The sequence below is a fragment of the Allobosea sp. 10L422 genome, from assembly GCF_056395345.1.
In genome coordinates this window covers 283,892-338,317 of sequence record NZ_JBFTJI010000006.1, presented here as the reverse complement: position 1 = coordinate 338,317, position 54,426 = coordinate 283,892, and the positions used below count along the sequence as shown (strand labels likewise).

The following is a 54,426-nucleotide window of genomic DNA, read 5'->3' as shown; positions in this document are numbered from 1 at the left end:
TCATCGACCTGCCACACGGCCGCATCGTCACCTGTCTCGGTGCCGACGAGAAGCTGCTTGTAAGGCCCCGCGGCCGGATGCTCGGCCAGGAGCCGCTGGAGCACCGAGGGCGCCAGCTTGCAGCCGCAGCCGCCGCCATGCGCCAGGCTGGTCAGCCGGGGGGCGGCAGGCTTCGCCGGCGTTTCAAGCTCGATCGTGTCATTCATCATCGGTCTCCGGGCGGCATGGCCGGGCGCCGACGCGGCCCCGGCCGGGGACGACGTCGTCAGGCGGTGATCTCGGCCGCCCTGATCGTGTATTTGAAGGTGTCGGGATCGAGGCAATCGAGCAGCGCCCCGGCCACCTCCGCCTGTGGATACATCAGGAAGCCGACCTTGTGCTTCGAACCCGGCAATTCGAGGTCATGCGCCATGTTGTAGCCGAGCCAGTTGCCCTCCCAGGCGCCGAACAGGGCCTCGCGCGCGGCGACGACCTTCGGATTATCGACGGCATTGTTGCCGGGCGGCTCCTCGAGCACGACCTTGCGGACGTCGGCGGGATCGGTCGCGACCCAACCATGGCCTTCGAGCCAGATTTCGGCGCGGCAGTGCTGGGCCTTGGTGATGACTTCCGAACCGGCGCCCAGGCTCTTGTAGCCGAATTGAGAAGGCGCGACGCGAATGCCGTAGATATCGCGCGCGGGGATGCCGACCGAGCGCACGAGCGCGACATAGAGCGCATTGAGATCGGCGCATTTGCCGCCGAGGTTGCCGCTGCGCAGCATCGAGGCGACGTCGCCGGTGCCGCAACCGCGGGTTTTCGCATCGCGGAAGGTATTCGCGACGACCCATTGGTAGATCGCGCGCGCCTTGTCGATATCGCTGGCGTTGCCGGCAGCGGCCTTCTCGGCGGTTTCCTTGACGATGCCGTCCGTCGGCATGAGCTCGGTCGCCTCCAGATAGAGCCTGCGCTCGGCCGCGCCCAGCGCCGGCGCCGTGCCCGCAGCGAAATCCTCGGCGCGGTCGCGCAAGGCGAAACGGCTGCGGACCTCGACGGCCGGGGCCGCCGCCCCCTCCTTGAAGACGACATGCAGCATCCGTGCGCCGTATTTCGGATCGCTGACGACCTCGGCGGAGGCCGCATTGGTCTGCCAGTCGTTGCGAGCCGGCTTGATCCAGTCGACCTCGGTGACGGAGGGCAGCGGAACCCAGGCCTGCGCCTTCCCCCGCCCAGCCAGATCGAGCCGCGTCACCACCTCGAAATCGCGCCATTTGCCGGGCTTGGGAGCGAAGGCGGGTGCCTGCGCGATGCCCGCGCGCGGCAGCACAAGTGCCGCCCCCGCGGCGGCACCGGTCCTGAGCATATCGCGACGGCTGATCATGGTGTGCTCCTTCCCTTGTCGTCGTTGGCGTCGGATGGGCTTGATTTGGCTCCGACCATGGCTTCGAGCGCGGCCAGCACCGGCGGGCTGATCCAGTCGAGCGGCTCGGCGGCGAGCGCGACGGGGCGCAGATCGCGATCGAGCACGAAACTCGTCGGCAGCCCCTCCACCCGCCAGCGTTTCATGGCCGCACGGTCGCGGTCGAGCAGGATCGGGAAACGCACCGGGCGCTGCCGAAAGAAATTGCGGACCCGCGCATCGACCTCGCCGACATCGACGGCAAGGATGCTCGCACCCGCGCCGAGCCGCGCCGCCAGCGCATCGAGCGAGGCCAACTCCTCGACGCAGGGCGCGCACCATGTCGCGAAGAAATGAACGATGACGGGGCGGCCGCGCAGATCGGCGAGATCGATCGCCGGGCCATCAAGACGGTCGAGTGCAAGCGCCGGCGACGCTTCGTCGGGCCATGGCAGCAAATCTCCCGCAAATGCCCGCGCCGCTGCGAGGCACAAGGGGAGACCGGCCAGCGCCAGGAGAAAGCGCCTCCGCGGTCGATCCGATCGATGAGCGCCCCGGCACGCGGGAGCTGCGACGGCAAGCACGCGCCATCCTTTCCCGCGCGGTTGCCAGCGTCAATAGCGCCTTTTGGTGGGTGGTGGGCCTCAGCCGCCGCGATTCATGCGGACACGCGCTGCGGCGCCGAAACCAAAAGTCAGCTGCATTGCACCATCCCCTTTCCCCTACCCCGAAGCAGGATCATCCGGCACGATGATGAAGCTCGAAGCTCCTGCTTGTCATCGGAAACGCCGCGAGCTGTGGCCTGGCGCTGTAGCTGGCGCTGGAGGGAAACGCCGTGATGGCGCTCCGCTGGTCATCGTGGTGGCCGCTCTGGTCCGGACGCTCGTGCGCATCGTCAATGGCAAGTATTTTCGCCCTGCGGAAACGCCGATCGCCCAGGATTCCGAGGATTGAGCCGGCTGGGACCCGAGCACATCTCCTCTCCGATCAAATTTGCCGCAAGCTGAAATGGCCGCCGTACAGAAGCAGGTAACCAAACGTCATGCTTGGCGCTGATCGGCGCTGCCTTCGGTGCTATTTTCGATCTGGCCGACAGAACAATCTCCTTCTGAGGGGGAACCATGGCTGAGAGGGTGAAGGAGCTGCTGGCGCGCGACATAGAGACCCTGCGCGCCGATGTGCTCAAGGCTGGCGTCCTCAATGCGAAGGCGTTGCAGGAGAGTGCCGAAAACCATGTGGCGCACCTCTATGAGGTTCTCCGCGAATCCCAGGCTCTGCAGGATGCGTCGTTCCTCGTGGTGAACCGTGTCATTGCCTTCGCCCGGCTCCTCTACGGCCAGGCGGCGATCCTCGAATCGGAGCAGGCGCGACGCGAAGCACTGATGGCGGTGGATCGCCTGGCGACGGTGATCGACCGCGCCGCGTGGCGGGAAGAAGCCCAGATGCCGGCCTGAGGCCGGCACCATTCCCGCCATTTCCCAGCTCGCGGGGCCAGATTTCTCCACACTTGCACAGGGACTGTAGAAAGCCGGCTGAAGTGACTGGACAGGCCTGACGACAGCCTCTATATCGCCCCCACCAACACGGACGGCGCGTCGCGCCCCGGGGCGCCCAGGTAGCTCAGTTGGTAGAGCATGCGACTGAAAATCGCAGTGTCGGTGGTTCGATTCCGCCCCTGGGCACCATTCGTTTTTCCAAAAGGTTTGAAAGACTGTTTTTGGGCGGCGCCAGCTTGCGGCAAGCAGTCGCTGCCCGGCCACGCGCGAGAGCCTTGGGATTCTCAGAACAGGAAGTGCCAGGCGCCGTAGCCGATCAGTCCGATCCAGGTGGTCATCGTCAGCGCGATGGCAGCCAGATAGAGCGAACCAATCAGACGATCCATGTCGACCTCGCCAGCTTGAGAACGACCGACCGCCACGCCGAACAATCAAACCAAAGATCTGGCGCGGCATCAGACTGGTCGGGCTTTGACGCTACCTAGCGTGCGAGAACGACATCTTCCTCCTTCAATCGGATGATTGCGTCAGAACGCCGCGCCCCGGCCGGCCGGCGCTGCAAGACTTCGATGTGTTGGAGAGGGAGCGATGCCGCCTCCCAACGGCGCGCTCCCTCTCCGCAGGCGCCGGCGCCGGACTCGCCTGCGAGGGCCATGTCTGGCTGGCCCATTCCGAAGACGAGTGGCTATGCTCTTAAATGGGAGGAACCCGCCCGGCGGTTACGGCCGGATTAAATCGGCGTCAGGCGCCAAAGCTAATGCGCTACCACCATCGGCACGACGACGGCAGCAAAGATGACGGCGACAATGGCCGTTCTCATCCAAACAGCGAGGAAACGACTGTTGAACAGCACCTGGGCCTCCCTGCATTTCTCGTTCGTCGACCGAAGACGAACACAGGCGGGACGCCGCGGCAATCGACCATTCGATGTCGAATCGCGACCCCGATCGCGTTGGGAAGGCCCGCCCCGAAACGCTGCGGGCATCGCCAGCGGACGGGGCCGCGAGGCGTCGCAGGCAGCCTCAGCCCAGGCGCCGGTCGCGCATATCCTCGATGCGCTCGACGATGCCGCGATGCTCCGCTAGCAGTTCCTGGAGCGGACCGATGGGCCTGAAGGCCGCCAGATCCTGCTGCTCCTCGCCTTGCGCACACCATGCCGCGATGGCGGCATCGGCAGCGGCCAAGGCCTCTTCCGTGAGGTTGAGGTCAGACGCTATCCCGGTCTCTTCCCCCAGGCGAATGGCGATCTGCCGGCGAAGCCGCTGCTCGCAGGCGATGACCGCGTCGAGCTCGTCGGTATAGGCCATGATATCGCCGTTCAGTGCACAGTCGCGAGATCGTCCTCGTCGGGGTCGATCAGCTTCGCCAGGCCGAGTTGCTCGACGCCGTCGGTGAATTCCGCGAAGGCCTCGGCGTCCGTCGCGAAGCTGTCCTGCCAGACCGTCGAGCCGCCCTCCTCGTCGATGAGCTCGAGCGTCCAGCCCTCTGTCCCGTCGACCCGGTAGATCTCGACCTGGACGGTGACGCCGTCTTCGGTGAAGCGCTGTGACAATGGCGAGCGGATGATGTCGGGAAAATCGGTCATTCCACAGCCTAGCAGGTCCCAGTCCGGCTTGCAGCATGCGATCAGGCAGCGGTCGCAACCCGCCTATTCCCGCCGCGCCGAGTTCTGGTCGCAAAAAGGCCGACCGGATCTCGTGCCGGTGGCCGCGAGAAACATCGCCGCATCATCCGCCGCCGCGGTTCTCACGCCCGGAGCGAGGCCGTCCGGACGGGCCAGCGCCTCAATTCTCGCGATCAGGCTGGGGCGGAGCCTCTTCAGCCTCCTCGATCGGTTCGCCGGGAATCACATAGCTTCCCTTCAGCCAGCGGCCGAGGTCGATATCGGCGCAGCGCGCCGAGCAAAACGGTTTGAAGCGCGCCACCGCGGGCTTGCCGCAGATCGAGCAGGGCTTCGCAGCCGGCGCCGGCTTGTCGGTTTCAGTCATATTTGAGCGTGATGCCTCCATCCACGGCCAGTTCGACCCCGGTGCCATAGATCGCCATGCGTCCTATCGGATGCAACGGCGGCGATCCACCCGTCTGTGATGGCACCGGCCGGCCCCACTTTTCAGTCGAAAGCAGCGCACTCATCGTGCCGGGACCCGACGTCGTGTGCGGGCAACCCCCTCAGGCGGCGTTCATCCAGCCGAAGCGGATCGGGAAGCCTTCTCCGCCCAGCAGATTGACTGTCTCATAGAGCGGAAGGCCGACGACGCCGGTATAGGAGCCCACCAGCTTGATGACGAAGGAGCCGGCTATGCCCTGAACGGCATAGCCGCCCGCCTTGCCGCGCCATTCTCCGGAGGCGAGGTAGTGCTCGATGTCCTCAGTCGAGAGCCGCTTGAAGCGCAGCCGGGTCTCGACGATGCGGTCCCGAATCGTTCCCGAGGGTGTTACGAGTGCAACGCCCGTATAGACACGATGCGCGCGCCCGGAGAGCAGGCGCAGGCAGGCCGCCGCCTCGTCCACGATCTCGGCCTTGGGCAGGATGCGCCGGCCGACAGCGACCACCGTATCGGCCGCGACGATGTAGCAGCCCTCCAGATCCGCGCGCGCCTTCGCCCCTTCTCGCGCAGCCTCCGCCTTTTCGCGCGCCAGCCGCCGGGCGAGATCGCGCGGGCGCTCACCCTTGTGCGGCGTTTCGTCGAGATCGGCCGGCAACAGCGCATCGGGCTTCAGCCCGGCCTGCTCGAGCAATGCGAGGCGGCGCGGGGAAGCCGAGGCGAGCACCAGCATCGGGCGCCAGCCGGGATGTTTGGGGGAGGAGAAAAAACTCAAAAGACAGCCCGACACTTTTCCGTCACCGGAGACGCCCGGCGCGTGACCAGCCTTAATGTATTTCGGCGCAGCGATAAATCCGCAACCGCGGCGCGAACCGTCTGTGTCAACGGTCGTTGGAGCCCGCTGCCCCGCGCTTCCTGCATAAAGCAGGGCGGGAGAACTGGTATACTACTGGTTGCCAAGTCGAGCCAGCAACGGCAGGATCGATTCCCCTCGGCATGACGCCGCATCGTTTTGGGAGTTTGTCCATGCCGAGCACGCGCAAGTCATCGCGCTCCGCCATCGCGACGGGAGCAGATGCACAAGTGCTTGCCGCGCGCGTGCTGACCATGCAGGCCGAAGCCGGCCTCACCATCGCGATGCGGATGCCGATCCTGATGAAGGGCGCCTTCGGCGACAGCCACGGCCAGCGCGAAGCGACCAAGGCCGTGATGGAGAAGGTTTCCGCGGTGGTTGAGAGCAGCGTGGCCGCGACGCAGGCAGCCACGGCGTTCTGGTGGGGACTGGCGCTGCATCTGCCAGGCCAATTCGACTTCGCGGCAGCGGCGGTCCGCGTCGCCGACAGCACGCTGGAGCCCTTTGCGCGGCGCACCCGGGCCAACGCCGCCCGGCTCAGTGGCGGCCGGCGCTAAAAGCGCGCGCCTGGAGACCGTTTTACCGATCGGCTTGCACCGCGAACCGATCGGCGAATCCGTCTCTGGCTTACATCTCAGACTGGTTCTTGCGGAGCGTCACTGCCCACGGCGGCAGCGGGTGACGACAAGCCATGCTCGCGCTCGAGCTTGCGGTAGCGCGCCACGCTCACCGGGATGAGCGCGAGATAGGCCAGAACCACGACGGTCAGCACCTCGAAAGTGTAGGCGAAGAGCAGCCCTGCCACGATCACGACAGCGACAAAGATCGGCAGCACCTGGGTTCGCGGGATGCGCGTTCCCAGCGTCTTGCCGGCATAGCAGGGGATGCGCGAGATCGTCAGGAAGGCGATGAACAGGATGTAGATGCCGACGAAGATCGCGCCATATTCCTGCACGGGAACGCCGATGATGTGCAGATAGACCGGCAGCATGGCCGTGATCGCCCCAGCCGGCGCCGGCATGCCGACGAAGAACTCCTTCTGCCAGTCCGGCCGGTCCGGATCGTCGATCATGACGTTGAAGCGCGCGAGGCGCAGCGCCATGGCGCAGGCCAGCGTCAGCACGATGATCCAGCCGAAGGAMYKSAGRTCGTGCAGGACGAARATCCASAGCACATAGCCSGTKGCGACGCCGAAATTGACGAAATCCGARAGCGARTCGAGCTCGGCKCCGAAGCGSGACGTGCCCTTSAGCAKGCGCGCCAGACGGCCATCAACGCCATCCAGCCCCGCAGCGATCAGAATGCAGATCGTCGCCGTTTCAAGCTTGCCCTCGACGACGAGGCGCATCGCCGTCAGGCCGAGGCAAAGAGCCAGCAGCGTAATGACATTGGGCGCCAGCAGCCGGAAGGGGATCGGCTTGAAGCGAGCGCGCTTTGATTCGGCGCGCTCGGGCTCGAAAGGAGGAAACAGGTCGCTCATGCCTGCCGAAATACGCGGTTTCTCAAATCCGCGCTAGCAGCGGAGGACGTGGCGAGGCACGTCGTCCCCACCCTACCCTCTCAGAGGTCGCGGAAGCTACGCGCGACCGGCTCGTTACCGCTCATATCGGCCAGCACGGTCTCGCCGGCGATCGCGGTCTGCCCGACGCCGACCAGCGGCACGACATGCGTCGGCAGATAGACGTCGACGCGCGAGCCGAAGCGGATGAGGCCGAAACGCTCGCCCGTCGCGAGCGTATCGCCCTGCTTGACGAAGGGAACGATGCGGCGCGCCACCAGGCCCGCGATCTGGACGACGCCGACGATGCCGGAGGCGGTCTCGATCGCCAGCGCGTTGCGCTCGTTGTCGTCGCTGGCCTTGTCGAGTTCGGCATTGAGGAAGAGGCCCGGCGTATAGGCGATCTTGGCGATGCGGCCCGGCACCGGCGTGCGGTTCACGTGGCAATCGAAGACGTTCATGAAGATCGAGATGCGCGTCATCGGCTCGGCCGGCAGCTCGAGCTCCGGCGGCGGCAGGGACTGGGCGATTTGGCTGATGCGGCCGTCGGCGGGCGAGATCACCAGCCCTTCTCGCTGCGGCGTGACGCGGACGGGATCGCGGAAGAAGTAGCAGATCCAGACCGTGATGATCGCGCCGACCCAGCCAAAGGGCGACCAGAGATTGGCGAGGATGATCGTGGCCACCAGCCCGATGGCGATGAAGACATAGCCCTCCTTGTGGATGGGCACGATCACCTTGCGGACGGAATCGACGAGAGACATGAGGCGGTATCCGTTGAACCTGTCGGCGCATCGAGCGCGCGTGAACGACGATGCCCTGGCATGCACGGCCACGGGCGTTGCGCTGATTTAGGGCCTTCTGCCCGCCAGGGAAAGCCCGGAAGCTGCGACATTGCGGCGGATTCACCGCTCAAACGTGCTGCAGGCCGGAATCCACGTCGTCCCCCCGTGCACCGGAGTGGAAACCGATGGAGAGGTATGGCGCCAGCCGCGCGACCGGAAGCAGGCCGCGCCGCGGACACCGGACCTCAGAAGCCGCAACCCCTCCCCTAGACGATCCGTGGCATCTGGACGAAGCGAACCGCCGCTCTCCAGGTCAGGAAGCCGAAGGCGAACAGCACTATTGTTTCGGCGATGGCGAAGGGAGGTTCCGACTGGGTCGGGGCCAACGCCCGCAGGGCCGGGATCTTGCCGAACATTTGCGCCACCAGCACGAAGACCAGCAAGTAGAACGACAGCATCGCTGTGATCGCATAGGTACGGCGCCAGCCTCCTTCCAGCCTCCGTCCATACAACGCGAAGGCCGCAATTGCGACCAGAGCGATATGGATCGCGCCGATGATGTGGGATGGCAGGATGCCGCTGAAGGGAAAGCCGAAGCCGGTCGCGCTGGTGGCGAAGGCGGTCGACAGGAAAACGCCTGTCCAGCCCGGCCGTGTATGTCCGTGGAGCAATCCGGCCGCGACCGGAATCCCGGCCACGATCGCGATCAGGCTGAGCCAGGTGTGAAAGCCTACGAATGTCGTCGGATCAAACATGGCAGCCGCTCCCCCAATGCCTTTGCCCTGCGGCCGGAGCATGCAGGAAACACGCCGAAGTTGCGAGCGGTTTTAAACTGGCGAGAGGCGCATGGCTGACGGCATATCCGTCATGGTCGGGCTTGTCCCCGACCATCCAGGTCCTCCTCTGGCGAGGCCAGTGTTCAAGACGTGGATGCTCGCCACAAGAGCGGGCATGACGGGGCGCCGACCGCGCCGCTATGTGGCCAGGCTCACCCTGACGCTCTCGCCTTCCGCCTCGGTGGCGCGCTGGAGCGTGGCCTTGGCCTCGTCGACCTCGCGCTGGCGGTTCCACATCGCGGCATAGACGCCGTCCGCGGCGAGCAGGTCGCGATGATGGCCGCGTTCGACGATGACGCCCTTGTCGAGCACGATGATCTCGTCGGCATTCACCACGGTCGAGAGCCGATGCGCGATGACGAGGGTCGTGCGGCCCTCGCTGACCCGGTCGAGCGCGTCCTGGATTTCCTTTTCCGTGAAGGAATCGAGCGCCGAAGTCGCCTCGTCAAGGACGAGCACCGGCGGCCCCTTCAGGATCGTCCTGGCGATGGCGACGCGCTGCTTCTCGCCGCCCGAGAGCTTGAGGCCGCGCTCGCCGACCGATGTCGCATAGCCCTCCGGCAAGAGGCGGATGAAGCGGTCGATCTGGGCGAGGCGAGCGGCCTCCTCGACCTCCTCCGCCGTCGCATCGGGGCGGCCATAGCGGATGTTGTATTCGATGGTGTCGTTGAACAGCACCGTGTCCTGCGGGACCATGCCGATGGCGGCGCGCAGGGAGACCTGCTGGATATCGGCGATAGGCTGGCCGTCGATCAGGATGCGGCCCTTCTGCGGCTCGTAGAAGCGGAAGAGCAGGCGCGAGATCGTCGACTTGCCGGCGCCCGACGGGCCAACGATCGCAACCGTTTGCCCCGGCAGGACCTTGAACGAGACGCCGCGCAGGATCGGCCGCTCCGGCACATAGGCGAAATGCACGTCCTCGAAGGCGACCTCGCCGGCAGGGACCTGCAGCGGCTTCGCGCCGGGCTTGTCCTGGATCTCGGGGTCGCGGCCGATCAGCGAGAACATCTGGGCGATGTCGAGCGTCGCCTGCTTGATCTCGCGATAGACGGTGCCCATGAAATTCAGCGGCAAATAGAGTTGGATCAGCATCGCGTTGATCAGGATGAGATCGCCGACCGTGTTGGTGCCGGCCTGAAAACCGCGCACCGCCATCACCATCGACAGCGTCAGCCCCACCGCGAAGATCGCGGCCTGGCCGAAATTGAGCCAGGCAAGCGAGGTGTAGGACTTGATCGAATTACGCTCGTAGCGCGCCATCGACTGGTCGTAGCGCGCGGTCTCGCGCGCCTCGGCGCCGAAATACTTCACCGTCTCGTAGTTGAGCAGCGAGTCGATTGCCTTGGCATTGGCGTCGGTATCCGACTCGTTCATCGCCGAGCGGATGGCGATGCGCCACTCCGTCGCCTTGATGGTGTAGGTCATGTAGGCCGTGACCATCGTCACCAGCACCACGACATAGCGCCAGTCGAACAGGTACAGCAGCACGGCGATGATCAGCACGACCTCGATGATCACCGGCACGAGTTGGTTGAGGCCGAGGCGCACCATCTCCTCGATGCCGTTGCGGCCGCGCTCCAGCACGCGGGTGAGCCCGCCCGTCTTGCGCTCCAGATGGAAGCGCAGCGAGAGATGGTGGAGATGGCCGAAGGTTTGCAATGCAAGCGTCCGCACCGCATGCATGAAGACCGGCGCGAAAATGGCGTCGCGCATCTGGACGAAGGCGGCTGCGCCGACGCGGGCCAGACCATAGAGGACCGTCAAGGCCAGCGGTGCGCCGACCAGCCAGGGAAGCCATTTCTCAAGATTGGAATAGGTGCCGGCGAGCGCGTCCGTTATCCATTTGAAGGTGAAGGGCACGCCCATCAGCACCAGCCGCCCGCACAACATCAGGGCGAAGGCCGCGACGACGCGGCTGCGCAGGTCGGCACGTTCCGCCGGCCAGAGATAGGGCCAGAGCGCGCGGAAGGTCGCGAAGAAGCCGGAGCCCGGCTGGATGGCGGCAGAACGGTGGAAGCTCGACGCCGGAGGGGGCGCTGACGGCGCGGACATTTTCAAACGATTCCAGTTGGCGCGCCCGTATAGACCCAATTGCGCGCCGATGCATGCGGGATCGCATCGCCATCCGTTGCGGTCTCGCCTGAAAGCCGCCTTGCTCTCGTCGAAAGCCCGGTGTCTGATCCTGCCAGAGCGTTCGACGCTCGGGATCGGGGACAGAAACAACCATGAGAGATCAACATCTTGTCGCCAAGGGGCTAGGCGCCGCCGCCGCGCTCATGCTCGCCATCCTGCCCGCCACCGCGCAGTCCGGCAAACCGCATGCGCAGATCACCATCAGCAACCAGCGCAGCGTTCCGCTCAACAGTTTCGAGATCGCGACGCCCGGAGACCAGCAACGCCTCGTCGCCAAGCTCGCCAAGCCGCTGGCGCCCGGCAAGAGCGTCGCACTCAAGCTCAACAAGCCGCAGGGCTGTTCCTATACGGTTCAGGCGCGGTTCGAAGACGAAGCCTCGAGCGACGCCGACATGGACCTGTGCAAGGATCGCGTCATCCGCCTGACGGAGTGAGGCTGAACCCCGTCATTCTCGGGCGGAGCGAAGCGCAGACCCGAGAAGCTCGGGACAATGGAGGTTCCAGCGCCTTCATCGGTAAGAGATGCTCGGGTCAAGCCCGAGCATGACGGCGCGAGGTTTCAAGCCGTCGCGCCGGCCTTCACCAGCTTGTAGGTGATCGAGTCGACCAGCGCCTGGAACGAGGCGTCGATGATGTTGGCGCTGACGCCGACCGTCGTCCAGCGCTCGCCGGTCTCGTCGCCCGACTCTATCAGSACGCGSGTCACMGCGTCGGTGCCGCCCTGGAAGACACGCACCTTGTAGTCGACSAGSCGCAASCCCYCGATCAGCGACTGGTAACGGCCGAGATCCTTGCGCAAGGCGATATCGAGCGCGTTGACCGGGCCGGCATCGCCCTCCGCCGCCGAGATCAGCAGGTCGTCACCGACCTTCACCTTGACGATCGCCTCGGAGAAGGTGACGAGCTCGCCCAGCGCGTTGTAGCGGCGTTCCACATTCACGGCGAAGCGCTCGACCGCGAAGTAGTCCGGCACCTCGCCGAGAATGCGCTTCACCAGCAGGAAGAAGGAGGCATCGGCGCCCTCGAAGGCGTAGCCCTGCGCTTCCTTGTCCTTGACCTCCTGCAGCACGCGGTTGAGCCGCGGATCGTCGCGGCCGAGCGTGACGCCGATGCGTTCCAGCTCAGCGACGAGGTTCGACTTGCCGCCCTGATCGGAGATCAGGACCTTGCGCATGTTGCCGGTCGCCTCCGGCGCGACATGCTCATAGGTGCGCGGATCCTTGAGCACGGCAGAAGCGTGGATGCCGGCCTTGGTCGCGAAGGCCGAGGCGCCGACGAAGGGCGCGTGGCGGTTCGGCGCGCGGTTCAGCATCTCGTCGAGCGCGCGCGAGACATGGGTGAGCTCCCCGAGCTGGTCTTCGCTGACGCCGAGTTCGAAACGGTCGCGATAGCGCTCCTTGAGCTTCAGCGCGCCGATCAGCGTGACGAGATTGGCATTGCCGCAGCGCTCGCCCAGCCCGTTCAGCGTGCCCTGGATCTGCCGGGCGCCGGCCTCGACCGCCGCGAGCGAATTGGCGACGGCGCAGCCGCAATCGTCATGGGCGTGGATGCCGAGATTGTCACCCGGGACGACCTTGGCGACCTCGCGGACGATGGCGCCGACCTCGTCGGGCAGCGTGCCGCCATTGGTGTCGCACAGCACGACCCAGCGGGCGCCGGCCTCATAGGCCGTGCGGGCACAGGCGAGCGCGTAGTCGGGATTGGCCTTGTAGCCGTCGAAGAAGTGCTCGCAATCGAGCATCACCTCGCGACCCGCGGCCTTCGCGGCCTCGACGCTCTCGCGGATGCCGGCAAGGTTTTCTTCCAGTGAAATCTCGAGCGCGACATGGACATGGTAGTCCCAGCTCTTCGCAACGAAGACGATCGCATCGGCTTTCGCCGCCAGCAGCGCGGCGATGCCGGGGTCGTTGGCAGTGGAGCGCCCTGCCCGCTTGGTCATGCCGAAGGCGGCGAACTTCGCCTGCGTGGTCGCCTTCTCCTCGAAGAAGGCGGTGTCGAGCGGATTGGCGCCAGGATAGCCGCCCTCGACATAATCGACGCCGAGCCGGTCGAGCAGCGCGGCGACGGCGCGCTTGTCGTCGAGCGAGAAATCGACTCCGGTGGTCTGCGCCCCGTCGCGCAACGTCGTGTCGAAGAGATGAACGCGGGGCGCGCTCATCGCTCCCGCCTCAGTTTGAAGCGGACAACGCGCGGCACGACCATCGCCAGCATGACCATCTTGATGGCGAAGGAGAGCGAGCCGGCGGGGCGGATTTTCGGGCTCATCGCTTCACCTCCCAGCTGGTCGTCGGCTCGCCGGTGGCGGGGTCCTTGCCGTCCTTGAGCGCGATGCCCATGGCGGTCAGCTCATCGCGGATGCGATCGGACTCGGCGAAGTTCTTCGCGCGGCGGGCGGCGAGGCGGGCGGCGATCAGCACCTCGACGTCCACTCCCGCAGCTTCTTCCTCTGCGCGCAGGGCTGCGCTGTTTCGCTCTGCCTCTTCGCGAGCGAATTTCCAGATATCGATCCCGACCAGTTCCAGCATCGCGACAAGAGTGCGCTGGCCAGTTCCATCCTTGAGCGCCCCCTCGATTGCTTTCATTGCCTCGGCAAAATTCAGATCATCCGCAAGCGCTTCGACGAATTCCGGCGGCAGAGCGACCTGATCCTCCGAAATTTCGTTGAACTCGATCTGCGCTACCCATTGGCGCAACTTACGCTCCGCCTCCTCCAGCGCCTTCACCGTCCAGTCGATCGGCTGGCGGTAATGCGTCTTCAGCATCGCGAGACGCAGCACTTCGCCCGGCCATTTGCGGCCGCCGAACGCGTCAGTCTCCAGCAGCTCATGGATCGTGACGAAGTTGCCGAGGGACTTCGACATCTTCTCGCCCTCGACCTGCAGGAAGCCGTTATGCATCCAGATATTGGCCATGAGCGGCTGCCCTTCCCCGCCGCCGAAGGCGCAGCAGGATTGGGCGATCTCGTTCTCATGGTGCGGGAAGACGAGGTCGATGCCGCCGCCATGGATGTCGAAGACGTTCTTCGCCGGATCGTCGCATGCAAGGCCGCCGCCGAAGGGCGAGAGCAGCTTCGCCATCGACATGGCCGAGCATTCGATATGCCAGCCGGGCCGGCCGGGCGTGGCGATGCCGGCCGGCGACGGCCAGCCGGGATCGATGCCGTCACGGCTCGGCTTCCACAGCACGAAATCCATGGAGTCGCGCTTGTACGGTGCGACGTCGACGCGGGCACCGGCCAGCATCTCGTCAAGCGATCGGCGGGCGAGCGTGCCGTATTTCGGCGCCTTGGCGAGATGCGACGCTGCCGGAACATGGAAAAGCACATGCTCCTCGGCGACATAGGCGACGCCACGCGCGATCAGGCGCTCGATGATCGCCTTCATCTCCTCGATATGGTCGGTGGCGCGGGGCTCCGCCGTCGGGCGCAAATTGCCGAGCGCATCCACGTCATGATGGAACTGCGCCGTCGTCGCCCGTGTGACCTGCGCGATCGCCTCGTTCAGCGGCAGGCCGGGAAAGTCGCGGGCAGCGCGGGCGTTGATCTTGTCGTCGACGTCCGTGAGGTTGCGAGCATAGGTGACACGCTCCGCCCCATAGATGTGGCGCAGCAGCCGGTAGAGCACGTCGAAGACGATGACCGGGCGGGCATTGCCGATATGGGCGTAGTCGTAGACCGTCGGGCCGCAAACATACATGCGGACATTCGACGGATCGATCGGCGCGAAGTCCTGCTTCGTCCGCGTCAGCGTGTTGTGGAGCCTCAGGGTCGGCGACATCGGGGGCAAATCCTGGAACGAACGAAACGGCGAAATACGAGAAAAGACCTGGCCGCTGGCCGGGGCGCTTTTGTCGGTTCGTTTTCAGGACGAGGACGTGAGCAGCCGGCCAGCGAAAGCTAGCGGCAAATAATGCAAGGGCTGTTGATGGCGGCTCGCGTCATGATGGAAAGTGATTGCCTGTCCACAGGCCTTGCGTCAAGAGGGCGCCCTATTTGTTGCGGCGCAACATTTCGGCCGCAATTCACGCAAATTTAACCGCCCGGAACCATCCTCCCGATTCACGGGTTCTCCGCCCGTCTTCATCAGGAACCAGATTTCATGCGCCGCGCCGTGGCTTTCGTCGGACTGCTCGGGATCGTCGCCGCCGGCATCTCGCTCTCGATCATGCCGTCCAGCCGTTCGGTCGCCGCCGCAAACGAGCCGCGAACCTTCCTGATCCCCGCCAGCGACGGCTATGGCGTCGCCGACTGCATCTCGACGAAGGCCGAATGCGGCAAGATCGTCGCCAATGCGTGGTGCGAGTCTCAGGGCTTCGGCAAGGCGGTCGCCTTCGGCGTGGCCGATCGCGAGGATTTCACCGGCACGGTCGCCCGCCCAAGCCCGGCCCAGGTGGCAGAGCAGCCGCTCAGCATCACCTGCAGCAACTGACCCGCAGGCCGATCAGCGAATCCACTCCGAGCATTTCGGCGGCTCGCCGGACGTCCCCCAGGGCATGATCGGCACGGTCGAGGTCGAGTTCTGCGGCGAGCCRTCGATCAGCTTGTCGGWRTAGACSAGATAGACCAGCACGTTGCGCTTGGTGTCGCAGCCGCGCACGATCTGCATCTTCTTCCAGACCAGCGAGCGGCGCTCACGGAAGACGACATCGCCCTGCTCCGCCTTTTCCTTGAACTTGATCGGCCCGATCTGGCGGCAGGCCAGCGAGACCTCCGAGACCTCCTCGGCCACGCCGAACATGCCGGAAACGCCACCCTTCTCGGGCACCGTATAGTGGCAGGCCACACCCTCGACGATGGGATCGTCGACGCCGTAGACGGCGAGCTTGTCGTTCGGGGTCAGCATCTTCCAGACGGTCGACTTGCGGAAGATCAGGTCCTCCTGAGCCGTCGCGGGCGACAACAAACCTCCTGACAGGGTGACGGCCAGCGCGGCCAAGACCCAACGGCGAAGCAGCATTCTCATTCTCCCGGCGCGTTCCAGATCGGCGCCCGGCACGATATGGGAAGCCCTGCACCGCTGCACCAGAGTATTGCGCTGCAACCGCCGGGAAGAGGATCGCCGCGTGCTGCCGGAACTGGAAAGCGAAAGGCTGCTGCTGCGCCCGCGCCGGCTTGCGGATATCGAGGCCGTCATGCGCATGAACGCCGACCCGCAGGTGATGCGCCATATCGCGGCGGTCGGAGACCCAGCCATGGGGCGGGAGGCCGTCGCCGCGCGCAGCTTCAACCATGTCGAGCGCGGGCTGGGCTACTGGTCGGTCTTCGCCAAGGCGAACCCTCGAGAATTCACCGGCTATGTCGGGCTCATTCCCGACGGCGACGCGGCGGAGGATGTGCAGATCAGCTACCGTTTCGCGGTGCGGCATTGGGGGCGGGGCTATGCCGGCCTGCCTCCTCGACTACGGCTTCGGCACGCTCGGCTTCCCCATGATCGGGATCACGACCCATCCGCTCAACGCCGCCTCGCTGCGTCTGGCCGGGCGGCTGGGCTTCGCGGCGGCGCCGACGGACCCCCGCATCCTCATCGGCGATCCGCCGGTTCCGGCGGCGCGGCTGTGGCTCAAGCGCGGCGCGTGGCCGAAGCTCAGGCCGCCAGAGGCTTGAAGACGAGATAGGCCGCCACGAGCGCGCCGACCACGCCGAGCGCGAACAGGACGAGCTTCATCCGCGTCATCGTGCTGGCGAAGGCGACATTGCCGCTATCGACCTGCGGATAACGGTCGAGCAGGCGCGCCACGGCGAAATTCTCGGCAACGTCGCAGAGGCCGCCCAGGAACCAGCCGCCGCCGCAGAGCGCCGCCACCCACCAGGGCTGGCCGCGCGTGGCGAGGCCGGCGATCAGCAGCGCGCCAACGATCGCATAGGTGAAGGCGCAAGCAACATCTGCGGGCAGCACGCGATTGCGATAGCGCGCCCGCCTCGTCTCGCCATAGAGCGAGAACAGCTTCTCGACATCGGCGACGTTGTAGCCGTCCCAGTCGCTCTCCAGCATGCGCGGCACGCCCTGCCGGCTCGACCAGAAGCCGACCGCCCAGAACAGCACCACCACCAGCACTGGCCCCCAGATGAAGAAGGCGAGCGGGACGATGGTCGAATAGAACGGCACGGTCTCGATCATGGCGGCTCGTTTCTCGCGGCAGGCATCGGCGCTTCGTGGGTCAGGTTATCCGGCGTGCGGGCCGCCGCCAAGCACGGCAAACCCCTTCCCTGCTCAAAGCAGCACTTCCGGCGGCAGCAGGTCGAGGCGGCGCAGCTCGACGCGCGTCTGCTGCGAATCGTAGAGCAGGAAATATTCGTCGAGCTGGGGTGGCGCGATGTCGGTCCCGGACAGCATCGCATGGGCCTGGCCGCGATGGTGGATCTGGTGCTGGAAGAGATGCGCCAGCAGATCGTCGATCCGCTCCTCGACCGCGCCATGCTCGCCGCGGTCCGTAGCGACGGTCGCATCGAGCGCAGCGTCCGAAAGCCCATCGCAGACGGCGATGAGGCGGCGATCGGCTGCGCTCTGCGCCTGGAACAGCGCCGGCGCCTCGAAGGGCCGGAAGCGTTCGAAGACCTGCCGGCCGAGCCCGCCACGCTCGAGCGCATCGATATAGTAGAGATCGACCATCAGATTGTGATTCAACGTCTCGCGCAGCGAGGGAAAGAAGCTCGTGCGCGTTGCCTTGAAGGCGTCGTCGTCCAGCCGCATGCAAGCCGAGAGCAGCCGCCAGTTCGCCCAGGCGTTGTTATGCGCCATCTTGCGGAAATGGGCGCTCAGCGGCCCGCGCCGGCTCGCGTTTTCAGACATCGCGCGGCTCAGACATGTGGCAGGATCTCCTGTTCGATCGCGCCGAAGATGGAGTACCCGGCGGCATCCTTCATCTCGATGCGAACCGTGTCGCCGAAACGCAGGAAGGGCGTCTTCGGTTCGCCCTGAAGGATCGTCTCGACCATGCGCTGCTCGGCGATGCAGGCATAGCCGAGGCCGCCCGCCGCCACCGGCCGGCCCGGCCCGCCATCGGCATCGCGGTTCGAGACCGTGCCGGAGCCGATGATCGTGCCGGCCGAAAGCCGGCGCGTAGCGGCGGCATGCGCCACCAGCGTGCCGAAGTCGAAGGTCATGTCGGCGCCGGCATCGGGCTTGCCGAAGGGGGTGCCGTTGACCTGCGTCAGCAGCGGCAGATGGAGCTTTCCATCCCGCCAGGCCGCGCCGAGTTCTTCAGGCGTGACGGCGACCGGCGAGAAGGCCGAAGACGGCTTTGACTGAACGAATCCAAAGCCTTTCGCCAGTTCGCTCGGAATCCGATTCCGCAAGCTCACGTCGTTTGCGAGCATGACGAGGCGGATGCGGGCGAGCGCATCCTCCCGGCTCGCGCCCATCGGCACGTCGTCGGTGACGACCGCGATCTCCGCCTCGAAATCGATGCCGTCCTCCTCGCTGCGGGCCTGGATCGCCTGGCGCGGACCGAGCGGCGCGTCGCTGCCGCCCTGATACATCAGCGGATCGGTCCAGAAGCTCTCGGGCATGGTCGCCCCCCTCGCCTTCCGGACGAGATCGACATGGTTCACATAGGCGGAGCCGTCGAGCCATTGATAGGCGCGCGGCAACGGCGCAGCGCAGTCATGTTCATGGAAGCGGAAGGACGGCACCGAGCCGTGCTCCAAACCCTCGGCCAGGTCGGCGAGGCGCGGGGCGAGGCGCTTCCAGTCGTCCAGCGCGGCCTGCAGGGTCGCGACGACCGGGAAGGCGTCGGTCGCACGGGTCAGATCCCGCGAGACGATGACGAGGCGGCCATCTCGGCCATGCGTAAGCGAAGCGAGCTTCATCTCTTTCCATTCCTTCCCGGACGCGCCAATAAGGACGCAACGAGCCTTCGGGAGGAGACCATATGGAACGTCGCAGCTTTTTGAAAACGGGGGCACTCGCCGCCGCCGCGACGACCGTCGCGATGCCGGCGATCGCCCAGTCGCAGCCCGAGGTGAAATGGCGGTTGACGTCGAGCTTCCCGAAGTCGCTCGACACCATCTTCGGCACCGCGCAGCAGTTCTCGAAATACGTATCCGAGGCGACGGACGGCAAGTTCGACATCCAGGTCTTCGCTCCCGGCGAGATCGTCCCCGGCCTGCAGGCGCTCGATGCGGTGTCTTCGGGAACTGTCGAATGCGCGCATTCGCCGACCTATTTCTATATCGGCAAGGATCCGACGCTCGGCTTGGGCACCGGCATCCCCTTCGGCCTCAATGCCCGCCAGCAGCATAGCTGGTGGTATTTCGGCGGCGGCGAGCAGATCGTGAACGGCGTGCTCGACCGCTTCAACGCCTATTCCATCCCCTGCGGCAATTCGGGCTGCCAGATGGGCGGCTTCTTCCGCAAGGAACTCGCCGGCCTCGACGACCTCAAGGGCCTGAAGTTCCGCATCGGCGGCATGGGCGGGGCGGTGCTCGCCAAGCTCGGCGTGGTGCCGACGCAGATTGCGCCCGGCGACGTGTATCCGGCGCTGGAGCGCGGCACGATCGACGCTGCCGAGTTCGTCGGCCCCTATGACGACGAGAAGCTCGGCTTCATCCGCGTCGCGAAATACTACTACTACCCCGGCTGGTGGGAGGGCGGCGCGATGCTGCATCTCATCATCGGCAAGGACGCCTGGAGCAAGCTGCCGAAGCATTACCAGGCCATCGTCCAGAACGCCTGCGAAGCCGCCAACAACTGGATGCTGGCGAAGTACGACTTCGTGAATCCCGGCGGCCTGCGCCGGCTGGTGGCGCAGGGCGCGCAGCTGCGCGGCTTCCCGCTGCCAGTCATGGAGGCCGCGCTCAAGGCGGCCGAGGAATATTACGCCGAGACCAGCGCCAAGAGCCCGGACTTCAAGAAGGGATACGACTCCATGGTCGCCTTCCGCGGCGAGAACCTGCTCTGGTGGCAGGTGGCAGAGCTTTCGTACGACAGCTTCATGAACCGGCTGAAGGCGCGCTGAGGCGCGCCTTTTCATCGCTAGATCGCATCGCCATGACGACGAAACCACCCACTGATCCCGAGACCAAGGCGCTCCATCTGGAGCGCTTCCTGCCTTATCGCCTCAACGTGGTCGGCACGCTGGGCGGCCGCGCGCTCGGCCGCATCTATGGCGAGCATTTCGGCATCGGCATCCCGGAATGGCGGGTGGTGGCGCAGCTCGGCGAATTCGGCAAGCTGACCTCACGCGACATCGGCGAGCTCGCCCAGATGCACAAGACCAAGGTCTCGCGCGCCGTCAGCGAGCTGGAGAAGCGGGGCCTCGTCTCGCGCGCCGAGAACCGGCAGGACCGGCGTGAATCCTTCGTGACGCTGACTGCGGCGGGCAAGCGCATCTACGACCAGATCGTGCCGCTCGCGCTCGGCTTCGAGGCGCGCTGGGTCGAGGATATCTCCCCCGACGAGCTCAAGGTGTTCGAGCGCGTGCTGTCGATCCTGACCGAGCGCGGCCGGCATCTCGCCGGCGGCTATCGCGACGAGGACGGGGCCTGAAGGTAACGGCCGTCATGCTCGGGCTTGACCCGAGCATCTCGTGACGCGGAGGCTCCGAGCTTCGTCCGGCCTGAGATTCTCGGGTCAAGCCCGAGAATGACGTGCATTCCCGCAGCGCCCCTAGAAATACTGCGCCAGATTGCGCCTGATCCGCGGCAGCGGATCCTCCCCCTCTGGCGGATAGGCGAAGGGCTGTCCGGTGATCGTCTCGAAGGCGCGGACATAGACCGCCGAGGTCTGGTCGATCAGCTCCTGCGGGATCGGTGGCAGCGCTTCCTTGTAGGGGTCGCAGCGKGCGRCSACCCAGTTGCGCACGAAATCCTTGTCGAAGGATTCGGGCTTCTCGCCGGCGGCGAAGCGGGCCGGATAGCTTTCCGCGAACCAGTAGCGGCTCGAATCCGGCGTGTGGATCTCGTCGGCGAGGAGGATGCGCCCCTCGGCGTCGGTGCCGAACTCGTATTTGGTGTCGGCGAGGATGAGGCCGCGCTCGCGGGCGAGCTTCCGGCCACGCGCGAAGAGTGCGAGCGCGTAAGCCGAGACGGTGTCCCATTGCTCCTGCGTCAGCAGTCCGCCCTCGACGATCTGGTGCTCGGAGAGCGGCTCGTCATGGCCGCCGTCGAAGGCCTTGCTCGTCGGCGTGATGATCGCCTCCGGAAGCTCCTGATTGTCGCGCAGGCGGTCCGGCAGGGTGATGCCGTACATATCGCGCTGACCCTGCTTGTAGAGCGTCAGGATCGAGGTGCCGGTCGTCCCGGCCAGATAGCCGCGCACGACGATCTCGACCGGCAGGATCTCGAGGCGCGTGCCGACGACGACGTTGGGATCGGGATATTCGAGCACGTGATTGGGACAGATATCGGCGGTCTGCTCGAACCAGTAGCGCGCCGTCTGGGTCAGCACCTGGCCCTTGAGTGGAATCGACGCGATCGCGCGGTCGAAGGCCGAGAGCCGGTCGGTCGAGATCAGGATGCGGCGGCCATCCGGCAAATCGTAATTCTCGCGGACCTTGCCGCGATAGTAGTTCGGCAGTTCCGGAATGACGGCTTCGTGAAGAGGCAGATAATCGGACATGGCGGAGCTTGCCTCTTTGACGGAGCGCGCGGACAGGCGCCGGAGCGCCGTTCAGGCAGTCCTTCTAGCGAAAGCGCGCGTTTTCCACCACCGCGGCGGCATGTGCTTCCCCCGATTGCTGCAACGGCCCGAATATGGCATGCGAAGCCTCGAGCGGGAGCCAGGTCCGCGGCGCACCGACGCAGGCCGCTCCATAGTTCCGTCGTGTTTGGCGGGTGTTGTTGGGCGGAGCCGGCAAACCGGCTTTCGACCATGGATGGCGTGACCCGACCTGCGATGATCCTGCGACTTTCCAGACGTTTCAGCATGGCGCTGCTGGCGCTCGCAGCCCTCAGCGGGCCTGCCGCAGCGCAATCGCCTTCCTGCGACGCCTGGCGGTCGGAACTCGAAAGCCTGCAAGGCCGCAGCGGCGGCGACCCGCGCGCTGCCCAGGCCGCCGAACGTGTCGGCGCCCAGCTTTCGCAGCTCAACGGGCAATATCGCGCGATGGGCTGCGAGCGTTCTTTCGGCATTTTCGATTCGGGCCCGCCGCAATGCGGTGCGATCCGCGCCCAGCTCGGCCAGCTGCAGTCGCAATATGCGGCGCTGCAGCGGCAGGCGCAGAGCGGCGGGGTCGAGCAGCGGCGCGCCCAGCTCGCCGCTGCGATCAACAACAATTGCCGGGCGCAGCCGCGCGGCTTCTTCGAGACGATCTTCGGGATCGAGCCCCGCCGCGGCGGCGAGATCGATTCGACCATGCCGGAACTCGACCCGGAGCAGCCGATGGAACCGGCGAAGCCGCGCCTCGGCGGCCCGCAGACCGTCTGCGTGCGAACCTGCGACGGCTTCTTCTTTCCGCTGAGCAACAACACCGGCAATCCCGACGAAATGTGCCAGGCGCTCTGCCCCGGCGTCGAAACGCTCGCCTACGGCATGAGTGCCGGCGGCGACGTCCAGAACGCCGCCTCGCGCTCGACCGGGCAGCCTTACTCTTCGCTGCCGAACGCGCTGAAGTACACGCGCAGTTTCGACGCGGCCTGCACCTGCCGCGGCCAGGGCGAGAGCTGGTCGGCGGCACTAAAGAATGCCGAGTATCTGCTCGACAAGCGCAAGGGTGACGTCATCCTGACGGAGCAGCGCGCGGCCGAGCTCTCGCGCCCGAAGATCGACCCGAAGGCGGAGGCCAAGCGGCGGGGCGCGGCACAGCAGCCGGCTCCCACCTCCACCGGGACCGTGCCCGAGGTCGCCGACGACAAGCCGATGCCATCCGAGAACTCGCCGACCTCGGGCACGGAATCAGCCGGTGTCGGCCCCGACATCGTCGGCGAGAAGGTGCTCGACAAGAAGGACGGGCTGAAGAGCGAGTCGCGCAGCGTCACCGGAGAACGCCGCAGCGTCCGGATCGTCGCGCCCAATCTCGCGCCCAATCTGAGTCCGCAACTCGTCCGGCCCTGATCCGGCAAAGTTCCATGCGCCTTGCGCAGGAACGCGGGCAAGACGACAGCGCGCCGGCCGCTGGACGCATGGCTAAAACCGGCGCATAAGGAGCCATCAAGCCGCCCTCGGGAGGCCGCCAGACTGCCTTCCACGGCCCTTCGGGCCGCGCGCTCGCCTCTGACGCTCCCCAGCTCCAGAAGGCCGCCATGTCCGATACGACCACCACGCAGCATCCCCATCCGATCGAGCTCGACGACGCCAAACGACGCCTCAAGGCGATCTTCATCGGCTCCGTCGGCAATCTCGTCGAATGGTACGATTTCTACGCCTACACCGCCTTTGCGCTCTATTTCGCGCCGCATTTCTTTCCTTCGCATGATCCGGTCGTGCAGCAGCTCAATGCCGCGACGCTTTTCGCCGCCGGCTTCATCGTGCGGCCGGTCGGCGGCTGGCTCTTCGGGCATCTCGCGGACCGCTATGGGCGGCGGCTATCGCTGATGGTGTCGGTCCTGATGATGTGCTTCGGCTCGCTCCTCATCGCCTTCACGCCGACCTATGCGACGATCGGCTTCGCTGCCCCGGCCCTGCTGGCGCTGGCGCGTATCATCGAGGGGCTGAGCCTCGGCGGCGAATACGGGGCGAGCGCGACCTATCTCTCCGAGATCGCCGACCCCGAGCATCGCGGTTTCTATTCGAGCTTCCAGTATGTGACGCTGATCGGCGGCCAGCTCACCGCGATCCTGGTGCTGCTGCTGCTCCAGAACGTCTTCCTGACGCATGAGCAGCTTGTCGCCTGGGGCTGGCGCATCCCCTTCGTGATCGGCGCGCTGCTCGCCGTCACCGCGATGTTCATGCGGCGGCATATGCAGGAGACCGAAGCCTTCGAGGCGGCCAAGAGCACGATGAAGCGCGAAAGCTCGCTCAAGGGCCTGCTGCGCTATCCGCGCGAGGTTGCCATCGTGGTCGGCCTCACCGCCGGCGGCACGGCCGCCTTCTACACCTTCACCACCTATATGCAGACCTTCGTCAGGCAGACGGTCGGCCTCTCCGACATCGTGACGACCTATGTCATCGCAGGATCACTGATCTTCGCGGCAGCGCTGCAGCCGATCTACGGGCTGATCTCCGACAAGATCGGCCGCAAGCCGATGCTGATGTTCTTCGGCCTCGCCGGCACGCTCCTGACCGTGCCGATCCTGATGACGCTCGCCGGCACGAAATCGGCGTGGATGGCTTTCCTGCTGATCTGCGGCGCCTGGATCTTCACCGCCGGCTATACCTCGATCAATGCCGTCGTGAAGGCGGAACTCTTCCCGACGGCGATCCGCGCCACGGGGGTCGCCGTGCCCTATGCGGTCACGGTTTCGATCTTCGGCGGCACGGCGCCCGCCATCGCCCTGTTCTTCAAGCAGCAGGGCCACGAAGAGTGGTTCTATTACTACCTCGCCGGGATCATCTTCCTGTCGTTCCTGGTCTATTCGACCATGCGCGACACCAAGCGCGCCTCGGCGATGGAGCGGCACGAGTGAAGCCCTGTCATTCCAGGGCAGGCTGGCTGGCCTGAACCCGGAACCCACGACTGGGCAAATCGCTGCAAGGCGCCGTCATCAAGAGCTCGCCCAGTCGTGGATTCCGGGTTCAAGCGCTACGCGCTCGCCCCGGAATGACAACCTTCAGGTGCTCTCGCCGGCCAGTCGCTTCAGCGCCTTCTCGCGCCCGATCAGCGGCAGCAGCGCCGCCAGTTCCGGGCCGTGATCAAGACCCGTCAGCGCCTGCCGCAGCGGCATGAACAGCGCCTTGCCCTTGGCGCCGGTCGCGGCCGAAACGGCCTGCGTCCAGCTCTTCCAGGTCGTGGCGTCGAAGGGCTCCTGCGGCAGCAGGCCGGCAGCCGTAGCCGCGAAGGACTGATCCGCGATCACGGGCGTGACCGCGCCCTGAACGACCTGCCACCACAAGGTCGCCTCATCCAGCTTCGCGAGGTTGCCGCGCACCGCCAGCCAGAAAGGCTCACCGCCGCCGACGCCGAGCGCCGCGAGCCGCTCCGCAACGGCCTCGAATGAGAAATGATGGAGCGTGCGTGCGCTCAGCGCCGCCAGCTCGTACTCGTCGAACTTGGCCGGTGCCCGCGAGACATGGGCGAGCTCGACGAGACCGGCCAATTCATCGAGGCTCGACACCGGGCGCACCGCATCGGAGGTGCCGACCATTGTCGCCAGTGCCGCGACCGCGAGCGCCTCGACGCCGCTGTCCCGTAGGCCGCGCAGCGAGAGATGGCCGAGGCGCTTGGAAAGCCCCTCGCCGCTCGCGGTGGTCAGCAGGTTGTGATGGCCAAAGGCCGGCAGGCTCGCGCCCAGCGCTTCGAAGATCTGCGCCTGCACCGCGGTGTTGGTAACATGGTCCTCGCCGCGGATGACATGCGTCACGCCGGTCTCGATATCGTCGACCACCGACGGCAGGGTGTAGAGATAGCTGCTGTCCTCGCGCACCAGAACCGGGTCGGAGAGCGAGGCGCAGTCGACGTGGGAGGCGCCGCGCACGAGATCGTCCCAGGTGACCTCGCGCGGCTCCAGCAGGAAGCGCCAGTGCGGCTTGCGCCCCTCCGCCTCGAAGGCCGCCTTCTGCTCGGTGGTGAGCTTCAGCGCGGCCCGGTCGTAAATCGGCGGCAGGCCGCGTGCGAGCTGGCGCTTGCGGCGCCTGTCGAGCTCGTCGGCGGTCTCGTAGCAGGCGTAGAGCCGCCCCGCCTGGCGCAGGCGCTCAGCCGCGGCGTCATAGACCGCAAGCCTCTCCGACTGCTTGATCACGAGATCGGGCACGATGCCGAGCCAGCCGAGATCCTCGGCAATGGCCTGCGCATATTCCGGCTTCGACCGGACGAGATCGGTATCGTCGTAGCGCAGCAGGAAGCGGCCGCCGTGCCGGCGGGCGAAAAGCCAGTTGAACAGCGCCGGCCGGGCGTTGCCGATGTGGAGATAGCCGGTGGGCGACGGCGCGAAGCGAACCAGGGGCGAGGTCATGATGCGGCTTATGGCGCGTTTGCAGGCAGGCGACAATCGCGTCTTTCCGGGCCATGCCGCACCGTTAACCGCGTATTAGGGTTACCAAGGCATGAATTGTCTCCGAGCAGGGCGAAACGGGTGGAGCCGGACAGCTGCTCTGGGAGATCAGGATGCGTATCCGTTCCATCGGGCCCGCGCTCGCGGCCACTGCCCTCGCGGCAGTTCTACTCGCCGCCCCTGCCTACGCGGCGGATTACCTGCGCGGCTCGCAGGTCATCGAGGCTCAGGAACAGCCGACGATCGACCGTGGCATCAACTGGTCCGGCTTCTACTTCGGCGGCGGCGCCGGCGTCTCCGACACCAAGTTCAAGCCCGGGACGGGGCTGCAGGACCTTGCCAACTTCGCATTCCGCAACACGCTGCTTGGCCAACAGGTCAACATGGGCTCGCTGGTCAACAACCTGCCCGAGAAGAGCGATAGCGGCGCGACCTATTTCGGCTTCCTGGGCTACAACTGGGCGTTCGGCGATGTGGTACTGGGCCTGGAGGCCGACTACACCCGCTCCGGACAAAGCTATCAAATCAACGACTCCATTGCCCGCCGCTTCATTACCTCGGACGGCACCATCAACGATTTCTCGTTGAATACGAACCAAAGTGCCAAGCTCGACGACTACGTCACGGCCCGCCTGCGCATGGGCTGGAGCTACGGCAGCATCATGCCGTTCGCCACGATCGGCGGAGCGGTGGGACGCTTCAACACGAGCTCGACGATCGCCACGACCAACTATCTGACCAGAACGAATCCTGTAACCGGGCTGCCGGAGTCCGGTTACTCGGTCGGGCGTTCGCCCGGCGATCCGCCCGTCGGCGCCACCAAAAAGAACGTCTACGGCTTCGGCCTCGCCATAGGCGGCGGCGTGGAATGGGCCCTGTCCGACAATCTCATCCTGCGCGGCGAATATCAGCTCATTCGCTTCGCCGATGTCGAGGGCACAACGACGACGGTCAACACCGCGCGGGCGGCAGCAGCCGTCAAGTTCTGAATTCAAACGATGCCAGAAACAGAAAGGCCGGGACGAAACGTCCCGGCCTTTCTGCATTCTCTCTGCCGCGCAGCCTTATTCGGCCGCCTCGACCTCCGGCCGGGTCCGCCCTGCCCGCTCGCGCTTGACGAGTTCGGCGACGAGGAAGGCCAGCTCCAGCGCCTGCTCAGCATTGAGGCGGGGATCGCAGACCGTGTGATAGCGATCGTTGAGATCGGCGTCGGTCATGCCGCGCGCGCCGCCGGTGCACTCGGTGACGTTCTTGCCGGTCATCTCCAGATGCAGGCCGCCGGCATGGGTGCCTTCAGCCTGGTGGACGGCGAAGAAGTTCTTCACCTCGGTCATGATCAGGTCGAAAGGCCGGGTCTTGTAGCCGCTCGCCGCCTTGACCGTGTTGCCGTGCATCGGGTCGCAGGACCAGACGACGTTGCGCCCTTCGCGCTTGGTCGCGCGCACCAGAGCCGGCAGGTTGTCGAAGACCTTGTCGGCACCGAAGCGGGCGATCAGCGTCAGGCGGCCCGGCTGGTTCTGCGGGTCGAGCACCTCGATCAGCTTGAGCAGGCCGTCGACCGTGGTCGAGGGACCGCATTTCAGGCCGATCGGGTTCTTGATACCGCGGAAGAACTCGACATGGGCATGGTCGAGCTGGCGCGTGCGATCGCCGATCCAGACCATGTGGCCGGAGGTGTCGTACCACTCGCCGGTCGTCGAGTCGGTGCGGGTCATCGCCTGCTCGTAGCCGAGCAGCAGCGCCTCGTGGCTGGTGTAGAAATCGGTCGTACGCATCTCCGGATGGGTCTCCGGATCGATGCCGATCGCGCGCATGAAGTCGAGCGCCTCGGTGATGCGCTCAGCGACTTCCTGATAGCGATGCGACTGCGGGCTATCCTTGACGAAGCCGAGCATCCAGCGATGTGCGTTGTCGAGATTAGCGTAGCCGCCGGTCGCGAAGGCGCGGATCAGGTTCAGCGTCGCGGCCGACTGCCGGTAGGCCTCGAGCTGGCGCCGCGGATCGGGAATGCGCGCCTCTTCCGTGAAGGCGATGTCGTTGACGATGTCGCCCTTGTAGCTGGGAAGCTCGACGCCGCCTTCCTTCTCCGTCGGCGCCGAACGCGGCTTGGCGAACTGGCCGGCGATGCGCCCGACCTTCACCACCGGCGAGCCGCCGGCGAAAGTCAGCACCACCGCCATCTGCAGGAACAGGCGGAAGAAATCGCGGATGTTGTCGGCCGAATGCTCGGCGAAGCTCTCCGCGCAATCGCCTCCCTGAAGGAGGAAGGCCTCGCCGGCCGCAACTTTGCCCAACGCCCGTTTGAGCTTGCGCGCCTCGCCTGCAAAAACGAGCGGCGGAAAGCCGGCGAGCTGCTGCTCGACCGCCTTCAAGGCTGCCTGGTCCGGATAATCCGGAATCTGCTGGGCGGGCTTGGCCCTCCAGCTCTCTGGCGTCCACCGCTCGGACATGGGACTACGTGCTCCTGATCTTTGAGATCGCGCGTGGTTAACCTCTTGGTAGCGCGAAGGCGCGGCTATACACCCAAGGCACGAGAATAGCCACCGCTCGCCGACCGCGCGCCAGCCGCAGGTTTCGGCATCCCAAAACGAGAGCCGAAACGCGGCTTCAGCGCAGCGGCACGCCGCTTCCGCCCTCCGCGCGGGCGATTGCACCGCGCTTCGCCGGGCGGTTCCGCTCCGACGGAATCGACGCTGCGCTGACGCTAGCCCACCCGCGGCGAGCGCATCGTCACGAGTTCCTCGGCTGCGCTCGGGTGCAAGGCGACGGTGCGGTCGAAATCCGCCTTGGTCGCCCCCATCGTCACGGCGATGGCAACGGCCTGGATGATCTCGCCGGCGTCATGGCCGAGGATATGGACGCCGAGTACCTTGTCGGTGGCCGCATCGACGACGAGCTTCATATAGGTGCGCTCGTGCCGCCCGGAGATGGTCGCCTTCATCGGGCGGAAGCCAGATTCGAAGATCCTGACATCATGCCCGGCGGCAATCGCCTGGTTCTCCGACAGGCCGACCGTACCGATCTCCGGCGTGGTGAAGACCGCCGAGGCGACCGTGGCGTGATCGACCGTCCAGGAGCGATTGCCGAAGGTGCTGTCGGCGAAGGCATGTCCCTCCCGGATCGCGACGGGGGTCAGGTTGACGCGGTTGGTGACATCGCCGACCGCGTGGATCGACGGCACGCTGCTGGCCGAGGCTGCGTCGACTGCGATCTCGCAGAGCGGACCGAGTTTCACCCCCGCCCGCTCGAGCCCCAGACCTTTCGTGTTGGGCCGCCGGCCGGTCGCGACGAGAACGACATCGGCATCGATCGGCGCGCCATGGGCACAATGGGCGCGGCGGCTGCCGTCGGCGAGTTCCTCGATACGCTCGATGGTGCAGCCGAGACGCATGGTAATGCCGGCATGGGCCAGCGCATCGCGCAGGCGGTTGCGGACGTCTTCGTCGAAGCCGCGCAGGATGTTATCGCCGCGATGGAGCAGCGTCACGGCAACGCCGAGCCGAGCAAAGAGGCTGGCGAATTCGAGCGCGATGTAGCCGCCGCCAACGACCAGAAGCCGCTTCGGCAAGGCCGGAAGATGGAAGACCTCGTTGGAGGAGATGCCGAGCTCGCCGCCGGGGATCGGCGGGTCGAAGGCGGGCCAGCCACCGGTCGCGACGAGGATGTGCCGGGCGGTGACGGTCTGGCTGCTTTTGACCAACCGAACGCTATGCGGCCCCTCGACGACGGCGCGCTCCTCCCGAATCTCGACCTTGGCGCCTTCAAGACCCTTGCGATAAAGGCCGGACAGGCGCGTGACCTCGTTCGCCACGGCATCGCGCAGTGTCGGCCAGTCGAAGGCGGGTTTGGCACCCAGCGTCCAGCCAAAGCCGGCCGCGTCCTCGAAATCCTCGGCGAAGCGGCTGGCATAGACGAAGAGCTTCTTCGGCACGCAGCCGCGGATGACGCAGGTGCCGCCGATGCGATCCTCCTCCGCGATCATCGCACGGGCGCCATGCCCCGCCGCGATGCGCGCCGCACGCGTGCCGCCGGAGCCCGCCCCGATGACGAAGAGATCGACGTCGAATTCAGCCATGATCTTCTCCTTGGCGCCCCGGTCCGAACCAGAGGATTCCGGCTCCCAGCAGTGCGATCCACCAGCCCTGCCAGGCTCCGTGCCCGACGACGGAAATTGCAAAAGCGCCAGCGAACATGGCCAGGCGCGGCGCCATCTCCCGCGCGCTCATCCGGCGCAGCCGCGCGAGCAGGAGAAGGCCCGCCAGGAGCAGGATGCCTGCTCCGATCACCCCGGTCTCCGCCCATGCCTGCAGCGGCATGTCATGCGGATGCCCGACGCCGAGGAGCGTCCTGTGCTCCGGCGCCACCTCGGTTGCCACGGGGTGGTGGTCCATGCTGGCCGAGGTCCCGAAGCCGGCGCCTGCGATCGGCCGCACCCGCACGACCTCGCCGAAGCTCTGCCAGATATCGATGCGGGCCTGCCCGGTCATCACGGCGAAGCGGTTCAGGATCATCGAGGGCAGCCAATTGTGAGCGGCAATGCCGAGCACCGGCGCCATCACCATGGCGAGGACGAAGCCCAGGCCCGCCGCCGTCAGCGTCAGGCGCGGCCAACAGGCCGACAACGCCCAGCAGACGACACAGACCGCGACGCCAAGCCGCGCGGACGCACTCTCCGAGCGCAGTGCCAATGCGGCAACAGTCAAACCGAGGATGACCGCCAATATCCGGTCGGACCGGCGTGCGGCCGGCGCATTCCAGAGACCGTGAATCGTCGGAACGGCCAGCATCAGCGCTGTGATTGCGGGCCGGTTGAAGACGAAGCTCATCAGCTTGCCGACGCCGAGCGCCGCCCGCTGCGAGAGGCCAGAGGCAAGTTCGACGATTGATAGCAGGCACGCCAGGATCAGCGCGAATGCGAGCGCACGCAGCCACGCCGGCCTTGGCCTGAACCGGCCCGAGGCGGCAATCGCAAACGCGAAGGCGATCGGCAGAACAAGCTCTGCCCAGGCGCGCAGGGAGGCGCCCGGCTTGTGACTCCATGCAATCGAGATCAGCGCCCAGGCAAGGAAGGCAGCCAGGGTCAGTCCCAGCGGTGTCGCAAGCAGGCTCCGCAAGCGCGCGGCGACGTCTCCCGCCTGGCCCGCGGCGACGGCCGCGGCGATGAAGGGAATGACGGCCAAGCCGAGCATGAGCGGGGCGGAGCGGTTGGCCAGCCACATCGCCAGCGGCATCAGCACCATGAGCGCCACGCCGATCGCTGTCAGGCGCGACGGCAATTTCCCCGTGTCGGGCGCGGATTCGTGGCGGTCGGCGAAACGCATCTGACTCATGGGTTGCGATTACGCGATCGCGAGAAGCGCCGCCAGAGGCTTATCCGGAAGCCGGCCGGAGTCGTAGAACGAAAGGAGCAGAAGCCAAGGCGAACGCGGCGGAACCGGAGCATTATTGTCAAGTCATTATTCAATCAGGCGCAATTGACGCCCTGCGTGGCAAGGTGTCACAGCCGAAGCTGCCCAAAAAAACCACGGCAGGGGCCGTAATCGGAGGAAATCCATGCTGACATCTGTTCTGAAGCGCACAGCCCTGACTGCGGTGGCTCTCGCCGCTCTCTCGACGGCCGCCTTCGCCCAGCTCACTGAACTGAAGATCATGGCCCCCGCAGCGCCGGGCGGCGGCTGGGATGGCACCGCGCGCTCGATGCAGCAGGCTCTGACCTCGGCTGGCATCGTCAAGAGCGTGCAGGTCAACAACGTCACCGGCGCCGGCGGCACGATCGGCCTTGCCCAGCTCATCGGCGCGAAAGGCGACGGCCATCAGCTGATGGTCAACGGCTTCGTGATGGTCGGCGCGATCCTCCTCAACAAGTCGCCGGTCAACCTGACGCAGGTGACGCCGATCGCGCGCCTCACCGCCGAGGCCGAGGTCATCGTCGTCCCGACGGAATCCCCGCTCAAGACCGCCAAGGACCTGGCCGAGCGCCTGAAGGCCGATCCGGCCAAGGTGACCTGGGCGGGCGGCTCGGCCGGCGGCACTGACCACATCCTCGCCGCGCTGTTCGCGCAGGCCGTCGGCGCCGACGCCAAGAAGATCAACTACATCCCGTTCTCGGGCGGCGGCGAGGCACTGGCTGCTATGCTCGGCGGGCGCGTGACCGCCGGCGTCTCCGGCTATGGCGAGTTCGAAGGCCAGATCAAGGCCGGGAAGTTGCGCGTGCTCGCCGTCTCCTCGCCCAAGCGCCTCGAGAATGCGCCGGACGCCCCGACGCTGAAGGAGCAGGGCATCAACCTCGAACTGCTGAACTGGCGTTCGGTCGTCGCCCCTCCCGGCCTCTCGGCCGACCAGACCAAGGCCCTGACCGAAACCGTCGAGAAGATGGTCAAGTCTAAGGAGTGGCAGGAAATCCTCAAGGCCCGCGGCTGGGACGACGCCTTCCTTGCCGGCGCCGCCTTCGACACCTTCCTGAAGGCCGAGATCGAACGCGTCTCGAAGGTGATGACCGAAGTCGGCCTGGTGAAGTAAGTTCTTCCGACGTCTAAGATCGGAGGGGCCGGGAAACCGGCCCCTTTTCTCACCGCCAGAAGCGCCCGAAAGCGCCGGCCTTACCCTGCGGGAACGCCATGACGAACGAGACTCGCACGCAAGGTGCCAACAAGCCGGCACTGGTCGTCGGTGTGCTGCTGCTGATCGTCGCCGCCCTCGTGGGCTACGATGCCTCCACGCAGACCATCACCTCCACCTATGGCATCGGGCCGACGGCCATGCCCTATGTCGTGACGGTCGGCCTCGTCATCCTCGGCCTGGCGCATTTCGTCGTCGCCTTCCGCGAAGGCCTGCCCGAGCCGGAGGCGGCCGACAACAAGGCCCTCCTGTGGATCGCAGGCGGCCTCGTCTTTCTGATTGCCTGCATCGGGCTTGGCGGCGGCTTCATCATCGCCATCTCCGTGGTCTTCGCCTGCACCGCGCGCGGCATGGGCCGGCAGGCCCTGCTGGTCGATGCGGCGATCGGCTTCGTCCTCGGCCTGATCATCTTCCTCGTTTTCGCGAAGCTCCTGACGCTGATCCTGCCGTCGGGACCGCTCGAGCAACTCTTCCTCTGAGCCGGGGCTGAACGATGGATACCTTGTTTTCGCTGCTCAATGGCTTTGGCGTCGCCTTCGAGCCCTCCAAGCTGCTGTTCTGCCTCATCGGCGTCTTTCTCGGCACCGCAGTCGGCGTGCTGCCCGGCATCGGCCCGGCGCTGACCGTCGCGCTGCTGCTGCCGGTCACCTTCAAGCTCGACCCTGCCGGGTCGCTGATCATGTTCGCGGGCATCTACTATGGCGGCATGTATGGCGGATCGACCACCGCGATCCTGCTCAATGCGCCGGGCGAAAGCGCCTCTCTCGCCACGGCCCTCGAAGGCTCGAAGATGGCCAAGGCCGGCCGCGGCGGCCCCGCGCTTGCGACATCGGCGATCGGCTCCTTCGTCGCCGGCCTGATCGCGACGATCGGGCTTGCCTTCCTCGCGCCCTGGCTCGTCGAGGTCGCAGTCAAGTTCGGTCCCTGGGACTATTTCGCCCTGATGATCGTGGCCTTCGTCACGGTATCGGCGACCTTCGGCGACTCGCCGCTGCGCGGCCTCACCAGCCTGTTTCTCGGCATCACGCTGGGTCTGGTCGGCATCGACAAGCTGACCGGCCAGGCGCGTCTGACCTTCGGCGTGCCGGAGCTGCTCAACGGCGTCGAGGTCACGACGCTGGCCGTTGGTCTCTTCGCCGTGGGCGAGGCCTTCTACGTCGCCTCCAAGCGCTTCCGCGAGCCGGAAGAGATCATCCCGATCAAGGGCTCGCTCTGGATGACGAAGGAGGACTGGAAGCGCTCCTGGGCGCCGTGGCTGCGCGGCACCGCCTTCGGCTTCCCGATCGGCGCCTTGCCGGCCGGCGGCGCCGAAGTCCCGACCTTCCTGAGCTACTCGACCGAGAAGAAGCTCTGCAAATACCCGGACGAGTTCGGCAAGGGCGCGATCGAGGGCGTCGCCGGGCCGGAGGCAGCCAACAATGCCTCCGCCGCGGGCACGCTGGTGCCGCTGCTCACGCTCGGCCTGCCGACCTCGGCGACGGCAGCGATCATGCTCGCCGGCTTTCAGCAATATGGCCTCAACCCCGGCCCTCTGCTCTTCGCCGAGAGGCCGGATCTCGTTTGGGGCCTGATCGCCTCGCTCTTCATCGCCAACGTCATGCTGGTGATCCTGAACCTGCCGCTGATCGGGCTCTGGGTCCGGCTGCTCGCGATCCCGCAGCCCTGGCTCTATGCCGGCATCCTCGTCTTCGCGACGATGGGCACGCTCGCGGTCAACGGCTCGGCGGTCGAACTGACCATGCTCTTCGTCTTTGGCTTCATCGGCTACCTGATGCGCCGCTACGACTACCCGGTAGCGCCGATGGTGGTCGGTCTTATCCTCGGGCCGATGGCGGAGCAGCAATTGCGCCGCGCCTTGCAGATCAGCCTCGGCGACCCGATGATCCTGCTGGAGAATCCGATCTCGGCGACACTGCTCGGCATTGCCGCGCTCGCCTTGGTCGCGCCCTTCGCGATGAAGGGGCTGAACCGCTTCAAGGCCTCCGAGGACTGACGAGGCCGAGCCGCAGCAGGCTCTCGCCGGTCGCGACGAGCGCCTCTGCAGGCGGCCTGGGCTGCCAGCCCAGCATGGCCCGCGCCTTGGCGCTGGTCGCGTTCTTGACGCGGCCGAGCTCCGGCGTCGCTGCCTGACGCGCGGTGGCGCTGAAGCGCGCGGCAAAGCGCACCAGCCAGTCCGGCAATGTGCGGGTCGAGACGCCGGCGGCGCGCTCGCCGAGCCCATCCTTCAACGCCTGGGCGATGGCGTGCATCGTCATGAAATCCCCGGCGGTCGCGAGAAAGCGCTCGCCCGCCGCGGCAGGGTCGGTCATGGCGCGCAAATGCAGGTCAGCGACGTCGCGCACATCGACCACGCCGAACATCAGCCGCGGAACCGCCCAGAGCCTCCCCTCCAGCATGGTCTTCACTAGCAGGATCGAGGCGGAAAGGTCCGGCCCCAGCAGCGGACCGAAGACGCCGACCGGATTGACAACGGCGAGTTCGAGCCCCTGCCCTTCCCCGTCGACGAAATCCCAGGCGGCAAGCTCGGCCAGCGTTTTCGACTTCGGATAGGCGGCGAGGCCGGGCGCGGACGGATTGGTCCAGTCGCGCTCGTCATAGGGGCGCCTCAGCGCGCGGCCATAGCCGATGGCCGCGAAGGAAGAGGTCAGCACGGCGCGCTTCACCCCGGCGCGACGAGCGGCGCGGAGAACGCGGAGCGTGCCGTCGCGCGCCGGACGGATCAGTTCATCCTCGTCCCTGGGAGCCGCTGACGCCAGCGGCGATGCGACGTGCATCACATGGGAGCAACCGGCCATCGCCGCATCCCATCCGGCATCCTGCATCAGATCGGCAGCGGCGATCTGCAGGCGCTCGCCCGCATCGATCCCCGCCGCTTTCAAGGCTTCCCGCAAGCGCTCTTCCCGCGCCGGCGAGCGCAGCGTGGCACGAACATCGAATCCCGCCTCCAGCAGCTTCAGGATGCAATGTCCTGCAACGAAGCCGGAGCCTCCGGTCACCAGCACGAGGTCGCGGGTCATGGTCCTGGCTCCGAAAGCTGCAACTGCGACATCCCGCAGATAGGTCGGCAGCCGGACGAACGCCAGCACCCAACATGTATCGGCTGCGCCGGGACGCGATGCGCGGCAGCCGTGGCGCAGATCGCCGCCGGTGCGGCGCTGTGGCGTGTCTCCACTCCCATCGCCCGGCGAACTGGGAAACGGGCAGGCGATACGCCGATGGAGGACCTTGGCGGCACAGGCCCGTAAACCGACGCGCCGAACGAAAACGCCTCCCCTTCCTGCGAAGGGGAGGCGTCGATGGCTGGGCGCTGCCCCCGGCCAGCTGCCTTAGAGCGTATGGCCGCGCTTGCGCATTTCCTGCGAGAAGCGATCGAAGAGATAATTGCTGGTCTGCACGCTCCAGGGCTGCAGAAGCGGGAAGATCTCTTCCATCGCCTTGCCACGCAGGCTGGTATAGCGCTGCCCGACTTCGGACTTGAAGAAGCCGGCGACCGCCTTCAGGTCGGCTTCCGTCATCTTGCTGGCGAAAACGGCGGCAGACGTCTTGATCATCTCCTCGGAGCGCTTGTCGGCCTCGGCCTTCAGCTCGCCGAGCACGGCATCCGTGTCCTTCGCCATTTCCGGCCGGGTTGCCACGAGGCCCTTCGCGCTCTCTTCGAATTCGCGATAGATATTGTTGATATTCTGCGTGACGCCGGTCAGCTCCATGACCTCGCGCGCCGCCTGGAGATGGCTCGGCGTCAATGTCGGCGTCTGGGCAGAGGCGGGAGCGGCGCCCAGCAGCGCGAGGCCGAGGGCCAGGCTGGCGAGAATATGGCGGATCATGCGGTCAAAACCCCTTCATCGTTGACGAGCCGCCGATGCGACCGGCAGCGTCGCCGGCCCTGCCGAGCCGACCATTGTTTCGCGCGTTCCTTAGCGTGGATCGCGCGGGAATGGAATCACTCGATCTTGCCAAGCAGCTTGAGCCCGTCGGCACCGGCGAGGATCGCTCCGGTCGCGAGACCGATGAACAGGCCGTGCTCCACGACCCCTGGCACCATGTTCAGAGCCTGAGCCAATAATTCCGGCCGCTCTATGGCGCCCAGATGAGCGTCGAGGATAAAATGGCCGCCATCGGTGACGAGCGTAGAGCCGTCGGCCCGCTGGCGCAGCGAGATCTTGCCGGCGGAGCCGGAAGCGGCGATGGCCTCAGCCACCGCGCGGCGCGTCGCCTCCAGCCCGAAAGGCACGACCTCGATCGGCAGCGGGAAGCGGCCGAGCTTCTGCACCAGCTTGCCGTCATCGGCGATGACGATCATGCGGGCGGAAGCGGCGGCGACGATCTTCTCGCGCAGCAGCGCCGCGCCGCCGCCCTTGATCAGGCGCAGCTGCGGATCGAGCTCGTCAGCGCCATCGACCGTTAGGTCGAGCTCGGGCGTCTCGTCGAGAGTGGACATCGGGATACCCAACGAGACCGCCTGCGCCTGCGTCGCCTCGGAGGTGGCGACGCAGGTCACCGCGAAGCCGGACGCGACTTTCGTACCGAGGAGATCGACGAAATGCTTCGCGGTGGAGCCCGTTCCGAGACCGAGGCGCATGCCGGGCCTCACGAGCTCGAGCGCGCGGGCGGCAGCCTGCTTCTTCAGATCATCGGCGTTCATAGGATTTGCCCGGATGGAGTTTGATGGAGACCGGCCGCTACCCACGAAAAGTAGCGCCGCTCTCCTGCCGCGCCCGGCGCTCCATGTCCAGCGCGCGCAGGTCGCAAGGTATTATTTGGTTTGCGGCGTGCACACCGTCTTGTCGTCGAAGACGTAGCAGATGCTCATCTCCCCGGTACGGATATTGACGCGGAAGATGCCGCCCTCGCGCTCGTGCCGGGAGGGCATCAGCGCATAGTCGCTCGGCGCCTGAGGCCCGGCCCCCTCGCCCGTCGGGAAGCACACGGTGAGGCCGACGCCGCCCTCCTTCAGCTGGAACTGACAGGCACCGACCTCGCCCGTCGCCTTGTCGATACGGTAGACCCGGTTGAGATCGGTCTGCGGCGCTGGCGCGAACTCGAACGGCCCTGCGAGGGCCGGGAGCGCACATGGCAGCGCAAGGCCGAGTGCCAATCCCAGGCGCGTCGCGCCGGGCCGGATTGCGATGATCTTCGACATGACATGTTCCCTGCCGCGAAGGCGACGAATCGAGCGAACGATACCATCATGCGCGGTGAATTTGGGGAGCCGGTGACATGGCCCTTTGCGGCGGAGCACTTGCCAGCCGGCCCGCGAAGCCGTTTAAGCCGGTCGTCTGCCGCATTGCCCGGAAAGCCACGCCATGAAAGCCACGCCATGAGCCAGCCCCCGATCGTCGTGTTCGATCTCGACGGAACGCTCGCCGAGACCGCACCGGACATCATGCGGGTTCTGAACGTCATTCTGGTGCGCGAAGGCCTGGCCGCATTGCCATTGGACCGGGCACGCGAGCTTGTCGGCGCGGGCGCGCGCGCCCTGATCGAACGCGGCTTCAAGGTATCGGGCCAGCCACTCGACACCGAGACCCTGGAGCGGCTCTTCGCGGATTTTCTAGACATCTACGCCGACGATGTCGCCTCCCACAGCCATCTGTTCGACGGCGTGCTGGGCGCGCTCGATGTACTGGCCGACGAGGGCTACGCGCTCGCCGTCTGCACCAACAAGCCGATCCTGCACACGCGCCTGATCCTCGACCATTTCGACATCGCCAAACGCTTCGCGGCCGTGGCGGGGCGCGACAGCTTCCCCTGGTTCAAGCCCGATCCGCGCCACCTCACGATGACCATCGAGGCGGCGAAGGCCGACGTTTCGCGCGCCGTGATGATCGGCGATTCCCGCACCGACATCGCGACCGCGCGCGCGGCGGGCATCCCGTCGATCTGCGTGCCCTTCGGCTATACCGATGTGCCGATCGAGACGCTGGAACCGGATTTCGTCATCCAGCACTTCGACGAGTTGCCGGGCGCTGTGGATCGCGCGCTCAATCTGGTGCCTGCACGTCCTTGACGGCGTGAAGCGCGCCGACTAGGAGAGGGCCGGTCCGGGCGGCTAGCTCAGCGGTAGAGCACTCCCTTCACACGGGAGGGGTCACAGGTTCGATCCCTGTGCCGCCCACCATTTTCCCGACATCGTCAGCGCAGGACCCGGGCCGCACCATCCGGCAGCGGCTGGCCTCCCTTTGCGATCGCGACCAGTTCCTCGGCGAACCGGGCCGCGATGGGCAGGCGGAAATGCAGGGGATCCCAGTAATTTTCATCCCGCGCCGTGATCGGCGAGGCATGCGCGTAGTCGACCAGCGTCGCGCCATGGCGCCGCGCCAATGCGGCGATACCCGCCTTGCATGCACCGTAGCGCTGCCAGCCCGCCGAGCCTTCGCGGGGGTAGCCCATCAGATGTGCGGGCGGCAGGACGAGCATCACCTGCGTTTCCTTCGGGAAGGCGGCGATCGCCTCCTCCAGCCAGGCCAGAGCGGGAAAGCGCCAGCCAGCGCTTTCAGCGGCTGACACCGGCATCGGCGGCAAGGGCGTCAAATCCAGCTTCTGGCCGCCATTGCTCATGTAGATGTGGCTGCGCGCGCGAGCGAGATCGTAGCTCGCCTCCGGCGGCGTGAAGACCTCGTAGCCGTCACCGCGGATCCGCTCCTGCGACCAGCCGAGGCGATAGGCCATCAGCCGGCCGGCGATCTCCAGATTGGTCAGGTTGAGCAGCTTCGGCCAATCGGTCCAGCGAACCTCTCGCGAGAGCCAGTCCGGCATCGGCCGCGGCGTCAGGCGCTTCGCCGCATCGGTGGCATCGGGCTCGCACCAGGTGACATCGAGGCCCCAGATGATTCGCTTGGGAAGGCTGACATGATCCCGGAACAGCCCGGCCATCTGCAGTTGCTCCCAAGGCGTCGCGGCATTCATCGCAAGGTTGACGAAGCGTGCATCGAGCCCCTGCGAAAGCGTCTGCGGATCGAGAAGGCGCATGGTCGAGGTGCCGAGCACCGCCGCATCGAAGCGCCCGGAGCGCACGAGCTGCGGGTACATGAAGCGCTGGTTGATATCCATGATCGGCCGTGCCGGCTGCCCCGCTCCGACCCGCATGCCGAAAGGATCGAGCGCAGCGACGAACGCGAACAGCAGCCCGGCGCAGCCCGCCGCCGCCACCAGGAACCACCGCGACCAGACGATCCAGGCCTTCTCCATGCTGGCCCTGTACTCCAATGTCATGACCCTGACCGGTTAGCCGGCCGGCGCCCTCTTCGCACATGGGATGCCTCCGTCACAACGCGGAAGGCGCCGCAGTTGGCAGCCGCCGCGCGAACATGCGAGAGAGGCCAGATGATCTCAGGCGCCTTCCGCCGTCTGGCCAGCCCCGCGCAGCGACTTATCGCCGCCCTGATCGCGCTCTGCCTGCTGCCCGGCCCCGGGCATGCTGCGGAAGAGCCGCTGCCGGCTTCCTCCGGAATACAGGATGCGCTCTGCCGCCTGATCGACGACGCCGCACGGGAGCACGCGGTGCCGCCGGCCTTTCTGACCCGGCTGATCTTCCAGGAATCGAGCTTTCGCCCGCATGTCACGAGCCCGGCCGGCGCACAGGGCGTGGCGCAGTTCATGCCCGGCACGGCGCGCGAGCGCGGCCTGCTCGATCCGTTCGACCCCGAGCAGGCCGTGCCCAAGGCTGCGCATTTCCTCGCCGAGCTGCGCAACCGCTTCGGCAATTGGGGGCTTGCGGCGGCGGCCTATAATGGCGGCCCGAACCGCCTTGCCGGCTGGCTTACCGCCCGCGCTGCAGGGCAGACCCGCTTCCTGCCGATGGAGACCGAGAACTATGTCCTGCTGATCACCGGCGCCTCAGTCGAGGACTGGGCCGAGGATGCCCGCAACAGCGCCAATGGCGACGGGCGCTCGCCGCCGGCGCGACCGGCGACACGCGATCAGCTGGCCGCCTGCGCGCCGACGCTGGTCGCGATCCGGCAGGCTCGCCCGGCCCTCCCCGCAATTGCGGAGGCCCCATTCGCGCCCTGGGGCGTCCAGCTCGCCGGCAATTTCTCCAAGGCCCGCGCACTCGCCAGCTTCCAGCGCGCGAGCGCTCGCCACCGCACCATCATCGGCGAGCTCGAGCCGATGATCATCGGCACGCGCCTGCGCAGCCGCGGCACGCGGGCATTCTACCGGGTCCGGCTGCCCGCGGCGACGCGCGCCGAGGCAACCGCACTCTGCCGGCGCATCCAGATCGATCGCGGCGCCTGCGTGGTCCTGAGGAGCTGATCCATCGCAGCCATGTTGCATGTGCGCAACGCGGAATGGCAAAGCTCGAACGCTCTCAGTGATGTGATAAAAGCCCGATTGCAGCGGCCCCGGGAAGCTGACAGGACGTTGAGGAGACGTTGACTTTTCCGTGTCAACTTCGTGTCCACACGCTGCCCCGACCGCCCGAGGTTCTCGATGATCCGCTCCATCCGTCTGGCCATGCTCGCCGGTCTTGGCCTGCTTGCCCTTGGCTCCGCCGCCCGGGCCGAAATCGATCCGCTGACGCGCCAGCCTCTGGTGCAATATGTCGACCCGGCGAAGGCGCAGGCTACCGCCGTTCCGCGCGAGGTCGTTGACTATCCGACGCGATACCAGCCGGGCACGATCGTCATCAATTCGACGGAGCGCCGTCTCTATTTCGTGATGCCCAATGGCAAGGCGGTGCGCTATGGCGTCGGCGTCGGCCGCCCGGGCTTCGACTGGGCGGGCAGCCAGAGCATCACCCGCAAGGCCGAGTGGCCGAGCTGGACCCCGCCGTCGCAGATGCTGAAGCGCCGTCCCGACCTGCCGCGCTTCATGCCCGGCGGCCCGGACAACCCGCTTGGCGCCCGCGCCATGTATCTCGGCTCGACGCTCTATCGCATCCATGGCTCGAACGAGCCGGAGACGATCGGCCAGGCCGTCTCCTCGGGCTGCATCCGCATGCTGAACGAGGACGTCATCGATCTCTACGAGCGCACCAAGGTCGGCACCCGCGTCGTCGTCGCGCGCTGAGTCGCTCACGCTTCATTCCCATCGAATAAGCCGGCGGAAACGCCGGCTTTTTTGTTTGGCCGGCTCGCCCCGCGATCGACCGGTCGCATGGCCCTCGCAACGCAAGGGTTTGGCCACGACGCGCCCCCGCGCGCGTCGGTCGCGCGGACGCGGGAATTGCAGACTTTTTGACGGGCCACACCACAGGCCCGGGATGACCGCGTGGTTGCGGGAGAACGCTGCGCGCTCAGGAGACGAGGGACAGCGGAGCTCCCGGCGCCATTCCGGCTCGGGACATGCGCACATTCATCGGGCTCGACCATTTTCATCAAGGAACCCGAAATCATCGGCTATATTCGCCATTCGACAGTCAAAATTCGCGAACTCCACCGCTCAATTTCAACGACGATGCGCATGCACGCCGGATCGCCAGGCCGGACGAAGCAAAATCGAAGAGCATCGGGAAACAGCCATGGCTCCAAAGGACTGGACCAAACACGCCCTTCCCGCCCAGGCATCGAACGCCGGACGTCGCTGAGCTGTGGCGAACACCGTCCAAAGCCAAGGAACCGCTGCCGAGCCGGCCGAGCGGCGGCTCGGCCAGATCCTGCTTGTCATCACCGCATGCGGCTGGGGCCTGAACTGGTCGGTCCTGAAATTCGTTCTGCTCGACTGGCCGCCGCTGTTTGCGCGCGGCATGGCTGGCCTCCTCGGCGCGGCCGGCCTGGCGGTTTTGGCATGGCGCCGCGGCGAGCCGCTTGGCGTGCCGCGCGAATTCCGCCTCCCGCTCGTGATCGCTGCCGGAATCAACGTGTTCGCCTGGATGGGCTTTACGGCCCTGTCCCTGAATTGGCTGAAGGTTTCCGAAGGCGCCCTCATCGCCTATTCGATGCCGATATGGGCGATGCTGATTGCCTGGCCGCTGCATGGCGAACGCCCGGATCGCCGCAGCCTGCTTGCATTGGCGCTCGGCGTTGCCGGCATCGCGATCTTGATGGGCGGCCCGAACCTCGCCGTCCAAAAACTGCCGGGCGTTCTCTTCGGCCTAGCGGCCGCCATTCTGTTCGCTGTCGGCACCGTCATGGCACGCAAGCCCATCGCGATGCCTTTCATGGCGCTGACGGCATGGCAGGTGGCACTCGGCTGCCTGCCGATGATCGCGCTGAGCCTGTTTCTCGAACAGCCTCATCCTCTCGCATTATCCAGTCAGGGCCTGGTCGGCCTGGCCTATATGGCGGCGGGGCCGATGGCATTGTGCTATCTGACGTGGTTTGGGGCGCTGAAACGCCTGCCCACGTCAACGGCGGCAACGGGCATGCTGATCGTCCCGATTGTGGGAACGCTATCGGCCGTACCGCTGCTCGGAGATACCCTGGGCTCGCGGGAAATCCTCGCCATCGGCGTCGCGCTCAGCGGCGTCGCATTGGCACTCCGCAAGAACCGTCGCTGACATTCGCGGACGCAGGCGTTCGATCGCGAAAACCCGCACGATCGTCAACTGTAGAAGATGTGCCGGCCGATCACGTCCATTTTCTTGAGCTTCTTCGCCCAGCCGGGTTGGACATAGTCGGCGTGGTAATGCATGGCGGCCCCGACCTCTTCGAGATAGATTTTGCCCTCGTAGACTTCGCGGGCGATGCGCATCGCGGCTTTCCATGCCTCGGGTTCGGTGATCCGCAAGGCCTTGCCCTCGCAGGCGAAGGTGAACTGGCAGGCCAGCTTGCGATGTCGGTTCTGGAAGACCACGCCGCAGATCGTCGCCGGATAGACACCGCTCTTGACCCGGTTGAGCACGACCTGGGCGACGGCGGCCCTCCCTTGCTCCACTTCGGAACGCGCCTCGAAATAGACGGCCTGGGCCAGGCAACGCTCTTCGCGCTCCAGGTTCTCGGGCTCGATCAGCCCGACATAAGTCTGCCGCGGTTCAAGCTCCTTCCCGGGCAGGACGATAATGCCCGTCGGCGTTACCCAGGCGATCGTCGTGGCTTCGCTCGTCGGAGTCAGCACGCTCTGCGCCGCGCTCGCGGCAGGGCGCGGGGTCGTTCCATCATTTTTCGCAAGACCCTCGCGCGAAGGCTGCGCGGCTCCTGGGGGCGCCTGCTCGCGCTGCTCGCCGTCGCGCGAGAAGCGCGCGAGACCAGTGTACGGTTTGCCCGCGGGCTCGTGCACGATCGCCAATGCGAGCATCGGGCTGTTCAGCCTGCCGAACAGGCGCAGGTCATCGGCATGGAGACGGCTCTCGGGAAGCTCCGTCGTATGGAAACCCAGTGTGCGGCTATCGACACCGAGGGGGATGCGCGACGGGGCGGGCGACGTCGTTGGCAGGGTCTTGGTAGGCAGCACGACGAGAGCCGCGAGCGCGAGCAGCGCCTGCGGGACGATGCGCTTCATGAAGGATGCTCCGGAGAAATAGGGGCAAGCCGAGCAGGCGCCGCACCGATACCGGCGGCGAGATCAGCGGCTCGCTTGGCTGGAACTTGCTGGGAAGGGGGAAGGGAAACGAGCTAGCGATCGGCCCGGGAGGGAATCAGGCGCGGTTGGACTGCTACGCTCGTCGCTGGCTTTGGTCGCCGGACGGCAATCAGATCAGGCGCAGGACTGCGGGGGTTCGCAGGCGATCTGCCACGGCAGGAGAATGCCGGGGATAGGCTCTGTCGCACCGGCGGCTCTTGGCATCGCCGCGATATCAGGAGCGATCATCACGCGCCGAGAGGCACAGGGCGAAAGCCTTCCGAAAGAAGCTCCTACCTGCATGAGCACTCGGCCCGGCTATACCTGAACATAATCCTATTCACCGCACAGATATCTGCGCAAATGTTACTTTCCATCAAGGACCCTTAACTCAACATTAACCAAACTAGGCGTCGCTTGACCTGCGCTATGACGAGAGACTTCGGCATCTTTGTGACGCAATCGATCCGCCGTCGAATGGCGAACCGGAACTGTAACTGTTACAGGCTCGACAGGCCGGCAGGGCGTGCCAAGTTGCGGCTTCAAACGATTGCGCTGGAGGCGACGATGCGGTGGAGCCGGATTGGCGGCGCATTGATGGTCCTGAGCGGACTACCGGCCAAGGCCCAGACGGGGCCGGCGGACGATCTGGCGCGGCGCAACATCGAACGGCGCGCCGTCGGGGCGATGATCTGGGCGATGCCCGCGGTCAACACCGACCTGATGCTCCAGGAGCCCTCGGCAAGACCAAGGCGAAGCCGAACGACATCGTCTTCTGGTCGCAGCCGGTCAACTGGAAGAACCAGACGCTGACGCCGAACCCGGATTCGATCTACTTCATGTCGTTCTGGAACGTGAAGGACGGCCCCATCGTCATCGAGATCCCGCCTGCGAAGGGCGGATCGATCGCGGGGAACATCGTCACCATCTGGCAGATGCCGCTCGAAGATGCCGGGCCCGAAGGGGCGGACAAGGGCAAGGGCGGCAAGTACCTGATCACGCCGCCGGGCTATAGGGGCAAGGTTCCGGCCGGCTATATCCATCTGCCGTCCGACAGCTATAGCGGCTTTGCGCTGCTGCGCTCGAATTTGCCGAGCCATAGCGCCGCGGATATTGCGAAATCGGTCGCCTACGGCAAGCAGGTCAGGATGTATCCGCTGTCGCGCGCCGCGAACCCGCCGACGACGAATTTCGTCGATGCCTTCGACGTGATGTTCGACTCGACGATCAAATACGACGCCAGCTTCTACCGAAACCTCGACCGCGTCGTGCAGAACGAGCCCTGGCTGCAGCGCGACCGGGTGATGATCGATCAACTGAAGACGCTCGGCATCGAGAAGGGCAAGCCCTTCAATCCCGATGCGAAGACGCAGGAGGCTCTCGGTGCCGGCGCCAAGGAAGCCCATGCTCTGCTTTCGGAGCGCTATGACGCCGGCTTCCCGGTGATCAATCAGGGAATACGCTGGTTCCCCCCTGCGATGCCGGACGTGATCAAGGCGGTCCAGAACGGCTATGCCGATGTCGACCTTTACCCGGTCGATGCGCGCGGCGTGACCTATACGCTCGGCTTTACCGGCATCAAGCGCATCGGCACCGCCCAATTCTACCTGATGGCAAACAAGGACAAAGACGGCAACGCGTTCGACGGCGGCGCCACCTACCGGCTGACCGTGCCGCCCAACGCACCAGTGAAGCAATACTGGTCGGCGACAGTCTACGACCGGGAGACGCACGCCCTCGTCAAGAACATGAACCGTGCCAGCCTCGCCTCGATCAGCCCCGGCGTGCAGAAGAACCAGGATGGGTCGGTCGACGTGATTTTCGGCCCGCTGGCTCCGGCCGGGAAGGAAACGAACTGGGTTCCGACCGATCCCAATCGCAAGTTCGAGCTGCTGTTCCGGCTCTACGGACCGGAGAAACCGCTCTTCGACAAGAGCTGGAAGCTGCCGGACGTGGAGCGAGTCGCCAGCCCCTGAGATCGCCCCGCGGCTTCACGGAAGCGCCTGTCATCCCGGCCGTTGCGGCGCTGAGAGCCGCGATTCATGCCTGAACCTCGACCGGAAATGTTCCGGCGTGGATCCCGGGTCAAGCCCGGGATGACAGCACGTTTCCGTGCAACGTCGCCAAGCCCGAGGCGTCCTTGTTTTCTGCAACTGCGGCACCACGTCGTCCGGAGCAGTGCTTTTCTGGGTCGTCAGCGATCCCGCGACGCCTCCACGCTCGATGAGACGCGCAGATGTCCGAGCAAGCCGAAACTGGATTCCATCAGGAACGCCCCAGCCGTCGGGACTTCATCTTCTTGGCCACGGCAGCGTTCGGCTCGGTCGGGGCAATTGCTGCGGCCTGGCCCATCATCGCTTCGATGAACCCATCCGCTGATGTAGAGGCAGCCGGTGTTCCGGTTTCTATTGATCTTTCCCAGATTCAGCCGGGCCAGCAGATTTCTTTCTTTTGGCAAGGGAAGCCGATTGTGGTGCTGCATCGAACCGCCCAAGCTCTGGCAGAACTGAAGAACTCAAGCCTCATTGCGAGGCTCAGCGATCCCGATTCCTCCGTCTATCAGCAACCGGACTATGCCAGGAACTGGTGTCGCTCGAGCAAACCCGAATTCATGGTTCTCATTGCTATCTGCACCCACCTCGGCTGCATACCCATCGTCAGGCCCGATTTAGGCGATCCCAGCATTGATGCTTCCTGGCCGGGGGGCTATTTCTGCCCTTGCCACGGGTCGAAATACGATTTGGCTGGACGCGTATTCCGAGGCGTTCCAGCGCCATACAATCTTCCCGTCCCCCCGCACCACTACACCAGCGATACGACGCTTGTGGTTGGCGAGAACCCGGTTGGCGAAGACTTCTCGCTTTCTTCGATCGAGCAGCTCTAGCGCTGCCGCTCGCGGGAGAGCCCCTTCTCCGCCAGCGCCGCCTCATAGGCCTTCATCTTCTCGTCGGCCTGCTCGCCAAGCTCGCGCAGATAGTCCCAGGCGTAGATGCCGGTCTCGTGCATGTCGTCGAAACCGAGCCTGACGGCGTAGTTGCCGACCGGCTCGACCCTGAGGATCTCGACCGCGGCCTTGCCGGCGACGATCGTCTTCTGGCTGGGATGGTGGCCCTGGACCTCGGCCGAGGGGCTTTCGACGCGCAGAAGCTCTGCCGGCAGCGTAAAACTCGCCCCGTCATCGAAGGCGACGTGCAGGGTGCGACGGTCTTTCGACAGGCGGATTTCGGTCGGCCAGGATGACATGATCGTGTACGTCCTTCGCAGGCTGCGGCAGTCACGCGCTTGACCTTGGCCGCAGCAGTGCCAATGTCCTGCTATAGCAATGTGCAAACCAGTCCGCATCCTGGTCGGAGCGGCTGGGCGTTCGGAGTTGAGGCAGACGTGCTGCTCGACGACATGAAGCCGCTGACGCGGTCGCCGCTGGTCGATCCGTTCGGCCGGAAAATATCCTATCTGCGCATCTCGGTGACGGATCGCTGCGATTTCCGCTGCGTCTACTGCATGGCCGAGAACATGCAGTTCCTCCCCCGGAAGGAGCTGCTGACGCTGGAAGAGCTCGACCGGATCGCGACCGCCTTCGTCAGCCGCGGCACGCGCAAGCTGCGACTCACCGGCGGCGAGCCGCTGGTGCGCCGGGACATCATGAGCCTGTTCCGCTCGCTCTCGCGCCACCTCGCCTCAGGCGCGCTGGACGAGCTGACGCTGACGACCAACGGTTCGTTGCTCTCGCGCTATGCCGATGAGCTCGCCGGCTATGGCGTGCGCCGCATCAACGTCTCGCTCGACACGCTCGACGCCGACAAGTTCCGCGAGATCACCCGCCGGGGCGATCTCAAGGTCGTGCTCGCCGGCATCGAGGCGGCCCGCAAGGCCGGCATGCGCGTCAAGATCAACGCTGTGGCGCTGAAGGGCGTCAACGACGACGAGATCGAAGAGCTGATGCTCTGGTCGCACGGCCTCGGCATGGACCTCACGCTGATCGAGGTCATGCCGATGGGCGAGATCGAGGTCGGCCGCATCGACCAGTATCTCCCGCTCTCGGTGGTGCGCGGGCGGCTGATGGACAAGTACTCGCTGGTCGACGACCCCTACCGGACGGGCGGGCCGGCGCGCTATGTCCGCGTCAAGGAGACCGGTGGACTGGTCGGCTTCATCACGCCGCTCACCCATAATTTCTGCGAGAGCTGCAACCGCGTGCGGCTGACCTGCACCGGCACGCTCTATATGTGCCTCGGCCAGGAGGACGCCGCCGATCTGCGCGCCGCCGTCCGCTCCTCCCCTGACGACGCCCTGCTCTACCGCGCCATGGACGAGGCCATCGCCCGCAAGCCCAAGGGTCACGATTTCATCATCGACCGGCGCCATGCGCGCCCCGCCGTCGGCCGGCATATGAACGTCACCGGCGGCTGATCGGCAGGACGGCGATTGCCGCGTCAGCTTGACCGGCTGGGCGAATACCGGCACCGTCAGGCGACGGGTGGAGTTGCTGCGGGTCATGTTCAAGGCGATCGCAGGCCGCGTGAGAGCGGCCGCAAGCGCAATCATTGACGCCGTGAGGCAGACCCACGCCGCGCGTCTGGCCGTTATGGCCCTGCGGCTGCGGCGGCTCCTGCCTCTTCTTGCCATCCTCGTCGCGACCACCCTGCTCTTCTGCCTGTTCCTCGGCTGGTCCAGCGGGCGCAATGTCTTCGTTGCACTCGCGCCGGCATCGGCGACCTGGATCGGGGCCGGAATAGTGGGCGCCCTGGCGGGTCTGGTCGTGCTCGAACTCTGTGCGGCCTTCGCGATCACACTCATGACCGCCGCACTGCAGCTCGCCTACGACACCGGGCGGCACCGCGTGCGCGCCCTGCTTGTGATCGCCTGCACGATGGTGCTGGCGGGACTCGGCTGGCGGCTTTCGGCGCTCGATTCCGCAGGCTTGTCCCTCGTCGGCACCCTGCCGATGCTGGCCGGCGCGGGACTTGTCGCGCTGACGATGTGGTTCGAGCGGGCCTATCTGCGCCCGGCCTATCCCGGCTTCCGCGATTTCTGGATCGATGTCGTCGATGCCCGCCAGTTTCTGACGCGAGCCGCCCATGGCGAATGACAATGGCAGCACGGCCTCGCCCCATGGCATCACCCCGGCGATGACGGCGCACCATCTCGCTGAAGCGGTCAGGGCCGGCCACAACGGCGCAAGCGACGCAGTCGAGAACCTGCCCCCGGCCGACGCGACCATGCTGTCGCAGACCGAGCAGACGCTGATCGCCCGGGTGCGCGAACACCACACCATGCTGCGGCAGGAGGCAGCGGCGCGGCTCAACGCCATCCAGGCCGAGATCGTCAGCCGGCGGGAACTCTTCACGCAGCAACGCTTCGAGGGACGGGTGCGCGGTGTCGAGGCGACTATGCGGGCGATGCTCAACAAGCACGGCAGCGAGCTGGAGCAGCGCGTCTACGACGCGCTCCGCGCCAAGCGCGAATACGCGTTCTTCAACTACGAGAACAAGCGCCGCGCCGACCCCAAGCTCGACAAGTGGCAGTTCATCCTGTTCTTCCTCGTCGTGCCGCTGGTGATCGAGAGCCTGCTCAACGGCAATTTCTTTGCCGAAGCCAGCGATTTCGGCCTGGTCGGCGGCGCGGCCACCGCCGTCATCATCTCCGCGCTCAATATCGCGCTCGGCTTTTGCATGGGCATCGGCCCGGCGCGCTACTGCCAGCACGTCAAGAGCTCGCATCTGTTCTGGGCCCTGCCGGCCTATGCCGGGATGATCGCACTCATCGTGCTGTTCAACCTCGCGGTCGGCCATTACCGCGAGATGCTGATCGCCAATCCGGATGCGCGCTCGTTCCAGGTCATGCCGCGCGTGATGGAAAACCCCCTCGCGATCTATGACATCAAATCGGTCGCGCTGGTCATCATCGGCTGCCTCGTCGCCTTCGTCGCGGCGACGAAGGGCTATACCGCCTTCGGCACTTATCCTGGCCATGCCGCCGCCTATAAGCGCTGGCGCCAGCGCTGGAGCGCGGTCGAGGAAGAGCGGCGCCGGCTCGATGGCGAGTTGCTGCCGGAGCTGGAGGCGATCCGTACCCAGATCGACGGCTTCCGCGCCGATTGCCGCGACGAACTCGGCAAGCTGCAGGGCACGAAGGCGGCAGTCGAGAAGGCGCGGGACCTCTATCTCTCCCGCCTCGGCCAGCTGCGCGCGGCCAAGGACGCGGCGATGATGCAATATCGCGAAGCAAATCTTCGGGTCCGCACCGATCTGCCGCCAGCCTATTTCTCGCAATCGCTCAACCTCGCCGAGATCGACCAGCCCGGCGAGCTGCCGGAAATTGTCGCGGCGCGCCGGCAGATAGAGGATTTCGAGCAGCAGCTCACCAGCATGCCGGGGCTTATCGAGGCGAAGCTCAAGGACAGGCTGATGCTGCTGCGCGGCGTCGATCTCGCCGGCGAGATCGAGCAGGTGAAGCTGCGCGCGGCACAGGCGGGGCGCGAAGCCTTCGAGCGCGACGAGGCGGCCCAGAAGCAGGCGGCGGAGGATTTCGCCGCAATGCCACGCTAAAGGTCGGGGCATGAAGACCGAGAACCTGGCCATCGTCGCCTCCCTCCTCGCGGGCGTCGCGCTCGTTGGCTTCTTCGCGGCCCCTTCCCTGCTGCGCGGCCCGCCGCGCGACCAGGAGACGCTGTGCCCGAAGACCGGCCCGGTCGGCCATACGCTGATCCTCGTCGACAAGACCGATCCGTGGAGCGAGGTGCAGGCCGGACGGCTGAAGAAGCTGGTCAAGCAGATCGGCGACGAGCTGCCGGCCGAGCGCATGCTCTCGATCTACGTCTTCAACGACGTCTTCGAGCCCGGCTTCCCGGCCCTGATCTCGCTGTGCAACCCCGGCAAGACCGCAAGCGAGCTGATCGGCAATCCGCGCCGCGAATATGTGAAATGGGTCGAGAAATTCGGCCGCCCGCTCGACGATGCGTTGACCGTGCTGACACAGCCGGCGAAGGGCAACCAGTCTCCGATCGTCGAGGCCATCGGCGACGTGGTGTCGCGCCGCGAGAACCGCGTGCCGAATGGCGACCGCTCGCTCGTCCTCGTCTCGGACATGCTGCAGAACTCCGGGCAGTTCACCGTCTTCGGCAATGCCGCCGGCGCGCGCGACCCGGAGCGGCTGCGGCGCTTGCTCGATAAAGTCTGGCAGGATTCGGGTGCGAAGACGTGGACGCTCAGCATCCATCAGGTTCAGGGCGTCTACGACCCGAACCGGCTGGAGCAGACCGCCACGCTCTGGAAGCAGGCCTTTCAGAAGCTCAACATCGCGGTGACCTGGGACAGGCTGTAGCCTCGACCAAGCCGCCTGCCCTGCTTGGGCCGGCGCGTGGCGGGTTTCAGAGCCTGTAGGCCATCCGCACGCCGCCCCAATGGCGCCCGCGCACGCGCAGCGGCGCGTTGATCTCGCTCAGCGCCTCGCTGCTGCCATTCCCGAAGTCATGATGGCAGAGCTGGACCATGAACGGACGCACAGAGCGGCTCGCGCTGATGCCGGAACGGCTCTCGAGAATGCGCCGGTTGCGGGCATGAATCGCGTTCCAGGCCGGATCATGGCTGCGCGGCATCAGGGACGTCTCGGTGTGATGCACCGGCACATAGCCGTTGCGATCGCTCGGCACGGCAAAGACCAGACGCGGATCGCTCGCCAGCGCCCTCTCCAGGAGTGGCGGCAAGAGCGCTTCCAGCGCAGGCAGGCTCGGGCTCAGATATTGGAGCGGGTCACTCTCGGGAACCGGCGTGTAATCCGCCTCGAACAGGTCTTCTTCCGCCACAAGCCCCTTCTCGATCGCGGCTTCCATCACCGCGGCCACTTCGCGGGCAAAGTCCTGGGCGCGCTCGATGAGCGGCCGATAGGAACGCTCGATGTCCTCGATCATCTGCGCCAGCGCACCGCTGCCGGCGACTGCGTCCGGATCGAAAGCGAGGTGCAATCCCTGCTCGCTTTGCCCTGCCATCCGGCAAGGAAGCGGCGGCAGACCGTCAATGGTAAGCGTGCCCACGCCGCCGCCGAACCGGGCAGACTGCGCGTCGGCGAGAAGCGCGCCGCCGCGGCCAACATCGACGATGCGGCTCGACAGATCGATACCGCCGAGCATCAGCCGGGCACGGCGCGCGGTCGGAAAGCGATCGAAGCGCCGCCTGTCGGCAAAGGCAGAGTGCCGCAGGACCGGCTTGAAGCGCCGGAGCATGCGGCCGACCAGCCGGCTGCCCTTTTCGGAGGCGCGGCGCACCCGCTCACTCTCGGCCACCGTGGCATGCGCGATGCGATCGATTTCATCGGCGCGGCGTGCCACGCCCTCGACGAAAAGCGCCGCCTCCCGGGCATTGCGCGACAATTCCGCCGTCGAGGCCGCCTGCTCCTGTGAGGCCTCGCTGATCGTGCTCATGAGTGGATTGACGTCCCGCACGATCTGGAGCGCTTCGTTGACGCTGCCGGTCGAGCTCTGCGCTGCGTGGGTGAGCCGATCGACCCTGCTGCGGATGTGCTCGACGGCCTCGCTCACCGCGATGGAGAGCGTCTTCACCTCATGCGCGACGACACCGAACCCGCGCCCGGCCTCGCCGGCACGGGCCGCCTCGATGGCCGCATTGAGCGCCAGCAGATTGGTCTGGCGGGCGATCTCGGCAATGGAATCGACGATGCCGCGGATCTCGCCGGTCGCCTCGGCGAGCCCATCAAGCATCAAGGTGGCCTGGCCGGCGCGCGCGACGGCAGCGTCGAGCCGGTCGCGAACGCTGGCCATGGCGCTGTCGACCTGCTCGGCCGACTGCGAAATCTGCTGCGACGCCGCCGCAAGGACCGAAGCGTTCTCGCTCGCGGCGCCAACGGCCATACGCATGCTGCCGGCGCTCTCCAGAATGGTGCGCGAGCCGCTTTCGGAATCGGCCGACAGCTTCTCGACCTCGCCCAATTCCTTCGTGAGCCGATCCATCGCGAACAGGATATCGCGCTCGATATCATCAACCGCATCGCGGAGGGAGAGGTCGCGGGGGGCGATCTGTGGAGCCGACGCCTCTGCCGTCTCGGCCGTCATCGGCTCCGGTGAAGCCTCGCTGCCAGCTGGAGTTCGGGCGCTCAGCCAGCGTCGTATCCTGCCCTGCATCCCCAGCCCAGTCTCACCTAAGGTCAGCCCTGAATCGGTTATGGGTGGCGAGGGTTAACAAAAAGCTTCCTCGACGGCTGCACGGCGCCTGTGCCGCAGAAGCATTGGACCGTCTTCCCAGGCGCCTGTATGGCTTGGCCTTCCGCATCTGACGGGCACGAGCCATGAGCCAGCACAGCTATGACGTCATCGTCGCGGGGGTCGGCGCCATGGGGTCGGCGGCTTGCTGGCACCTCGCCCAGCGCGGTCTCAAGGTGCTGGGGCTCGAGCGGTTCGACCTCGGCCACGCCATGGGCTCCTCCCACGGCCTGACCCGGATCATCCGGCTCGCCTATTTCGAAGGCTCGCACTACGTCCCGATCGTGCGCAGGGCGCATGAGCTCTGGGCCGAGACCGGCAAGCAGGCGGGACTCAAGCTGCTGCATGTCACCGGCTCGCTCGATCTCGCGCCGAAGGGCGGCGGACCTGTCGAATCCTCGTTGCAATCCTGCCTCGACCACGGGCTGACGCATGAGGTTCTGGAGGGGGCCGAGGTGATGCGGCGCTTTCCCGGCTTCCAGCTGCCGGCAGGGCATATCGGCCTGTGGCAGCCGGATGGCGGCTTCGTCGCCTCCGAGAAGGCGATCTATGCCCATGTCGGCCTGGCGCAATCGCGCGGCGCCGACATCCGCACCAACGAACCGCTGCTGGACTGGACGCCGACCGCGCAAGGCGGCGTCATCGTGCGCACCGAGCGTGGAACCTATTCCGCCGGTCGCCTCGTCATCACCTCGGGCGGCTGGATCGCGGATGCGGTGCCGGCGCTGTCGCAGCGGGTCACCACCGTGAAGCAGGCGATCGGCTGGTTCACCACGCGCCGCCCCGAGCTTTTCCGCGAAGGCGCCTTCCCCGTGTTCATTCTCAGCGTCGAGGAAGGCAACTTCTACGGCTTCCCGCTCTATGAGCACCCCGGCTTCAAGCTCGGCGGGCCGCATTTCGGGCGCGAGCCGATGGATCCGCGCGAGCCGGACAGGACTCCGAGCGAGAACCAGGTCAGCCTCATTCGGGAGTGCCTCGCGCGCTACCTTCCCGATGCGGCGGGCGAGCCCTTGACGGTCAAGGGCTGCGTCTACACGGTTTCACCGGACGAGGATTTCATCATCGACACGGTGCCGGGCGTGCCGCAGGCCGTCTTCGCTTCGGCC

General features: G+C 66.1%; 55 protein-coding genes, 2 tRNA genes and 1 pseudogene (2 of these 58 only partly in view). 28 read left to right on the top strand and 30 right to left on the bottom strand.

Annotation, left to right across the window (positions count from 1 at the left end; all coding sequences use genetic code 11):
• The 3 genes in view from selD to AC1DEZ_RS15025 are tightly spaced (at most 59 nt apart) and all read right to left on the bottom strand, a layout consistent with a single transcriptional unit that may run on beyond the window.
• Positions 1-206: the start of a selenide, water dikinase SelD gene (gene selD / locus AC1DEZ_RS15035; protein WP_441512408.1), read on the bottom strand. It extends 871 nt beyond the left edge of the window; only the first 206 of its 1,077 coding nucleotides appear in the window; its start codon is at positions 204-206; its stop codon lies beyond the left edge, outside the window.
• A gap of 59 nt (positions 207-265) precedes the next feature.
• A complete protein-coding gene (locus AC1DEZ_RS15030; protein ID WP_441512407.1) occupies positions 266-1,360 on the bottom strand; it encodes a transglutaminase-like domain-containing protein in 1,095 nt (364 codons plus the stop codon).
• Entirely contained in the window at positions 1,357-1,836 is a 480-nt protein-coding gene (locus tag AC1DEZ_RS15025; protein WP_441512406.1) for a TlpA disulfide reductase family protein, read from the bottom strand. Before AC1DEZ_RS15025 ends, AC1DEZ_RS15030 begins: the two co-directional genes overlap by 4 nt.
• A 292-nt stretch (positions 1,837-2,128) precedes the next feature.
• On the opposite strand from AC1DEZ_RS15025, the gene AC1DEZ_RS15020 reads away from it, so the two are divergent.
• From AC1DEZ_RS15020 to AC1DEZ_RS15010, 3 genes are all read left to right on the top strand, one after another.
• Positions 2,129-2,332, top strand: a complete 204-nt coding sequence (locus tag AC1DEZ_RS15020; protein WP_441512405.1) for a hypothetical protein — start codon at positions 2,129-2,131, stop codon at positions 2,330-2,332.
• Between the two features lie 167 nt (positions 2,333-2,499).
• A complete protein-coding gene (locus AC1DEZ_RS15015) occupies positions 2,500-2,832 on the top strand; it encodes a hypothetical protein (RefSeq protein ID WP_476779855.1) in 333 nt (110 codons plus the stop codon).
• 155 nt (positions 2,833-2,987) lie between these two features.
• Positions 2,988-3,063, top strand: a tRNA-Phe gene (locus AC1DEZ_RS15010).
• Between the two features lie 833 nt (positions 3,064-3,896).
• Here AC1DEZ_RS15010 and AC1DEZ_RS15005 read toward each other — a convergent pair.
• The 4 genes from AC1DEZ_RS15005 to AC1DEZ_RS14990 form a co-directional block, all read right to left on the bottom strand.
• Positions 3,897-4,181, bottom strand: coding sequence for a hypothetical protein (locus tag AC1DEZ_RS15005; RefSeq protein ID WP_441512381.1), 285 nt, complete (start codon positions 4,179-4,181; stop codon positions 3,897-3,899).
• Positions 4,182-4,192: 11 nt separating this feature from the next.
• Positions 4,193-4,459 (bottom strand): hypothetical protein, encoded by a 267-nt coding sequence (locus tag AC1DEZ_RS15000; RefSeq protein ID WP_441512380.1) that lies wholly within the window; start codon positions 4,457-4,459, stop codon positions 4,193-4,195.
• A 199-nt stretch (positions 4,460-4,658) separates the two neighbouring features.
• Positions 4,659-4,862 (bottom strand): DNA gyrase inhibitor YacG, encoded by a 204-nt coding sequence (yacG, locus tag AC1DEZ_RS14995; RefSeq protein WP_441512379.1) that lies wholly within the window; start codon positions 4,860-4,862, stop codon positions 4,659-4,661.
• A 181-nt stretch (positions 4,863-5,043) separates the two neighbouring features.
• The gene (locus AC1DEZ_RS14990) at positions 5,044-5,652 is read right to left on the bottom strand and encodes a Maf-like protein (protein WP_441512378.1); all 609 of its coding nucleotides are present in this window, start codon (positions 5,650-5,652) and stop codon (positions 5,044-5,046) included.
• A 293-nt stretch (positions 5,653-5,945) separates the two neighbouring features.
• Between AC1DEZ_RS14990 and AC1DEZ_RS14985 the strand changes: the two genes are divergently transcribed.
• On the top strand, positions 5,946-6,329 hold the full coding sequence (locus tag AC1DEZ_RS14985) for a hypothetical protein (protein ID WP_441512377.1): 384 nt from the start codon (positions 5,946-5,948) through the stop codon (positions 6,327-6,329).
• A gap of 77 nt (positions 6,330-6,406) precedes the next feature.
• On the opposite strand, the gene AC1DEZ_RS14980 is transcribed toward AC1DEZ_RS14985, so the two are convergent.
• The 4 genes from AC1DEZ_RS14980 to AC1DEZ_RS14965 form a co-directional block, all read right to left on the bottom strand.
• Positions 6,407-7,252, bottom strand: coding sequence for a CDP-alcohol phosphatidyltransferase family protein (locus tag AC1DEZ_RS14980; RefSeq protein WP_476779854.1), 846 nt, complete (start codon positions 7,250-7,252; stop codon positions 6,407-6,409).
• Positions 7,253-7,332: 80 nt separating this feature from the next.
• The gene (locus AC1DEZ_RS14975) at positions 7,333-8,034 is read right to left on the bottom strand and encodes a phosphatidylserine decarboxylase (protein WP_441512375.1); all 702 of its coding nucleotides are present in this window, start codon (positions 8,032-8,034) and stop codon (positions 7,333-7,335) included.
• A 287-nt stretch (positions 8,035-8,321) separates the two neighbouring features.
• Entirely contained in the window at positions 8,322-8,810 is a 489-nt protein-coding gene (locus AC1DEZ_RS14970) for a hypothetical protein (protein WP_441512374.1), read from the bottom strand.
• 219 nt (positions 8,811-9,029) lie between these two features.
• Positions 9,030-10,943: an ABCB family ABC transporter ATP-binding protein/permease gene (locus AC1DEZ_RS14965; protein WP_441512373.1), complete on the bottom strand. Its 1,914-nt coding sequence runs from the start codon at positions 10,941-10,943 to the stop codon at positions 9,030-9,032.
• Between the two features lie 173 nt (positions 10,944-11,116).
• Here AC1DEZ_RS14965 and AC1DEZ_RS14960 point away from each other — a divergent pair, with 173 nt between their 5' ends.
• Positions 11,117-11,458 carry a hypothetical protein gene (locus AC1DEZ_RS14960; RefSeq protein ID WP_441512372.1) on the top strand — a complete coding sequence of 114 codons (342 nt, stop codon included), beginning with the start codon at positions 11,117-11,119 and terminating at the stop codon, positions 11,456-11,458.
• Positions 11,459-11,583: 125 nt separating this feature from the next.
• Here AC1DEZ_RS14960 and cimA read toward each other — a convergent pair whose 3' ends face one another.
• On the bottom strand, positions 11,584-13,182 hold the full coding sequence (gene cimA, locus AC1DEZ_RS14955; RefSeq protein ID WP_476779853.1) for a citramalate synthase: 1,599 nt from the start codon (positions 13,180-13,182) through the stop codon (positions 11,584-11,586).
• A gap of 103 nt (positions 13,183-13,285) precedes the next feature.
• A complete protein-coding gene (gene cysS, locus AC1DEZ_RS14950; protein WP_441512370.1) occupies positions 13,286-14,809 on the bottom strand; it encodes a cysteine--tRNA ligase in 1,524 nt (507 codons plus the stop codon).
• Between the two features lie 312 nt (positions 14,810-15,121).
• Here cysS and AC1DEZ_RS14945 point away from each other — a divergent pair, with 312 nt between their 5' ends.
• On the top strand, positions 15,122-15,451 hold the full coding sequence (locus AC1DEZ_RS14945) for a hypothetical protein (protein ID WP_441512369.1): 330 nt from the start codon (positions 15,122-15,124) through the stop codon (positions 15,449-15,451).
• Between the two features lie 12 nt (positions 15,452-15,463).
• Here the strand turns inward: AC1DEZ_RS14945 and AC1DEZ_RS14940 are convergent, their stop codons facing one another.
• Positions 15,464-15,985: a CreA family protein gene (locus AC1DEZ_RS14940; protein WP_476779852.1), complete on the bottom strand. Its 522-nt coding sequence runs from the start codon at positions 15,983-15,985 to the stop codon at positions 15,464-15,466.
• Between the two features lie 169 nt (positions 15,986-16,154).
• On the opposite strand from AC1DEZ_RS14940, the pseudogene AC1DEZ_RS14935 reads away from it, so the two are divergent.
• Both AC1DEZ_RS14935 and AC1DEZ_RS14930 read left to right on the top strand, forming a co-directional pair.
• Positions 16,155-16,346, top strand: a pseudogene (locus tag AC1DEZ_RS14935) (GNAT family N-acetyltransferase); the annotation flags it as partial.
• Between the two features lie 55 nt (positions 16,347-16,401).
• Positions 16,402-16,626 carry a GNAT family N-acetyltransferase gene (locus AC1DEZ_RS14930; protein ID WP_476779859.1) on the top strand — a complete coding sequence of 75 codons (225 nt, stop codon included), beginning with the start codon at positions 16,402-16,404 and terminating at the stop codon, positions 16,624-16,626.
• Here the strand turns inward: AC1DEZ_RS14930 and AC1DEZ_RS14925 are convergent.
• From AC1DEZ_RS14925 to AC1DEZ_RS14915, 3 genes are all read right to left on the bottom strand, one after another.
• Positions 16,607-17,140, bottom strand: coding sequence for a hypothetical protein (locus AC1DEZ_RS14925; protein WP_441512366.1), 534 nt, complete (start codon positions 17,138-17,140; stop codon positions 16,607-16,609). The two genes, AC1DEZ_RS14930 and AC1DEZ_RS14925, sit on opposite strands and share 20 nt — an antisense overlap.
• A gap of 93 nt (positions 17,141-17,233) precedes the next feature.
• Positions 17,234-17,812 (bottom strand): DinB family protein, encoded by a 579-nt coding sequence (locus AC1DEZ_RS14920; protein ID WP_441512365.1) that lies wholly within the window; start codon positions 17,810-17,812, stop codon positions 17,234-17,236.
• A gap of 8 nt (positions 17,813-17,820) precedes the next feature.
• Entirely contained in the window at positions 17,821-18,831 is a 1,011-nt protein-coding gene (locus AC1DEZ_RS14915; RefSeq protein WP_441512364.1) for a fumarylacetoacetate hydrolase family protein, read from the bottom strand.
• 62 nt (positions 18,832-18,893) lie between these two features.
• On the opposite strand from AC1DEZ_RS14915, the gene AC1DEZ_RS14910 reads away from it, so the two are divergent.
• Both AC1DEZ_RS14910 and AC1DEZ_RS14905 read left to right on the top strand, forming a co-directional pair.
• The gene (locus AC1DEZ_RS14910; RefSeq protein ID WP_441512363.1) at positions 18,894-19,979 is read left to right on the top strand and encodes a TRAP transporter substrate-binding protein; all 1,086 of its coding nucleotides are present in this window, start codon (positions 18,894-18,896) and stop codon (positions 19,977-19,979) included.
• Positions 19,980-20,011: 32 nt separating this feature from the next.
• Entirely contained in the window at positions 20,012-20,509 is a 498-nt protein-coding gene (locus AC1DEZ_RS14905; protein ID WP_441512362.1) for a MarR family winged helix-turn-helix transcriptional regulator, read from the top strand.
• 120 nt (positions 20,510-20,629) lie between these two features.
• Here AC1DEZ_RS14905 and AC1DEZ_RS14900 read toward each other — a convergent pair whose 3' ends face one another.
• Complete coding sequence (locus AC1DEZ_RS14900) at positions 20,630-21,580, bottom strand: phosphoribosylaminoimidazolesuccinocarboxamide synthase (protein WP_476779851.1); 951 nt, start codon at positions 21,578-21,580, stop codon at positions 20,630-20,632.
• Positions 21,581-21,832: 252 nt separating this feature from the next.
• On the opposite strand from AC1DEZ_RS14900, the gene AC1DEZ_RS14895 reads away from it, so the two are divergent.
• Together AC1DEZ_RS14895 and AC1DEZ_RS14890 are read left to right on the top strand one after the other, a co-directional pair.
• On the top strand, positions 21,833-23,014 hold the full coding sequence (locus AC1DEZ_RS14895; RefSeq protein ID WP_476779850.1) for a DUF2865 domain-containing protein: 1,182 nt from the start codon (positions 21,833-21,835) through the stop codon (positions 23,012-23,014).
• A 188-nt stretch (positions 23,015-23,202) separates the two neighbouring features.
• A complete protein-coding gene (locus AC1DEZ_RS14890) occupies positions 23,203-24,525 on the top strand; it encodes an MFS transporter (protein ID WP_441512359.1) in 1,323 nt (440 codons plus the stop codon).
• Between the two features lie 144 nt (positions 24,526-24,669).
• Here the strand turns inward: AC1DEZ_RS14890 and gltX are convergent, their stop codons facing one another.
• Positions 24,670-26,013: a glutamate--tRNA ligase gene (gene gltX / locus AC1DEZ_RS14885; RefSeq protein WP_441512561.1), complete on the bottom strand. Its 1,344-nt coding sequence runs from the start codon at positions 26,011-26,013 to the stop codon at positions 24,670-24,672.
• A gap of 149 nt (positions 26,014-26,162) precedes the next feature.
• Between gltX and AC1DEZ_RS14880 the strand changes: the two genes are divergently transcribed.
• A complete protein-coding gene (locus tag AC1DEZ_RS14880; protein WP_441512358.1) occupies positions 26,163-27,038 on the top strand; it encodes an outer membrane protein in 876 nt (291 codons plus the stop codon).
• 75 nt (positions 27,039-27,113) lie between these two features.
• Here AC1DEZ_RS14880 and AC1DEZ_RS14875 read toward each other — a convergent pair whose 3' ends face one another.
• The 3 genes from AC1DEZ_RS14875 to AC1DEZ_RS14865 all read right to left on the bottom strand — a co-directional run bounded on the left by AC1DEZ_RS14875 (position 27,114) and on the right by AC1DEZ_RS14865 (position 31,370).
• Positions 27,114-28,499, bottom strand: a complete 1,386-nt coding sequence (locus tag AC1DEZ_RS14875; RefSeq protein WP_441512357.1) for a class II 3-deoxy-7-phosphoheptulonate synthase — start codon at positions 28,497-28,499, stop codon at positions 27,114-27,116.
• 254 nt (positions 28,500-28,753) lie between these two features.
• On the bottom strand, positions 28,754-30,124 hold the full coding sequence (gene gor, locus AC1DEZ_RS14870) for a glutathione-disulfide reductase (protein ID WP_441512356.1): 1,371 nt from the start codon (positions 30,122-30,124) through the stop codon (positions 28,754-28,756).
• Entirely contained in the window at positions 30,117-31,370 is a 1,254-nt protein-coding gene (locus tag AC1DEZ_RS14865; RefSeq protein WP_441512355.1) for an O-antigen ligase family protein, read from the bottom strand. The genes gor and AC1DEZ_RS14865 overlap by 8 nt, the downstream gene beginning before the upstream one ends.
• Before the next feature lie 232 nt (positions 31,371-31,602).
• On the opposite strand from AC1DEZ_RS14865, the gene AC1DEZ_RS14860 reads away from it, so the two are divergent.
• The 3 genes from AC1DEZ_RS14860 to AC1DEZ_RS14850 all read left to right on the top strand — a co-directional run bounded on the left by AC1DEZ_RS14860 (position 31,603) and on the right by AC1DEZ_RS14850 (position 34,660).
• Positions 31,603-32,568, top strand: coding sequence for a Bug family tripartite tricarboxylate transporter substrate binding protein (locus AC1DEZ_RS14860; protein ID WP_441512354.1), 966 nt, complete (start codon positions 31,603-31,605; stop codon positions 32,566-32,568).
• 98 nt (positions 32,569-32,666) lie between these two features.
• The gene (locus AC1DEZ_RS14855; RefSeq protein ID WP_441512353.1) at positions 32,667-33,146 is read left to right on the top strand and encodes a tripartite tricarboxylate transporter TctB family protein; all 480 of its coding nucleotides are present in this window, start codon (positions 32,667-32,669) and stop codon (positions 33,144-33,146) included.
• Between the two features lie 14 nt (positions 33,147-33,160).
• Entirely contained in the window at positions 33,161-34,660 is a 1,500-nt protein-coding gene (locus tag AC1DEZ_RS14850) for a tripartite tricarboxylate transporter permease (RefSeq protein ID WP_441512352.1), read from the top strand.
• Here AC1DEZ_RS14850 and AC1DEZ_RS14845 read toward each other — a convergent pair.
• The 4 genes from AC1DEZ_RS14845 to AC1DEZ_RS14830 form a co-directional block, all read right to left on the bottom strand.
• Entirely contained in the window at positions 34,641-35,684 is a 1,044-nt protein-coding gene (locus AC1DEZ_RS14845; RefSeq protein WP_441512351.1) for an SDR family oxidoreductase, read from the bottom strand. The two genes, AC1DEZ_RS14850 and AC1DEZ_RS14845, sit on opposite strands and share 20 nt — an antisense overlap.
• Before the next feature lie 309 nt (positions 35,685-35,993).
• On the bottom strand, positions 35,994-36,491 hold the full coding sequence (locus AC1DEZ_RS14840; protein WP_441512350.1) for a DUF2059 domain-containing protein: 498 nt from the start codon (positions 36,489-36,491) through the stop codon (positions 35,994-35,996).
• Between the two features lie 116 nt (positions 36,492-36,607).
• Positions 36,608-37,309 (bottom strand): ribose-5-phosphate isomerase RpiA, encoded by a 702-nt coding sequence (rpiA, locus tag AC1DEZ_RS14835; protein WP_441512349.1) that lies wholly within the window; start codon positions 37,307-37,309, stop codon positions 36,608-36,610.
• Positions 37,310-37,420: 111 nt separating this feature from the next.
• Positions 37,421-37,807: a hypothetical protein gene (locus AC1DEZ_RS14830; RefSeq protein ID WP_441512348.1), complete on the bottom strand. Its 387-nt coding sequence runs from the start codon at positions 37,805-37,807 to the stop codon at positions 37,421-37,423.
• 177 nt (positions 37,808-37,984) lie between these two features.
• Between AC1DEZ_RS14830 and gph the strand changes: the two genes are divergently transcribed.
• Both gph and AC1DEZ_RS14820 read left to right on the top strand, forming a co-directional pair.
• The gene (gph, locus tag AC1DEZ_RS14825; RefSeq protein ID WP_441512347.1) at positions 37,985-38,674 is read left to right on the top strand and encodes a phosphoglycolate phosphatase; all 690 of its coding nucleotides are present in this window, start codon (positions 37,985-37,987) and stop codon (positions 38,672-38,674) included.
• A gap of 36 nt (positions 38,675-38,710) precedes the next feature.
• Positions 38,711-38,785 (top strand) — tRNA-Val (locus AC1DEZ_RS14820).
• A 14-nt stretch (positions 38,786-38,799) separates the two neighbouring features.
• Here AC1DEZ_RS14820 and AC1DEZ_RS14815 read toward each other — a convergent pair.
• Positions 38,800-39,855, bottom strand: coding sequence for a hypothetical protein (locus tag AC1DEZ_RS14815; RefSeq protein WP_476779849.1), 1,056 nt, complete (start codon positions 39,853-39,855; stop codon positions 38,800-38,802).
• 135 nt (positions 39,856-39,990) lie between these two features.
• On the opposite strand from AC1DEZ_RS14815, the gene AC1DEZ_RS14810 reads away from it, so the two are divergent.
• The 3 genes from AC1DEZ_RS14810 (at position 39,991) to AC1DEZ_RS14800 (ending at position 43,105) form a co-directional block, all read left to right on the top strand.
• Positions 39,991-40,920 (top strand): lytic transglycosylase domain-containing protein, encoded by a 930-nt coding sequence (locus AC1DEZ_RS14810; RefSeq protein ID WP_476779848.1) that lies wholly within the window; start codon positions 39,991-39,993, stop codon positions 40,918-40,920.
• Positions 40,921-41,097: 177 nt separating this feature from the next.
• Positions 41,098-41,676, top strand: a complete 579-nt coding sequence (locus AC1DEZ_RS14805; protein ID WP_441512344.1) for a L,D-transpeptidase — start codon at positions 41,098-41,100, stop codon at positions 41,674-41,676.
• A 520-nt stretch (positions 41,677-42,196) separates the two neighbouring features.
• On the top strand, positions 42,197-43,105 hold the full coding sequence (locus AC1DEZ_RS14800; protein WP_441512343.1) for a DMT family transporter: 909 nt from the start codon (positions 42,197-42,199) through the stop codon (positions 43,103-43,105).
• A gap of 44 nt (positions 43,106-43,149) precedes the next feature.
• Here the strand turns inward: AC1DEZ_RS14800 and AC1DEZ_RS14795 are convergent, their stop codons facing one another.
• Positions 43,150-44,046 (bottom strand): cell wall hydrolase, encoded by an 897-nt coding sequence (locus tag AC1DEZ_RS14795; protein ID WP_441512342.1) that lies wholly within the window; start codon positions 44,044-44,046, stop codon positions 43,150-43,152.
• 632 nt (positions 44,047-44,678) lie between these two features.
• On the opposite strand from AC1DEZ_RS14795, the gene AC1DEZ_RS14790 reads away from it, so the two are divergent.
• A complete protein-coding gene (locus tag AC1DEZ_RS14790) occupies positions 44,679-46,082 on the top strand; it encodes a DUF1254 domain-containing protein (protein ID WP_476779847.1) in 1,404 nt (467 codons plus the stop codon).
• A 260-nt stretch (positions 46,083-46,342) separates the two neighbouring features.
• The gene (gene petA / locus AC1DEZ_RS14785) at positions 46,343-46,990 is read left to right on the top strand and encodes a ubiquinol-cytochrome c reductase iron-sulfur subunit (RefSeq protein ID WP_441512341.1); all 648 of its coding nucleotides are present in this window, start codon (positions 46,343-46,345) and stop codon (positions 46,988-46,990) included.
• Here petA and AC1DEZ_RS14780 read toward each other — a convergent pair.
• Positions 46,987-47,352, bottom strand: coding sequence for a gamma-butyrobetaine hydroxylase family protein (locus AC1DEZ_RS14780; RefSeq protein ID WP_441512559.1), 366 nt, complete (start codon positions 47,350-47,352; stop codon positions 46,987-46,989). The two genes, petA and AC1DEZ_RS14780, sit on opposite strands and share 4 nt — an antisense overlap.
• Positions 47,353-47,502: 150 nt before the next feature.
• Between AC1DEZ_RS14780 and moaA the strand changes: the two genes are divergently transcribed.
• The 4 genes from moaA to AC1DEZ_RS14760 all read left to right on the top strand — a co-directional run bounded on the left by moaA (position 47,503) and on the right by AC1DEZ_RS14760 (position 51,429).
• Positions 47,503-48,516 (top strand): GTP 3',8-cyclase MoaA, encoded by a 1,014-nt coding sequence (gene moaA / locus AC1DEZ_RS14775; protein ID WP_441512558.1) that lies wholly within the window; start codon positions 47,503-47,505, stop codon positions 48,514-48,516.
• 85 nt (positions 48,517-48,601) lie between these two features.
• Positions 48,602-49,195: a hypothetical protein gene (locus AC1DEZ_RS14770; RefSeq protein ID WP_441512340.1), complete on the top strand. Its 594-nt coding sequence runs from the start codon at positions 48,602-48,604 to the stop codon at positions 49,193-49,195.
• On the top strand, positions 49,185-50,654 hold the full coding sequence (locus AC1DEZ_RS14765) for a hypothetical protein (protein WP_441512339.1): 1,470 nt from the start codon (positions 49,185-49,187) through the stop codon (positions 50,652-50,654). The genes AC1DEZ_RS14770 and AC1DEZ_RS14765 overlap by 11 nt, the downstream gene beginning before the upstream one ends.
• Before the next feature lie 10 nt (positions 50,655-50,664).
• Positions 50,665-51,429, top strand: coding sequence for a hypothetical protein (locus AC1DEZ_RS14760; protein WP_441512338.1), 765 nt, complete (start codon positions 50,665-50,667; stop codon positions 51,427-51,429).
• Positions 51,430-51,475: 46 nt separating this feature from the next.
• On the opposite strand, the gene AC1DEZ_RS14755 is transcribed toward AC1DEZ_RS14760, so the two are convergent.
• Positions 51,476-53,173, bottom strand: coding sequence for a methyl-accepting chemotaxis protein (locus tag AC1DEZ_RS14755; RefSeq protein ID WP_476779846.1), 1,698 nt, complete (start codon positions 53,171-53,173; stop codon positions 51,476-51,478).
• Between the two features lie 233 nt (positions 53,174-53,406).
• Between AC1DEZ_RS14755 and solA the strand changes: the two genes are divergently transcribed.
• A protein-coding gene (solA, locus tag AC1DEZ_RS14750; protein ID WP_441512336.1) for an N-methyl-L-tryptophan oxidase crosses the window boundary here: on the top strand, positions 53,407-54,426 show its 5' portion. The gene runs 120 nt beyond the window's last position; the window shows 1,020 of its 1,140 coding nt (coding positions 1-1,020); it begins with the start codon at positions 53,407-53,409; the stop codon falls past the right edge of the window.

Excerpts from the sequence above, each read along its gene's own strand:
- AC1DEZ_RS14905 (WP_441512362.1), top strand. The coding sequence starts at position 20,012 with ATGACGACGAAACCACCCACTGATCCCGAGACCAAGGCGCTCCATCTG.
- AC1DEZ_RS14755 (WP_476779846.1), bottom strand. The coding sequence starts at position 53,173 with ATGACGGCCGAGACGGCAGAGGCGTCGGCTCCACAGATCGCCCCCCGC.
- AC1DEZ_RS14765 (WP_441512339.1), top strand. The coding sequence starts at position 49,185 with ATGGCGAATGACAATGGCAGCACGGCCTCGCCCCATGGCATCACCCCG.
- AC1DEZ_RS14875 (WP_441512357.1), bottom strand. The coding sequence starts at position 28,499 with ATGTCCGAGCGGTGGACGCCAGAGAGCTGGAGGGCCAAGCCCGCCCAG.
- AC1DEZ_RS14930 (WP_476779859.1), top strand. The coding sequence starts at position 16,402 with ATGCCGGCCTGCCTCCTCGACTACGGCTTCGGCACGCTCGGCTTCCCC.
- AC1DEZ_RS14965 (WP_441512373.1), bottom strand. The coding sequence starts at position 10,943 with ATGTCCGCGCCGTCAGCGCCCCCTCCGGCGTCGAGCTTCCACCGTTCT.
- AC1DEZ_RS14860 (WP_441512354.1), top strand. The coding sequence starts at position 31,603 with ATGCTGACATCTGTTCTGAAGCGCACAGCCCTGACTGCGGTGGCTCTC.
- AC1DEZ_RS14880 (WP_441512358.1), top strand. The coding sequence starts at position 26,163 with ATGCGTATCCGTTCCATCGGGCCCGCGCTCGCGGCCACTGCCCTCGCG.
- AC1DEZ_RS14920 (WP_441512365.1), bottom strand. The coding sequence starts at position 17,812 with ATGTCTGAAAACGCGAGCCGGCGCGGGCCGCTGAGCGCCCATTTCCGC.
- gor (WP_441512356.1), bottom strand. The coding sequence starts at position 30,124 with ATGGCTGAATTCGACGTCGATCTCTTCGTCATCGGGGCGGGCTCCGGC.
- AC1DEZ_RS14795 (WP_441512342.1), bottom strand. The coding sequence starts at position 44,046 with ATGAAGCGCATCGTCCCGCAGGCGCTGCTCGCGCTCGCGGCTCTCGTC.
- AC1DEZ_RS14840 (WP_441512350.1), bottom strand. The coding sequence starts at position 36,491 with ATGATCCGCCATATTCTCGCCAGCCTGGCCCTCGGCCTCGCGCTGCTG.
- AC1DEZ_RS14960 (WP_441512372.1), top strand. The coding sequence starts at position 11,117 with ATGAGAGATCAACATCTTGTCGCCAAGGGGCTAGGCGCCGCCGCCGCG.
- AC1DEZ_RS14830 (WP_441512348.1), bottom strand. The coding sequence starts at position 37,807 with ATGTCGAAGATCATCGCAATCCGGCCCGGCGCGACGCGCCTGGGATTG.
- AC1DEZ_RS14990 (WP_441512378.1), bottom strand. The coding sequence starts at position 5,652 with ATGCTGGTGCTCGCCTCGGCTTCCCCGCGCCGCCTCGCATTGCTCGAG.
- AC1DEZ_RS14925 (WP_441512366.1), bottom strand. The coding sequence starts at position 17,140 with ATGATCGAGACCGTGCCGTTCTATTCGACCATCGTCCCGCTCGCCTTC.
- AC1DEZ_RS15005 (WP_441512381.1), bottom strand. The coding sequence starts at position 4,181 with ATGGCCTATACCGACGAGCTCGACGCGGTCATCGCCTGCGAGCAGCGG.
- rpiA (WP_441512349.1), bottom strand. The coding sequence starts at position 37,309 with ATGAACGCCGATGATCTGAAGAAGCAGGCTGCCGCCCGCGCGCTCGAG.
- AC1DEZ_RS14810 (WP_476779848.1), top strand. The coding sequence starts at position 39,991 with ATGATCTCAGGCGCCTTCCGCCGTCTGGCCAGCCCCGCGCAGCGACTT.
- AC1DEZ_RS14845 (WP_441512351.1), bottom strand. The coding sequence starts at position 35,684 with ATGACCCGCGACCTCGTGCTGGTGACCGGAGGCTCCGGCTTCGTTGCA.
- AC1DEZ_RS14910 (WP_441512363.1), top strand. The coding sequence starts at position 18,894 with ATGGAACGTCGCAGCTTTTTGAAAACGGGGGCACTCGCCGCCGCCGCG.
- AC1DEZ_RS14760 (WP_441512338.1), top strand. The coding sequence starts at position 50,665 with ATGAAGACCGAGAACCTGGCCATCGTCGCCTCCCTCCTCGCGGGCGTC.
- AC1DEZ_RS14815 (WP_476779849.1), bottom strand. The coding sequence starts at position 39,855 with ATGGAGAAGGCCTGGATCGTCTGGTCGCGGTGGTTCCTGGTGGCGGCG.
- AC1DEZ_RS15020 (WP_441512405.1), top strand. The coding sequence starts at position 2,129 with ATGATGAAGCTCGAAGCTCCTGCTTGTCATCGGAAACGCCGCGAGCTG.
- yacG (WP_441512379.1), bottom strand. The coding sequence starts at position 4,862 with ATGACTGAAACCGACAAGCCGGCGCCGGCTGCGAAGCCCTGCTCGATC.
- AC1DEZ_RS15000 (WP_441512380.1), bottom strand. The coding sequence starts at position 4,459 with ATGACCGATTTTCCCGACATCATCCGCTCGCCATTGTCACAGCGCTTC.
- AC1DEZ_RS14865 (WP_441512355.1), bottom strand. The coding sequence starts at position 31,370 with ATGCGTTTCGCCGACCGCCACGAATCCGCGCCCGACACGGGGAAATTG.
- AC1DEZ_RS14770 (WP_441512340.1), top strand. The coding sequence starts at position 48,602 with ATGTTCAAGGCGATCGCAGGCCGCGTGAGAGCGGCCGCAAGCGCAATC.
- AC1DEZ_RS14915 (WP_441512364.1), bottom strand. The coding sequence starts at position 18,831 with ATGAAGCTCGCTTCGCTTACGCATGGCCGAGATGGCCGCCTCGTCATC.
- AC1DEZ_RS14970 (WP_441512374.1), bottom strand. The coding sequence starts at position 8,810 with ATGTTTGATCCGACGACATTCGTAGGCTTTCACACCTGGCTCAGCCTG.
- AC1DEZ_RS14805 (WP_441512344.1), top strand. The coding sequence starts at position 41,098 with ATGATCCGCTCCATCCGTCTGGCCATGCTCGCCGGTCTTGGCCTGCTT.
- AC1DEZ_RS15030 (WP_441512407.1), bottom strand. The coding sequence starts at position 1,360 with ATGATCAGCCGTCGCGATATGCTCAGGACCGGTGCCGCCGCGGGGGCG.
- moaA (WP_441512558.1), top strand. The coding sequence starts at position 47,503 with ATGAAGCCGCTGACGCGGTCGCCGCTGGTCGATCCGTTCGGCCGGAAA.
- gph (WP_441512347.1), top strand. The coding sequence starts at position 37,985 with ATGAGCCAGCCCCCGATCGTCGTGTTCGATCTCGACGGAACGCTCGCC.
- petA (WP_441512341.1), top strand. The coding sequence starts at position 46,343 with ATGTCCGAGCAAGCCGAAACTGGATTCCATCAGGAACGCCCCAGCCGT.
- AC1DEZ_RS14975 (WP_441512375.1), bottom strand. The coding sequence starts at position 8,034 with ATGTCTCTCGTCGATTCCGTCCGCAAGGTGATCGTGCCCATCCACAAG.
- AC1DEZ_RS14850 (WP_441512352.1), top strand. The coding sequence starts at position 33,161 with ATGGATACCTTGTTTTCGCTGCTCAATGGCTTTGGCGTCGCCTTCGAG.
- AC1DEZ_RS14855 (WP_441512353.1), top strand. The coding sequence starts at position 32,667 with ATGACGAACGAGACTCGCACGCAAGGTGCCAACAAGCCGGCACTGGTC.
- AC1DEZ_RS14985 (WP_441512377.1), top strand. The coding sequence starts at position 5,946 with ATGCCGAGCACGCGCAAGTCATCGCGCTCCGCCATCGCGACGGGAGCA.
- AC1DEZ_RS14895 (WP_476779850.1), top strand. The coding sequence starts at position 21,833 with ATGGATGGCGTGACCCGACCTGCGATGATCCTGCGACTTTCCAGACGT.
- AC1DEZ_RS14945 (WP_441512369.1), top strand. The coding sequence starts at position 15,122 with ATGCGCCGCGCCGTGGCTTTCGTCGGACTGCTCGGGATCGTCGCCGCC.
- AC1DEZ_RS14890 (WP_441512359.1), top strand. The coding sequence starts at position 23,203 with ATGTCCGATACGACCACCACGCAGCATCCCCATCCGATCGAGCTCGAC.
- AC1DEZ_RS15015 (WP_476779855.1), top strand. The coding sequence starts at position 2,500 with ATGGCTGAGAGGGTGAAGGAGCTGCTGGCGCGCGACATAGAGACCCTG.